Here is a 56,332-nt window from a genome sequence, read left to right as displayed (position 1 = left end):
CAGAAGCCGTAGTCATGCGGTCATCTCCTCGGGTCGCAGGGGCAGTTCGTGGTCCTGGTCCTCGACGTGGCGAGTTGCCGCGGCCAGGACGACGGGCTCGAAGCGGTCCAGGACCTGTTGGATCCGGGTGGCGTAGGGGCCGAAGACGGCCATGAACTGAGCGGCGGGCATCTGCTGCCACTGCCGTGAGAAGAACGCCTTGAGCCGCAGCAGGTTGACCGCGTGCCGTGGGGCGAACACGGCCAGCGGACACAGCAGGCAGACCCAGGGTCGGGCCGGGCAAGGCTTGCCCTTGGGTCCATGCAGCCCGGAGAGCTGGTCCCCGCAAGCCGCAGTGAACACGTCCCGCTGCCCGCCGACCAGCTCGGCGATCGCCGAATTGTCCAGGTCCATGGCCGCGACCAGCTGCGGATAGCCGGCGGCCAGCACGGTGGCGTCCTCTTCGGTGATCACGGTGGGCGGGTGCGCGCGTCGAAGCATGTCGTGCTGGGCGTCCTCGATGACCAGCTCGACGGCGTGCTGCTGGGCCTCGGTGGCGGCGGTGAGGTAGTGATCGCCCTCGACGGCCGGGGTGTGGTTCGGATCGATGGTGGCGCGACCGCTGCCGGTCCAACCGGCCTTGTCGCGCATGGCGAGGTGCGTAGTGCGGATCCGCGAGCGGTGGATCTTCAGCGGGCCACCGTCCTGCGCGAGCACCCCGTGGCGCGCGTCCAGCGCTGGACGGCCGCGCGGGCCCCGGAGCCGGTGACAACGGTGAACCGCCCTGGGTTGCTCTGGGCCAGCCACAGGTTCTCCCGTCGTCCGGGTCCGGTGAAGCTCCGGAGCAGGGCGGAGTGCGCGAGCCATTGCTCCAGTAGCCGCGCTGCCCGGCGGGGCAGGGTCGTGCTTTCGGCCGCGGTGCGGCCCTTGATGTAGGAGAGCAGGACTGTGGAGTCCCCGGCCCAGTCGATGTCGCCGGTCACCAGGTCGTCGATGCCGTCGGGCACGATGCCCGAGTAGATGCCGAACAGCAGCCGGTAGGCGATCAGCATGTTGTGGGTGGGGAACAGGTCGGCGCTGGCCTGCAGGAACCCGCCCCGCTGCCAGAGCGCGCCTTCCGTGATGCCGAGCTCTGCCGCGAATCGCGGGGCGGAGACTGGGCCGAGTCGGGCCAGCAGCCACCGCTGGTTCTCCACGTTCCACTCCCCTTTGCGGGGGCGTCGTGCTCGGGGCAGCGCGGCGAGGGCCTGCCGGTGGGCGGCGTACGACTCGTCGACCAGCGCGCGGCAGACCTTGGTGAGCCGGGCCCATTCCTCCTCTGCGTAGGGCGGCAGCTGATGGTGGTTCGGCTGGAGGTTGTAGGGTCGGCCCGTCGCCAGGTCCAGTACTCCGTCCGCGAGGGTGCCGCCGACCTGGGTGAACGCCCGAACCATCGCGCGGCTGGTCGCCTCCCGCGGGCCGGTGCTGCCCATCCAGTACTCGGCCAGCTGGCCCCGCCGCAGCTGGGCGGCTCCGCCGGTGAAACCCCGCCCGGCGAGGACATGCACCATCTGCCTCAGGGACTGGACGTAGTGGTTGACCGTGCCCTTCGAGTCCGCGGTGCCGTGCGGATGGATCAAGTCGACCAGGCCGGTGGCCAGGTCCCGGGTCAGTTGCGGGTTCGGGAGGCCATCCAGGGAGAACTCCGCGCGGCTGCCGTCGCTGAAGACGCAGGTGATGCCAAGCGGTTCGTCGATGAGCATCGTCGGCATCAGACCTCTCCTCCTTCAATGTCGTCGCCGAACTCCTCCGCGGCCTCGCCGTCAGCCTCGGCGTCGCAGGTCAGCCCGGCTGCGGCCCCGGCGCCGTCGTAGGCGTCCCGGTAGATGCGGGTCGTGTCCAGGCGCCGGAGGTACTTTTCCGTCGTCAGGACAGTGGAGTGACCCAACAAATCGCGCAGCACAAGCAACGGGTCGGCCTTGGAGAGGTAGAGAACCAGCGCGGCATCCGCGTCGGTGTCGCGCACGAGCTTCGCGGCCTGCCGGTAATGGCCGGTGACCAGGTATTCCAAGGTCCTCATCGAGAACGTGTGGCGACATCGGTGGGGCCAGACATGCGGGAAGCGGGGCTCGAAGCGGGCCCGGATCCGGTCCGAGGTCCGTTCGAAGACCGTGGACCAGGCGGTGAACGGGCCGCCGCCGTTCTTCACTGCCAGCAGGCACGATCCGCCTTCGGGGGCGACCAGGCGGCGGCGTTCGGCGGGAGTCCCACGAGCGGCGCATCCCGTTGACCCGCCCGCCCTGGTGATCGGGCTCGGTCACCATGAGTGGTTCACCCCACCGCCGCGGCGGCCGCCAGGCGGAGCCCTCGGCTGTGGCCGCGCGGTCCAGCGCGAGGTAGTCGTGCAACCCGGCCAGGGCCTCGTAGGAGGTCCAGGTGGTGCGGAACTTCTTCCCCTTGGCGATCCCGGCCGGCACCGGGAACGGGATCGGCACCGTGGTCGGCTCCTTCGGCAGCACGGGGATCTCCCATGGCAGGAGGTACGTGAACTCCTGCAGCCGCAGGCCGGTAGCCAGCGCGAGGTCTGCGATCGCGGCGTTGCGGGCCAGCTCCCGGCTGTGGAAACCGGTGTCCTGCGAACCGTCCGGCGCCAGCCCCCGCAGGCCCTTGCGGAACAGCTCGGTGAAGTCCGGCTCCAGATACTTGATCGTCACATGCGGCTTCGGCGTGCGGCGCACCGCCAGGTTCACCCGCACCTCCCGGCCGGTCCCGGCGAACAGCGCCCGCGCGGAACGGTAGGTGAACGGCTCCGCCGGCGCATAGTCCTCGGCCATCGCCCACCGGTAGAACAACGACAGGATGCTCATGTGCTGGCCCCACGTCGTCGCCGCGAACCGAGCCTCGGCCGGCCCCGCAGCCCGGTGCTCGGCATAGCGGCTCAACCCCGCCTTCAGCCGCTCCCGCGAGTCGAACAGCCCCACCCCGTGCTCGGCCAGGAACTCCGTCCACGCCTTGAGCACCCTCGCGTAGTTCTCCCACGAGCTCGGCGCCGGTGCCCCGCTCGTCGGCAGCTCACGTAACCAGCGGTTCACCACCGCCGCCGGGCGCGGCGCGGCCGGGCCGTCATCGAAGCGCAGGTCGTCGTCGACAAGCACGGGCATCCCCTCGGGGATCAACGGCCGGTGCTCGATGTCCCAGGACTGCCAGCCGTGGGACGAGAAGAAGGTCAGGATCACGAGCGCTGACAGTAGAAACACCACACGGCCCGAGGCAACTCACAAACCCCAAGGCCACATGCCTACTTGGAGTAAATCGCCACACGGGAACTAAGCAGAGACAATCCGACGAAAGTCGTGAGGCTGAAACTGCAATGGCCTTCCCTCGCTGTCCGTGAGGCCTGATGCCTCAATGGCCTCGTCAAGGGCTCGACGGATGAAACTCACTGTGAACGCTTGATGCTCGTCGCCGGATTTGTACTGGAATAGTAGAGGCAGAGGATCATTCCAGACGTGCTCGTTCGCGTCGTAGCTTCGAAGAGCAGCAATCGTTCCGTCTGCTCGGCGGACTCGCGCCACCACGGCGCTGAGTACGTCGGCGAGTTCGGGGGTAACAAGAAGCAGCCGTTCCTGATCCGTCTTCGACGGGGCGATCTGCAAAAGTGGGACCACCTCGTTGCTGCCCGGAATCCGATAGCTGATGATGCTGTGGTGACCAAGCTCTAATAGCTCTTCGATCCTGATCCCCGTATGGCGAAGGATTTCGATCGCCGCCCAGGCAAAGAATGCCCTGCGTTCCTCAGCGTCGAGGTATCGCAGTTTTCCGCTCGTATCCCAGGCTCTGGTCGGCCGCCTCCCTGATCGCCCGCTTCCTGGAGGGACAGAGAAGTCTTCCCCCAGGACTGTGAAAGTCGAGCCGAGAGCAGTATTGTTGAGCGCGTTGAGCCGAACTGTAGTCTCTTTGAGGCGCTGATCGGCGACACGGACAAGGGTCGGTAGGACAGGAAGGCGCTCTCGTGTTCGCTGCCTCGCTTGGGTCTTCTGTCGCTGGTCACTTTTCTTCGAGGAACACTCGACTTCTCGAACGGGGCACGGTGCAGCCCACGGTCCCCACTTCTCCGGCTCGTCCATGGCCCACTGCGCAATGTCGAGGTAGAAAGCGCGGACCGCTGACTTGATTCCCACGGCATTGTGCCGCGGTTGAAGGACCTTTGTGACGGTGCCATCCGGCCGTCGCCGGCTGACGGTCTTCATTGCGAGGCGTTCTTTCCATGCCGAGGCCACTTCGCGAGGCAAATGCAACGAGCCGACCTCGGGGTGATGCTCTTCGATGTCGGCCCAGAAGTTGTTGGCCAGCATGCTGGAGAGGTTTTTGAGGGTGTTGTAGTCGACGTTGGGCTGGCGTTCGGTGAGGTAGGCAACAAGCACATCTCGGACGGGACGGCACCGCAGGTGGTAGCGATCCACCAGCGCCTCAGGGGAGACCTGTCCGGAGCGCACGGCAATGTTTCGCAGGGTAGTTGGCGCGTTGGACGGGAATTGTTGTAGCTCCCGCAGCCATCCATAGGCAATGCGGACAGGGCGGGTGCGATCCTTGTTGGTCAGCTGCAATCGCAGGAGGAGGTCTCCGACTGTGATGTCCTCGACCTTTCCTCCCAAAGATCCGATCATCTGGGCGATGATTGTCAGGGCGGTGGAGCCCCATCGGGCACGGAGAATGTCGGGAGATGCGACGGACTCGACCCGTGCGAACCCTTCCGGATCGCGGGATTCCTGGATTGCCCGGCGCAAGTGGATCGATGGGTTCGCCACGAACCATGACAGGCTGGGGCGGATCACGTCGGCACAAATGAGTGCCAGAAGACCCGACTGGATCGATGAAAGGCTCGGGTGTCTGCCGATCCCGCGAGCCCAGGCCGTTGCCTCTTCGGTCCAGGAAATCACAGAAGATTCAGCAGAACTCGCCTCCCAGCGTTGCTGCCAGGTGCCTCCCGGGAACGATTCCAGCCAGAGCAGCAGAGCGCGAGCACCGGCCATCCGAGTACCCTGCACCCCGCGCCGCTGGAGAAGTGGGGGCTGGCCGAGCCGCTCGATCACTCCTTCTCTGGACTCCATAGTCGCGGGCCAGTCCGCAGCGCGCGTGCGTGCCGGGAATCGCTCCAGCAGGGCTATGGCCTCTGAGCCCGCCAGAGACTTTGTCGGCTTTCGGCTGACATCGATTTGGGTAATCATGCAGTTGTCCTCCCGAATAGGATGGCCAACGAATGTGGGTTGTAGCTCGACTCGAAGGCATTTTCAGATACGGGCTTTGCCTGCTGGCGAGCATGATGTGCGAGACCGGCCTGAATCACGTCATCCCGATTAGGCTCAGTGTAGATCTGGGTAGTAGTCAGATATTTATGACCAAGGATGCGTTGGACATAGATCAGACTCATCTCCGGATCGTTGGCCATCCGATACGACGCGGTGTGGCGTAGGTCGTGGAGTGTCCAGTTGGCGCCAAGGATCTCATTGGCGCGTTTGAACATGGCTCGGGCCGCGTCATAATTCAACGCCCGCCAGGGTCGGCGCTGGGTCCACCAGAGAGGCTCCCGGCGACCTCGGGGGGCTCCCTGTCGCCAGGCTTCCTCCTGATAGAGACGAAGCCAGACAAAAGCGTCGGGTGTGGCAGGAAGCTCCTGGTATTCGAGGGTACCCTTACGGATCACGCCTACGGTCTGCTGGCCAACGACAGCATCGCTCTGCTTAGAGGTCAGCAGCTCTTCAGCACGGGCACCAGTGGCCACCCAGAAGGAAAGCAAGGCACGGTCGCGATGTGAACGGAGACCGGCGAAGACCTCGGTGTATTTATCGTCGGGGATGCGTCGCGGAATCCGTTGCGGGATTTTTGGCCTGTAGAGGCCGGTGCGTTGGGCGTTGTGCTTTTTCTCTGAACCTTGATCCGCTCGCGCCGAGCGGCGGTTGCGCACGAGAGGGAATGGGTTGACCAGGAGCGCTCCGGTATTGCGCTCCAAATGCCAGTCGTAAAAAGTCCGCAGCACTGTCTCGCAGTGTGCCCGAGTGCTGGCCGCGTACTTCACACCGGCGGTGAGCTTGCCGGTCACTGGATTCGGCGTTCCCGGCGCCGGCCTGCCGGATCGAGGCATAGGCGGGGCTGTTTCGACGCGGTCCTTGCCGCGATGGCGCCAGTGGACACGTACCGGTTTATCCGCCAGCTTCATCCAGAGCGTGAAGTCCCGCGCGTCCTCCCGCATGGCGCGGTCCCACTCAATCCCGTACGCCCACAGGAACCGCCACCAGCGCAGCAGGTCCATGCCGTACGACCGTGGTGTCAACGGGGAGCCGTCAGCGGCCACCAGGTCCTGAAGGAACTCCGCTACCGGCTCGACACGGTGCCCGTTTGCGTCTAACAGCTGGTAGGGCTCCCAGGGGTCTCCCGTCTTCCGTAACTGGCCGATCTCGGGCAGGACAAAGCTCTTGAGATCCCTTACGGGACGTCGTCCGTCGGGCATGGCGGGACGCTAGCAGAAAGGGTCCCTGACCTGCATAAACGGCCTTAGTAGTTCGGTCAACACATGGACGTCACCGGCTGGGACGCCGAGCAGCTCGCCGACGGCGCCGCGCTGATCACCGAGATCGGCTCCTACGGTCCCGGCGGCCGTGCCCACTACGCACCCCGACCCGCGGACTCGCGCCGCTGGGACTGGGCGGGCGACACCCCCTGACCCCCGGCCCGGGCCGGTCGGGCCGCCCGCGGGCAGCCCGACCGGCGACAGCGGGCTCAGTGCCAGATCACCTGGACGTGCTCGGCCAGAAACTGCAGAACCCCGACGGCGGCCACCGCCCCGACGTTCCCGGTGAGGCCGGCCAGGACCTGGCCGCACATCCGGTCCGGCGACCACCAGGGCGAGCGCCCCGGCACCACCGGCCGGTTTGTCGAAGCCCGGCGATCGACGCCGTCCCACCCCACCGCGCCCGGCGCCTCGGCGCGCGGGGTCCAGGGCGCCCCGGCGCTGGGCGCACGGCCAAGGTCCGTCGGGGGTCCGCCTCCAGCGGCCCCGCCTGCTGGTTTCAGCCGAAATGGCGGGATCCCCGACGGTCCTTGGCGAACCGCCATTACCGTGTCATCGGCCTCGGCCGTCGGAGTGTGGCCCCGCACCGCGCTCGGCCATGACCACGAGATGAGTTGATGTCACATCATGCTCGACAAAGACATACTGCCCGGTGTCGCCGCCGCACTGCTCCGCCCCGGGGCGGAGCCGGTAACGGCGACCAGCACGCACACCGCCACGACGGACGTGCACCCGGCCCTGCAGACCCTGCTGGACAAGACCGCGCCTGCGATGCGCTCGGTCTTCCACGGGCGCTGTCCGGAGGCTGTCCTGCTGTCACAGGTCGCGGCCGAGGCGCAGGCGTCGCTTGTCGCCGACGGCGTCCACGATCCCGAACACGCCCAGATCATCGACCGCATGAGCCTCCTGCTGTCCGGGGCGGTGATCGCGGGCATGCTGCTGCGCGAGTCCGGCGAGCCGGCGCACGAGCGCCCGATCCCGCCCTGCTCGTCGTGCGCACCCGCGCTCGACGCTCTCGGCGTCCGGGCCGTGGAGGTGCCCGCGCCGTGACACCCCGCTTCCCCGCCCCCGTCGTACAGGCCCTGACCGCGGCCGGCTGGTACGAGGGCATCCGCTTCCTCGAGCACGAACTGCAGGACTGGTTGCGCGAATGGGGAAACCCAGCCTCGTACTTCCCGCCCCCCGTGATGGCCGCGCTACGGGAGTTCGGCGGCATGACCGTCCACCAGTACGGGCCGGGCGTGGACATGGCCCGGATGCCGTTTCGGATCGACCCCCACGTCCTGTGCTACGCGGACCGGATTCTGCACGCCTACCGTGCGAGGTTCGGCCCGACACTGTTGCCCGTCGGCGAGTACGACCTAGGGCGCGGGCGGCTCGCAATGGACACCGAGGGGGCCGGTTACCTGTTCTGGGGCGACCTGTGGAAGGTCGCCGACTCCTTCGACGGCGCCCTGATCGCCCTGATCGAGGGCCGCCGCCCGACCCGCCTCGATCCGGCTCCCCCGGCCCCCCTTCCCCCTGGCGAACCGGCGGACGAGGCCAGAGCCCGCCAACTGGCCCGCCAGTACCTCGTCCAGGGCGGCCCCTACTCCGCGGTGGACGTCTTGCTCCAGGAATTCGAGCTAGGCTGGCTGGGCTTCCAGATCTTCGCCGACCCTGACCCGCTCGCACACGTGGGAGCGTGCTACCTGATCGTGGACCGCCGGAACAGCCACGTCACTACCATGCCCCCGCTGCCCCCGGACCAAGTTCTGGACATGTACCGCGCGCAGTACCCCGCCCGCTGATGTGCCGTCCGACAGACGCCTGCCCCGGCTGGCCCTGCTACGCCCACCCCCGAGCCGAGGCCGACGCCCGACTCCAAGCACTCCTCCAGCCCGGACCCGACACCACCCTGCCCGGCACCCGGCCGTGCACACTACGCACCCCGACCCGCGGACTCGCGCCGCTGGGACCGGGCGGGCGACACCCCCTGACCCCCGGCCCGGGCCGGTCGGGCCGCCCGCGGGCAGCCCGACCGGCGACAGTGGGCTCAGTGCCAGATCATTTGGACGTGCTCGGTCAGGAACTGCAGAACCCCGACGGCGGCCGCTGCCCCGACGTTCCCGGTGAGGCCGGCCAGGACCTGGCCGCACATCCGGTCCGGCGACCACCACGGCGAGCGCCCCGGTACCACCGGCCGGGCCGTCGAAGCCCGGCGATCGACGCCGTCCCACCCCGCCACGCCAGGCTCCTCGCCGCGCGGCCTCGTCTCGTCCATGCCCATCTCCCTCTGCGTCGTGTGCGGTGAAGTACGGGCCGCGGGCGGGCGGGCCGGGACGCAACGGAGCGCCACGGGCCCGCTTCCGGTGGTCCGTGGTGCCGGACGCTAGGCACGGGAGACGGCGGGTCAAGAGGGTTCGGGCATCGGTTTTCGCCGATGGCACCGGCCCGGTGAGGGGGCCGAACCGGCCGACGATACACCGTTCGGGCTGCCGGTCAACCCGGCGCCCGGAACCGGGTTCGACCAGGTCCCGGGGCGCGGAGTCGGCCGCCGTCCCCGAGGTGCGGGGGCGGCGGCCGGATCGGAGAATCGGTGGTGATTCCTGGCTACGGGCAGGTGTCGAGCATCTGGGTGAGCGCGGTTTTTTCCAGCTCGGTGACGCTGAGGCCGTAGATGTGCTTGATGTCGGCCCAGGGCCCGGGAGTAGGTGCACCAGTAGCCGATGGCCGGCGGGCGCCAGGCGTCGGGGGCCTTGTCGCCTTTGGAGCGGTTGGAGGCGGCGGAGCCCGCGATCAGCTGGGAGTGGGTCAGGTCGTTGGCGAAGGCGCGGCGCTTGGCCGTGGTCCAGGTGTCGGCGCCGACTGGCGGGGAGCGTCATTCCGAACGTGCGATATCCCTCGGCCTGAGCTGCAGGTGGTGGATGACCTACGGACCCTCGCCCGTGTGGGCGCGGCGGACGGCGCCGGCCTCCTGGGCGGCAGCCAGGGCTTCTTTCCGTCGCCCTGTTCCTCGGAGTCGGAGGGACAGGTTGTCGAGGGACTGAGCCAGGTTGGGCAGGTGGATGGTGGGGTTCGCCCTGGCCAGTACCCGGTAGTGGTTGACGGCCTCCTGGATGGCAGCCAGCCCCTCCTTCTGGCGTCCCACGTCTGCCAGATGGACGGAGAGGTTGTTGAGGGACTGGGCGAGGTCGGGCAGATGGGCGGCTCGGTTCGCGTCTGTGAGTGACCGGCGGATGGCGACGGCCTCTTGGATGGCAGCCAGGGCTTCCTCTCGCCACCCGGCCTCCCTCAGGAGGATGGACAGGTTGTTGAGGAACTGGGCGAGGTCAGGCAGGTGGGCGGCCGGGTTCGCCAACGCCAGTGTGCGGCCGTGTCCCGTGGCTTCCTGGCTGGCGGCCAGGGCTTTCTGCAGCTGACCGGTTTCTTGTAGGGAGAGGGAGAGATTGCTGAGGGCGGAGGCGAGGTGGGGCAGGTGGGCGGCAGGGTTCGTCTCGGTCAGTGCCCGGAAGTGACCGACAGCCTCCTGGGCGGCAGCCAGAGCCTTCTCCCACTGCCCCGCTTGGCCGAATCGGACGGAGATGTTGTTCAGGTCGGTGGCGAGGTCGGGCAGATGGGTGGCTCGGTTCGCGTCTGTGAGTGACCGGCGGATGGCGATGGCCTCTTGGATGGCAGCCAGTCCCTCCACCCATCGCCCCACCTCTCCGAGCCGGAGCGAGGTGTTGTTGAGGGACTGGGCGAGGTCGGGCAGGTGGGGCGCTGGGTTCGCTTTGACCAGTGCTCGGTAGTGGCCAGTGGCTTCCTGGCTAGCCGCCAGAGCCTCGTGCGCCCGGCCCATCTTCGCCAAGGCGTTGGCAAAGGTGTGCAGGGCTGCGGCGAGGTCGGGCTGGTACGCATCCAGGTCGGTCTCGGCCAGCGCGCGGTAGTGGCCAGTGGCTTCCTGGACGGCAGCCAGACTCTCCTCCCAACGCCCCATCATCAGCAGATCGGTGGACAGGTTGATGAGGCTCTGGGCGTGGTTGGGCAGGTGCGCGGCATGGTTGGCCCTGGCAAGCGTGCGGCGGATTGCAGAGGCCTCCCGACTGGCAGCCAAGGCGTCCTCGTGCCGCCCCACTCCTCCGAGACGGAGGGAGAGGTTGTTGAGGGCGGAGGCCAGATCGGCAAGGTGGATGGCGGGGTTGGCCTCCACCAGTTCCCGGAAATGGATGACGGCCTCCTGAGAGGCGGTCAAGCTCTCTTCCCGTAGCCCTACCTCCGCCAGCCTGTTGGACAGATTGTCGAGGGACTGGGCGAGGCCGGGCAGGCAGGCGGCCGGATTCGCCTTGGCCAGTACCCGGTAGTGGCTGACGGCTTCCCGGCTGGCGGCCAAACCCTCCGCCCCTAGCCCCGCGTCTCCCAACCGGAAACCGAGATTGTTCAAGGACACAGCGAGGTGGCGCTGGTACCTGGCAGGGTCTTCGTCGGCCAGCGCACGAAACCGGGTGACGAGACCGTGAGCAATCCGGATGGCTGGGGCGGCGAGACGCTGGCTGGTGTAGGGGAACAGGTCATACAGCTCTGCGAGGTGACGTGGAGGTGTCGCAGGATCTACGGCGATGGTGTCGAGGGCAGTGATGAGGGGCTGGGGGTGACTGGTGCGGGTAACGACGGTGACGACGTGCGATGCCAGCTGGCGGTGGTGACGGACGCACAGGGCGGTGAGTTGGGTGTTGAGGCGGTCGTGGAAGACGGGGTGTGATGCGGCGCGGCTGTAGACAGTGAGGAGTAGTGCGCTCTGAGTGTCGTCGGCGCCGTTGAGGAGGTGGTCGGCGAGGTCGGGGTCGGTATCGAGGACGCGTCCGATGTGGCGTTCGGCGAGGCGGTCAGGCTGGAAGGTGCCCCAGGGCGATCCACCAGGAGCGGGCGCGGGGTAAAGGGTGGCGAGCCAGGTGGTGACGCGGTTGCGGCGGTCGCGGCTCTGGCCGTCTAGGACGGGAAGCCGTTGCCAGAGCCGGTCGGCCTGTTCGCGGTCGGCGGCGCCGGCCAGGTGGGCGGCGGCGAGTGCGGTCTCCAGGGTCGCGAGACTGAGGGCGGGGGCGATGGCGAGCACGGTCTGGCGCCAGTGGCGGCGTTCGTGGGTGAGGAGGCGGTCCTCGACGAGGTCGGCTTCCTGCCCCACGGCCCCTCGGTCGGCTGGCCAGCTCTGTCCTGGGGGGCGGGGGTCGGCGGTGTCCAGGAGGTCGGCGAGGGCGGTCATGTGGAGGGTGAGGGCGTTGCCGTAGGCCTTCGGATCCAGGTCCGGACTCGGCAGGGATACGGCGGCGGCGGACCAGTCGTGGGGCAGCAGGCCGTCGACCCGGGGGAGCGTGTCGGCGAGGGCCCGGACGGCATCGCGGTAGCGGTCGGCCCGGGGCGCGGGGTGGTCGTCGAGGGGGGTGAGGTGGTGGGTGCGAGCGGTGGTGAGGTAGTCCTCGGCGAGGCTGGTGGCGGCGGTGGCCTGGTGCCACCAGTCGCCGTCGGTGCGGGCAAGGAGCAGGAGTTTGAGGGGGGTGGTGGCGGGGTGGTCGGCGGCGGCTTCGACGAGGGCGGCGATCTGGTCGGCGCGGCTCTCGGCGTAGTCGAGGACCACCAGCAGCGGCTTAGCCGCGGGTCGCACCTCGCGCAGCTGGTCCGCGGTGGCGGTGGTGCGGGGCCATAGGACGGCCCAGCCCTCGGCGGCGAGCAGGTGGGCGAGGTGGTGGGCCAGGCGGGTCTTGCCCTGTCCGCCGGGGCCGTGGAGCAGCCAGGCGCCGAAGCCGCCGAGGCGGCACCAGGCCGTCATTTCGGTGAGGAGGTCGTGGCGGCCGTGGAAGGGGACGATCTGGTGGCGGGCTTGGAGAAGGACTGCGGGTGAGGGCAGCCGCGGGGTGAGGTCGTGGTCCTGGGCGCGGTCGGCGAGGTCCTGGAACTCCACGGCCTGCAGGCCGCCGCTCGGGCCGACGTCGTACTCGGCGAGGGCGGCGCGGAAGGCGGGGTCGTGATGGAGGACGTAGGCGGGCACTGCGTTCAGCCGGCCGTGGCCGGAGTGCGCCCGGTCGGCTGTGACGACGCCGGTCAGGAGCCGGTCGCAGAACACCGCCGCCCCGGACATGCCCCCGAACGGGGAGGTGCCGTCGGCCGGCCAGCGTGCAGGGTGCTGGTCGAGGTCGATGACGTGCTGGTTGCCGACGAATCCGCTGCCCGGGTTCAGCCGGCCGCGCAGCTGCTCGGCTTCCAGGGCCCGGTCCGGACGCTGGGCGACGTTGGGTGTGCCCCAGGTCTCGCAGGGGATGCCGGGGCGGTCGGTGACCGCGCGGCCCCAGCGCACCGGGGCGGAGGGCGGCTGCCAGTGAGGGCTGTCGTGGACGAGGACGAGGGAGGCGTCGTCGCGCCCGCCGGAGGTGCCGGACCACACGACCCTGCCTGTTGCGGTACCGGTGCCGCCCGGGTGGAAGACCTCCACCCGGTTGGCCGGCGGCCCGGTGACGTGTGCGGAGGACAGGACCAGGCGGCCCCCTACCGCGTAGCCGGACCCGTTCCCGCCCGGCCCGTTCACTCCGGCAAGACGTACGCGCTCCACCTCAGCCCCCACGGCTCAGCTGTGTGTGCCACCACCAGGTGGTCGGCCGGGGCGGATGTCCCCGGCCGCGATCTCGTTCTCAGCCGTCGATGCGTCCGGTGGTGTCACCGGGCCCGCTCGGGCGCTCCTGCGCGGAACTCACCAGCAGATCGCCGCCGTCGGGGCGCTTGGGGGTGAGGGTGACCGAGACGCGGTGGGAACGGGCGCGGGAGAGGCCTGCCTCGGTCTCGGCTCCGATTGCCCAGAGCTTGAACCCGGCCTTCGCTTTGGCGTCCGCGCGCAGCTCGACCTCGAACTCCATCTCCACCGGCCCCACCGCGAACACCACCTGCGGATCCGTCCCGGCACGCGCCGCCGCCTCCAGGAGCTCGTCGCGCACCGCGGCCACCGCGTCCACCAGAGGAATATCCACCACACCCACCCCGCATACCTGACGCATAGTCATGCTGATGTGGACACCGTAGAGCCCGCGCACCGTAGTCCGCAGGCGAAAGCCGGCTCCTGCGGCCACCCGCCTCTGGGAGCCGCATGGGTCTGGCCGCTGCGGGGTCCAGTCGTAGCCGCCGGAGTCGTGGACTTCGGCGAGCGGGACGATGTGGTCGACGTCCAGGCCGGTGGCCGAGGTGACGATGACGCCGTCGTAGTAGGAGTACCACTCGCCGCCGGTGAGCTTGCAGCCCGGTTCGACGGTCGGCGCGATGACGGCCTCGGACAGGATGACCTCCGCTCGGGTGTTGCATCCGTCGGTGGGGTTGAGGCCCTTGTTCCAGTGCTTGTACAGCTCGCGCTTGTAGCCCCCGCGGTGCTCGTCGGCGAGGGGTAGGCGTTCGACCGCTTCGGGCAACAGGAGTGGGGCCTGCGCACGGGTGTGGAAGGCGCGGGGTGCAGTGCTGGCGGCGGGAGCTTGGACGGCGCCGGCCGGGACCGCGTCGCGAGCAGGGGAAGGGAGGCGAGGGCGATGGCGGGCAGGGCTTGGGTTAGCAGGTTCTTGATCACGGGCCCGGTTATAGCCGCACCGCAGGGGGATGTGACAGCACGTGGGATGGGGGTTCGCCCGATCGGGTGGCGAGGTTCACCGCAGAAACGATCAGGCCCCGGTCGGCCGCCGCTGGTCCTCGGAGCGTCGGCGGGCCTGGAGGTAGGCGGTCCAGTCGGTTGCCGCGCGGCGGCGCCATCGCACCGCGGTGTTCACGTGGAGGCCGAGCAGGGGTGCCAGCACGGCGGGCGGCATGTCCTGGGCGAGCTGGACGAGTGCGGTGGCTCGTGACGCGCGGGTCGGGATGCCGTGGGAGGCCAGGCCGCGGGCGATGGAATCGGTGGAGATGTGGGTACCGGGCCGGACCCCGGGGAACAGCCAGTGGCGTGTCGTGTTGGCGCTCCAGCTCACGCCGGCCGGCCGGTTCGCCAGCCGGGAGAGGACGTCGGCGAGTGGCTGGGGCAGGCGCACGGGTGTGCGGTCCAGGAGCAGGGAGGACTGCCCCTTCTCCGTGACCAGGTCGCCGACGGTGAGCCGGGCGATGCGGCTGAGGCGCTGCCCGTAGAGCAGGAGCAGGGCGCCGGCCACTCGGACGTCCGGGCTTTGCCCTATTTTGTAGACACTCGCCTGTTATGCGACCAGGTCCAGGTTAATGACGCTCGTGGCGTGCTGCCGCTCGTACTCGACCGGGCTGCGGTAGCCGAGGGCGGAGTGTCGCCGCCTTCGGTTGTACCAGGCCATCCAGGCGAAGACCGCCACACGGGCCTGTGCCCGGTTCAGCCAGCGTGAGCCGTAGAGCAGTTCGCGCTTCAACGTGGCGAAGAACGACTCGGCCATCGCGTTGTCGTAGCTGGAGCCGACCCGGCCCATCGAACGCCGTATCCCGTGCGCCCGGCAGACCTCGGCGAACGCACCCGACGTATATTGCGCCCCGCGGTCGGAGTGAAATACCACGCCGCGCACGTCGCCGCCCCGGGCGTCGGCAGCGGCCCGGACCGCGTCGACGACCAGGCCGGCGCTCATGTGCTCGGCCAGTGACCAGCCCACGACCCGCCGCGAGTGCATGTCGATCACCGTCGCCAGGTACATCCACGTCCCGCCGACCGGCAGGTACGTGATGTCTCCGCACCAGCGCACATCCGGGCCGGGCGCGGAGAAGTCCCGCCCGACCAGGTCCGGTGCGGGCGAAACGCTCCGGTCCGCGACCGTCGTGCGGACCGTGCGCCGCAGATGCCGGCCGGCGATCCCGCGCTCGCGCATGAGACGGGCGACGCGCTTGTGGTTCACCGCACCGTGCCGCTCCCGCAGCTCCCGGGTGATCCTCGGGACCCCGTAGGCGCCGTTCGACTCGCCGTGGATCTCCTCGATCCGCGCGCCCAGGTCCTCGTCGGCGGCCCTGCGTGCCGCCCGGGTGGCCGCCGCGGCGATCCACCGGTAGAAACCGGAGGCCGAAACGTCCAGCACCCGACACAGCCGCTGTACTCCATACAGGTCACGGAACTCGGAGATGAACCGCCAGCGGCCCATCGCCGAGTAGCCGAGGGGAATTTCACCCCTCGGCCCTCACAGAACCGTGCTTAACAGTCTCCCGTTACACGGCTCTTGTCGTCCTGATCATCAGACCAGCACGGCGCTCACGGTCGGAACAAGGCGCCAGTGCGCGAACATGCGGGGATATCGCCGGGCGATCTCCTGCAACTTCGCAAGCGCCTTCCGCTTGGCCGCCAGCCGTTTGTACTTCTTGCGGATCCAGCGCACCAGGTAGGAGTTGATGCGCGTCACGAAAGAGATCAACTCCCAGGGCCTGAAACGGCCGTAGTAGTTGATCCAGCCCGCCACCTTGGGGTTGACCCATCGGGCGAGCTCCTGGAAGGTCAGATCCGTGCGGGTGTGCAGGTGCCAGCCCCGCACCTCCCGACCGATCCTCGTCAGGGCGTCCTTGCTGATCGCCGGATCGACCGCCAGGAACAGATTTCCCTGTCGGCTCCGGTTCTTCCTGGCGCGGAACGTGTACCCGAGAAACGTGAACGCCGTGTGCTCGTAGGAGCCCCGGCGTGACCCGTCCTTGCAGTACACGATCCGGGTCTTGGCCGGATGCAGCTGCAATCCGACCTCGGCCATCCTGTCCGTGAGCGCGGCCAGCACCTGGCGGGCCTGTCGCTCGGTGACGCAGTGCAGCACCGCATCGTCCGCGTAACGCTCGAACCAGATGGTGGGGAACTCCCGGGTCATCCATGTGTCGAAGGCGTAGTGCAGGAACAGATTCGCCAGCACGGGAGACACCGGGGCTCCTTGAGGAGTCCCGCGCTCCCGCTCCAGCAGGGTCCCGTCGGGCATCGCGAGCGGTGCTTCGAGCCACCGCTGCACGTACAACTTCACCCAAACGGCGTCGGTGTGCGCTTCCACCGCCTTGACCAGCAGGTCCCAGGGCACGCTGTCGAAGAACTGGGAGATGTCGAACTCCACCACCCAGTCCCGCTTCCAGCAGCGCTCCCGACACTTACCCACCGCGTCCAAGGCGGACCGCCCGGGCCGGTATCCGAAGCTGTCCGGATGGAACATAGGCTCCGCCCTTCGCATCAGATGCCGGGCCACCACGGTCTGGGCCACGCGGTCGGCGACAGCGGGAATGCCGAGCATTCTCGTGCCACCGCCATGCGGCTTGGGAATGGCCACCGCACGCACCGGAGGCGGGAAGTAGGAGCCCGACGCCATACGGTTCCAGACCTTGTAGAGATTGTTCCTCAGGTCCTTCTCGAACTCGTCGATGCTCTGTCCGTCTACCCCAGGCGCACCCCTATTTGCCCTGACGCTCTCCCAGGCTTCCTTGACCTCCCACTTCGAAATCTCAAACGGCTTGGTCGATGACTTCAACTGGCCCATCCCATTCCTCCCGGACCTCGTCCGGTTGATGTGATCAACACAGTCACGAACGACCCGGCCCCTTCGCTCCACCCCCATTACAGGAGCTTCATCACTACTACGAGCCGGTCCGCCGGCGTCTCCCGCATCGGTACTCGACCCCTTGCAGTTGCTGCTGCTTGGGGCACTCCCTCTCGCCGCCGCATCGCGGCGGGCGGTGTCGGGACACGCCTTCTCCTGTTCCGTGCGGAAGCCGCAGACCGGGCTCACGTCACCTGCATGCCGGACACCGCCTGGCCAATAGGCGGGCACCCGCCAGGCTTATCCCAGAGTTCAAGGAACACCCCGGTTTCGATGTCATCTGATTTCGTTTCGACACGTCAGCAGCGATTCACTTGCGTTCGTCTTCCCGGTCCCCACCTGACGCCTCTTACGACGCCTTTTCCCCATCGCTCACCACGACGGTCGTCAACCAACGCAGCATGAGGCGGTTTGAAGCCTCCCCCCGCAGGGCGACTTCGAAGGGCCACAAAACCTTCATCATCCGCACAGCACCACTCCTGGAAGCTGTCCTACTGGCAACTCCCCTTCGTGTTCAGGACACAATCCTTGGCAAAATAGGCGGCTGCCCGGCGCAGGATCTCCCGCTCCAGCTGCCACTCCTTCTCCGCCTTGATCAGCCGGGCGTTCTCCGCCCGCAACCGGGCCAGCTCGTCCTCGGCCCCGCCGGCCTGCGGTCTGCCACCGGAGGACGCTGCCCCCTCGGCCTCGCGGACCCAGGTGCGCAGGGTCTCGTGGTTGATGTTGAGGTCGTCGGCGACGGACTTGAACGTCCGCCTGCCCGCCGAGGCCCGCCACAACGCGACCGCATCGGCTCTGAACTCCGGACTGTACTTCGATGGCCTTGCCACGCGGATCTTCACCTTCCTGGATCTACAAGATCCATTGTCAGGTGTGTCCACATCGCAGGGGTCACCTCAATGGCTAGGCGCGGCACGCTCCGCCAAGGCGCCGCCACGCTGCGCTTCGCCCGGCCGCCGATGACCCTCAGCGGTGCCGCGTGACGGTACCGATTGTGCTTCCCGGAGCGAGTAGCCTCACAGCAGACGAGAAGTGGAGTGCCGCCATGAGTCAGCCCGTGCACGACGGGGTCGAGCTGATCCCCCGGCTCGACCAGAGTCCGACCGCGCTCAAGGCGGCCCTGGCCGTCGTTGCTGCGGACCGCCTCCCGGAGATGATCGATGGACAGACGAGGGCGATGGCCGAGGCCATCGCCACGGGCAGTGTCCAGCCGATCCGCTCGTTCGTCGCCCACTGGGCCGCCGTCGTCGAGATCGAACGCCACCCGGCCACTGCCCAGGCCTACCACCGGGCGAACTACCTCGCCAACCATGCCGTCAGCGTTGCCGAGTGCCGCAAGCACGCCGCCACCGTCGCCGAGCTCTACCGCGCCGCCTATGCGGCGGTGACCGGGTGACCTGGAGCTGGGAGTACCTCCCCAGCGAGCAGCACGTCACTTCCGGCGCTCCGGCCGACTTCCTTGCCGCCGTCGGAGAGCGGGCTGCCGAGCTCGTCCGCGCCGCGGAAGCGCTCTACCTGGACGGGACCTCCTACCAGGGCAGTGGTGAGCCGAGGCGCTACCTCGACGTCGCCGGCGGCCTGCTCGCCTACTACGTCATCCCGCGCCTGGAGCTCGTCGTTGTCTGCCAGATCACGCCACCGCCGACACTCTGAAAAGCCGTTGTCATACCGATCACGAGGCCTGCCGATCGAACGAGAGTCCAAGCCGCACCGGAGCCAGTGAGGTCGATCCGCCAGAAGCTGAACCCTCGTCGTTGTTCCGGGCCGGGCTCAGTCCCGCCACGGGACGACCCTGCTGGACGGGTTCACCGCGCGCATCGAGTCCGGCGCAAGCGGCTCTGTACCTGACGCGGAGCGGGCGCGGTCCGACGGCGCCGGTCCCTCGGGGGCCGGCGGTCGCCGTTCGCGCGCGGGCCCGCCTGGAGGCGGGCGACGCGGCTCCTGCCGCGCCACCCGCTGATCACGCCGTGGCCGGGTCCTGCGGAACGGGCTCGGGGCTGATGCGGGACCGGCGGCCGGGGTCTGTTCGGCCGTCTTCGGGCCCGTGTCGCTCTGGGCATCAGCAGGGCACCACCACGCTGGTGCTGATCGGGTCGGTGTACCAGCCGTCTGCGGAGACGGAGAAGGTCGCGGTGACGGTCGAGCCGCACGGGACGGTGCCGCCGTAGCCGGCGATCTCCAGCGTGGCGGCCCGGAAGAGCAGGGACTGCTGCACGGTGCCGAGCGATTCGCCGCCCTCGATGTCGGTGGTCAGGACCGCGTCGACCAGCTTCGTCCGCAGGGGCGGGCTGCCGGGGCTCGGCGGGCCGGCCAGGCCGATCCGGCCGGTGAACTGGACGCCGTCCTCGGTGACCGTGTAGCAGAGCTTGGTCCAGAGGCCGGACTGCAGGCCGGAGGCGTCGCAGACCTCCGTGGCGGTCTCGGTGGTGGTGGCGGCGGTACCGGCAGCGACGGCCGGGGTCGCGCCGGCGAGAGCGAGTGCCAGGGCACCCGTAGCGGCGGCCGTCGTCAGCATCTTGCGAGTCATGAGGTGCTTCTCCTGTGTGCAGAGCTCCTGGTCCGTCCAGCAGCACTGTTATGTGATATTGCACTATCTCTCTGTAGTGAAGATGTCGCTCATCTGAATGGAGTGGGTTCGGTTGGCGTGGATTTGGTACGTGGAATCCGGATGTTTAATTCGCCCGCGAGTGGTGAAGGACGTCCTGGACCTGCCCGGGGGCGACTGGACCGGCCGTCCCACCTGGTGGGGGAAGGGTGGCCGGGGTGGGCCCGTCGGGGCGGACGGTGATGCAGGACCTGGACTTCGCCGGGCGCCGCTGCCAGGTCAAGGCCAAGGGCGCCCGGACCAAGGCCCGCCGTCGTGGCCAGGCCCGCGAGGACTTCGTATTGGAAACGGTCTACTGGGACGCCGGCACCGCCCGGCTTCTGCCCCGCCTACTCAAGGGCCGTACGCGGGGGCCGGTGTTCGTTGCTCACCGGCGGCCTGGCCCCGGCAAGGTCGTCAGTCCCCGGGACGTGTGCCCGGACACCGGCCTCGTCCGGCTCTCATACGGGCAGGCTCGTGCCCTGCTGGACGAGCACACCGCCGTACGCGGGCCCGGCACCGGGTGGGACCTGCACGAATACCGTCACTCCGCCCTGACACACCTCGGCGAGGCGGGGGCGAGTTTGCTGATGCTGATGGCCAAGTCGAGGCACAAGAAGCCGGAGAATCTCCGTCGTTACTTCAAGCCATCGCCGGAGGCCATCGCCGAGGTCACCAGCCTGCTCGCGCCCGGTAACAGCCGCCGATGACCGGCCGCTGCGACTCAGCCGAGACCGGGTGTTCACCCCAGGCCCGGCAGGCTCCGCAGCTCGCTGATCTTCAAGATTCGCGCGAGCAGCACGAACACCAGGAGCATCGTGAGGCCTCCTGCGGCGAGGCCCAGAGCGGGTGCCCAGGTGGTCGAGGTGACAGTGCTGGAGCATGAGCGGGCCACGAACCAGCCCAGCGTTCCCGCCGCGAGGGCAGAGGCCGTCAGCTTGCCGTAGGTGCGGCACAGCCTCCTCCCGTCCAGCCGGCCGTCGAGGCGCCGTCGCAACAGCAGCGCGGTGATGAGCAGGCCGATGGCGTACGAGGCGGCATAGGCGCCGGCCAGGCGACGAGTTCGGCATCCCCCAGGACGGCCAGGGATTCGTCCGCTACGGCTGGCTCGGCGGCAAGCAGCGCTCCGCCGAGGCCCAGGACGGCGACATCCTCATGGGTGCCCGCCTCTACAGCCCGCCCCTGGGCCGCTTCCTGCAGATCGACCCGATGCCGGGCGGCAACGCAAGCCCGTACGACTACTGCACCGGCGACCCGGTCAACTGCACCGACCTCGACGGCAACTGGGGCATGCCCAAGTGGCTGAAGAAAACGGTCCAGGTCATCGCGGTCGTCGCCGAGATCGCCTCCAACATCCCCGGCCCCATCGGCGCCGTGGCGGCGGCGGTCTCCTCGGTCTCCTACGCGGCCACCGGTAACTGGGCCAAGGCCGCCGAGATGGCGGTCACCGCGGTCGCGGCGACCGTCGGTGCCGGCCCCGTGGTCAAGGCGGCGGCAGCTGCCGTCAAGTCCACCCGTGCCGCGTCCCGCGTATCCCGGGCGGCCAGCAAGGCGAGGACCGTCTTCAGACGGTCCGGGTGCAACTCGTTCGATCCGCAGACTCCCGTGCTGATGGCGGACAGAACCTATACCAGCATCATCGATATCAAGGTCGGCGACCTGGTCACCGCGACCGATCCGGGCACCGGCGAGACCAGTGCCCAGCCCGTTATCGCGGTCTTCACGACGTACACCACCAAGCACATGGTGGATATTTCCACGTCGCTCGACGCATCGGGCCTGAGCCTGCGGGCGACCGCATACCACCCGATCTGGGTGGTGGGCAAGGGATGGACGGACGCCGGAGACATCCAGCCGGGTGAGTTCCTGCTGGGGCCGGGCGGCCAGGAACAGCAGGTGACCTCGGTTCTCGATGAGGGCGAGGTCGCCGACCAACTGGTCGTCAATCTCAATGTCGGAAACGTCCACACCTTCACGGTTTCGGACGAGGCCGGCGGCGACATCATCGCCCACAACAACACCGAGGTCTGCCCGATCCACGGGCCGGTGAAGAGGCCCTGGCAGCTGTCCCCCAGCAAGAACAGGCGGACCGAGAAGCAGGGCGGTCACACCTATGTCGAGCAGGCTCCCGACCGCAAGGGAAACACCTACTGGTGGTCCCGTGACACCGCCGGCCACGCGAGTATCGCGTTCAAGGTGATGAAGAAGGTGAAGAACACGTTCGTCTGGCATACGGACGCCTGCGTCTGCGGGACCTACGCCACGAAGAAGCACAAGGGTAAGATCGGCAAGGTTGTCAGGAGGAGGTAAGTACTCGCTCCCACCAGCCGGGAATTGGCGCGGCGGCGCAGACGAGGAGTGTTCCTCGTCTGCGCCGCCTATGGCGATTAATCACGGGAAGGGCTTGGAGTGAGTTATTCGGAACTCCTGGACATGGTCGGGGAAGCGGCTGAGGTAGGTGTCTGGCGAGGTGGGGAGAACCTTGCGGAGGAAGCACTAGAGAACATCGAATACTTCCCCGCACCACCCGAAGGATTTGGCGGTGCGGATCCCAAAGACCTTTCCGCAGTCCTGTCGGAGACCGTCCGTGCCTGGTTGCACGATGCGGCATCCGACGGGACAGGGCGTCCCGGAGTCGTTTACGTGTGGTACGACGAACAGGCGGTACAGCTGAGAATGTCGTTCGTCTCTGGAAACCGGGACAGCATCCCGTTCGGTGTGAAGCCGGTGTTCGTCGAGGACGTGCAGGACGTCCTCGCGGATTTCTTCTCGGGTGCGCCCCGGGAACCGGGGGAGGAGCTGAAGGTCTTCGCCCGCGAAGTGGCCGGGACCTGAACACGCCGGATACCTGCGGCGGGCCAAAGACCTCCGCCAGCGCCTGGCTGGCTGCCAGGGCCGTTTGAAAGTCTCGGTGATCATGTGAGTCCGCAGGTCGCGGGGGTGCGAGGAATGAGGGCCAGGCCCATCACGAACACAAGAAGCTCCGGTTGAACGGGGTGACCTTGCCAAGTCGCCCTGAGCCACCGGAGCTTCGATGTGCCGTCAGTCTGCCACCGTCTGCCTGATCAAGTCGCCCGCCTTGGACGGCGTGGCGGGATTGTCACTGGTGGAGCGGTTGCGGCTACTGCCCGACCCGCGTCGGTGCCGAGGGGTGCGTCACCCGTTCGTGGTGGTGCTGCTGGTCGCCGCCTCGGCGGTGGTCGCCGGCGCGCGCTCATGCGGGACGTCGAGCGTGGCAGGATACGGGCCAAACAGGGCCCATCGCTGCTCGCGCAGAACCGGCCAGTACCCCTCGGTGCGGCGATGGGCGGCCAACAGCCGCTCGGGGATGGTGCCGAAGACCGGCGCGGCCCAGTCGTCCAAGGCGATCCACTCGTCCCGCGCTCGCTCGTAGTGGGCGCGGGTGCCGCGGCGCCCGGTGGTCTCCAGCTGCCGGTAGGTCTCCCGCCGGGCCGGCGCCGGCAATGGTCCACCCGCGAATGCGCTCAGGCCGCCGTACCCCGGGCCTCGGCCCCCGACCCCGCAGCGTACTGACAGTCCTGTCCATGGCTCTGCTGGCGGTCGCCACGGCCGCCGCACCCGCCCACGCGGCCGGCTCCGACGACGCCTCGGGGCGCCGGGACTACGTCCTGCTGGCCCCTGCGCACGTCCCGCTGACCGAGCCCGGCCGCGAGCAGCCCCTCGACCAGCTCCTCCGCGACATCCGAAGCACCCCGCCCGGGCCCAACGAGAACCACGCCCCCCGCGCCGCCAGGCGCTCGGGCCAAGACGAGCTCGCCGCCTACGAGTGCCGCGAACAGGACTCGGCCTTCCGGGGCGCAGAACGTCAGCGGCGCCGTCCAAGTCGTTGCGCATCAACAAGGCGGTGGCCAGATCGGCGCCGGCCTGGGGGGCCACGACCAGCGGGCTGGAGCCTGTGGAACGAGCCGCGATCAGTTCCAATGATTGCCGGGCAGAGGCCTCGGCGCCATCCCGTAGGAGCAGGAGGCTGGTGCTGTTGCTCATCGCGACCCGTTCCACGCTGAAGTCGAACTCGCCGGCCACGTTGTCGTGAAGATCGTCCACGGCAGGGCCGCGGTCGGCCACGCTGCGTTCTATCGCTCGGTGGCCTCCTCGGCGCGGCCGAGGTGCGCGTAGGCGCGCGCCGCGATCGCGGCGAGCCTCGCGCGATGGACAGCGGCACGTGTTCGTCCATGGCCAGGGCGCAGGCGAGGTGGCGCAGGTCGTGGACGCCGATGACGGGGACGCCCGCTTCGCGGCAGAGCCGGTGGAATCGGCGGAGGACGTAGGAGGGGTGGAGCGGGCGGCCGTGGCGGTGGAAGACCAGGGGTTGGCCGACATTGCGGCGTAGGTGGCCGGCCCGGACCGCGTCGCCGAGTGCGCTGGAGAGCGTGCACAGCATGCGATGGACGGTGACCCTTCCGCGGCCGTGGGCGAGCTGGTGGTCGGATGCGGATGTGGGGCCGGCGGAAGTCGTCGAGGCGGATGGTGCGGAAGGCGGGGATGAGGTCGTCGTACACGTACCTGCGGTAGTGGGAGGCGGTGGTGGGCTTCAGCTCGGCCTGCTTGGCGTGGAACCAGTCGTCGAGGTAGTCGGCGACGCTCTGATCGGGGTCGCGGGCGATGCCGCTATGAGGCCACCTGGATGACCTCGTCGATCTTGCAGTTCGGCACGTGGATGTCCAAGGACAGGTCCAGGGATCTGGCGGTCGCGGCCATGGGGGTGATGGGGGTTCCGAGGGTGTAGGTGGCGATGGCGTTCCCGCCCGCGTACACGACCGGGAGTTCTCCGGGGATTGTGCTGCCGCCATTGGCGACGAGCACGGCCACACCGTCGACGTAGCGCAGGCTCAGCGTGCCCAGGCTCGACGCGCTGGGCTGGGGCGCCGGGATGACGAAGTCCGAGTCCGGGGGCTGCTGTGGCATCGGGCCCAGGCTCGGGGGCGCCGGTGCCGGTGATGTCGTGGGGCGTGATGTCGGGCAGGGTGGAGGCCAACCTGCCGGATGCGTGGTGGCGTTGAGTGGGTGGAGCCTTCCACTTCGGGCCTTGGTCCATGCACACGTGAACCGTATTCGGCGAGGCAGCCGAGGCAGCCGCCGAGATCGCCACCGTCGGGAAACGCCGAGCTCGGCGACCCGGCCGACCGCGCGCAGCAGGCCGTTCTGCCGAGCCGCGAGGACGCCTCCCTCGTCCGGGTCGAAGCCGCAGACCGTCAAAAGGAATAGTGCAATGTCACCCGTCACGCGTCACGTGTTGACAGCAGGTCACATTCTGACAGATGCTCAACTCCTGTCACGAGAGGGGGAATCATGCCTGAGGACGCCCGGCTGGGAGGCCGGATGGCGGAGGAGGCTGTCGAGCAGTCTTGCGTCGGCGCTGCCATCGGGAAGCCGCAGACGGCGTCGGCCGTTGCGCCCCGGCCTACCGAGCTGCCCGTCCTCTCGACGGAGACGTGTGGCAGCAGCTTTCCTTGCTCGGTGCGCGCGGCTGGGAATGCGGTCGCTGACACTCGGACGTTGTCCGTCATGGGCGGGGCTGTCCCCCGACCCCCCGGCGTCGTCACCGTCGTGGGTCCATGCCTCTTCTCGGGCCTTCTCTTTCGCCTGGACTCGGGAGCGCCGGTCCGGCGCACGAGGATTGGCAACGAAGGCGCGGGGCGCCGTAGGTCATCACGATTACTGGTCGCTGTGCCGGCCAGCAGTCCGTCCAGCATCAGATGGGGGAGGTGAAGAGTATGGCAACGCCTCCTAGCGTCGGCATGAGAGCCGCCGCAAGCCTTCTCAGGGACACGGTTTCCACGGCATGCTCAATGCCGCATGACGATTTCGCCATCGCTCGGGCCGAAGAATCCGTGTCGTCTCTGGGGCAAGTTCTTTGCGCCACGGCCCGTCACAGTCGATCTCCCGTTGTTGCAAACGCCGCAGATTGCTCGACGGCTTCGGTCCGATGCATCACGCATCACGCGACTGGTGGACAGCTATGCCGGCGTGCGACAACTGACTCGGTGGCAGCGAATTCAATTCAGAAATTCCTCAGTCACCTCTCTACTGCAGGAGGTGTCTCTTCACCTACAGGCTCTTCGGGGATCGCGTCGAATCTGCCCACCGACCGTGCCTGCAGACCAAGCGGCGATCCCGCAGGGCCTCCAGGGTGCCCCTGACTGGTCACCCTTCGACGGCGCCGGATTCTCATCGTTCAAGCACATCCTCCAGCAGACCCACTGCGTGTTCGCCCAGCGCTCGACAATCTGGGCGGCACCCGACTGGAATGGCAGCACCCTTGCCGACGCGATGGATCTCTGGAGCCGGGCGCTGGCCGGCTTCGCAGAGGCATGTCGGCGCGAGGCCCTCGACGGTTTCCTCATGTCCCTTCATTCCTCCTTCGGCGCCAGTCTGAGTGAGTTGGCCTTCACCACCCGTCAGGTCGTGGAGGGGCTGGCTGCCCGGGACCCGCGCGGCCGTGGCGATGTGAAGTCGCCAGAGCGTGAAGGCTGGTACTTCAGTTTCGCCGGCGAGCGGATGTTTGTGATCGCCATGGCGCCCTGCTATTCGTCAGACCATTCGCGCTATACTTTCGGGGACCTTTCACCTTCCTTCTTCTCCAGCCCGACAGAGCTTTTGAACGGGTGGTCAGCCCCGGGAGCAGCGGCCTCATATCCGATGCGGAGCGCTCACGGATCAGGGAGTTGTACGCGCGGCACGGCCGTCCTTACGACGCCTCGATCACCCTCTCCCCCTACGAGGCGCACCGGTTCGTGAAGCCTGCCGCTCTGGGAGACCCGCCGGTTCGCTGGTGGGAATCCATCGGCCGGGGTCGGGGCGCCGAATGAAGCTTCCCGGTGCTCTCGGTCCCATTCGCCGGCCACAGTTCCGCCGTTTGGTGACGGCACACGCCCTGTCGCGGTTCGGTACGGAACTCGTCCTGGTATCGGTCGCCTTCGCCGTGCTGCAGGCGGCAGGCACAGCAAATGCGCTCGGTCTGGTGCTGGCCGCGCGCACCCTGCCGAACGTCGTCTTCCTCCTGTTCGGCGGGGTGTGGGCAGACCGGCTACCTCGTGCCCACGTCATGGTCTCCAGCGACGTGGTCTGCGCAGTCGTGCAGGCAACCCTGGCCGTGGCTGTGCTCAGCAGCTCTGCACCGCTGTGGCTAATGGCCGTCCTCCAAGCGCTACTCGGTGCCGCCAGCGCGTTCTTCGCCCCGGCGGCAACGGGCCTGACTCCGGCAACCGTGCCGGCCGACGACCTTCAACGTGCGAATGCCCTGCTCGGTCTGGTGGGCAACGGGGCCGGCCTGCTGGGCCCCGCCATAGCCGGTCTCCTCGTCGTATACGCCGGCCCCGGCTGGTCCCTGCTCATCGATTCCGCGACCTTCCTCGCCTCAGCACTCCTCCTGCTCCCAATGCGCCATCACGATGTGGGCGATCCCAAGGTGGGCGGGATCCCGCGAAGCGTCATGGGGGAACTTGCCGACGGCTGGCACGAGGTGCGGTCACGTTCGTGGATGGTGGCGGGGATAGCTCAGTTCCTGGTCTTCCAGGCAGGCTTTGCGGTGTTCTTCACACTGGGACCAGTGACCGCGAGGTCCTCGCTGGGCGGTGCGGGAGCCTGGGGGGCGCTGGTGACGGCCTTCGGTGCCGGATCGCTCGTCGGTGGCCTGCTGTCGCTGCGAATCACGCCGACACGACCCCTGGTGGCCGTGCAACTGTCCATGTTGGCTGCGGCCCCGGCCCTGGCCGCGCTGTCTCAAACCGGGTTACTGCCACTGCTCTTGGTCACCACGGCGCTCGCCGGGGCGGGCTTCGCCGCGGCGGACACGTTCTGGGAGACCACACTCCAGCGGGAGACACCACAGGACCGACTGGGACGGGTGGCCGCCTTCGACCGCCTCGGATCCTCAGCCCTTCGCCCGTTCGGGTACCTGCTGGCCGGCAGTGCGGCCGCAGCCGTCGGCCGGAACGTGACCCTGCTCGGGGCGAGCGTCTTGTTGGCTCTGACCGTGCCCGCAATCCTCGCGTTCGTACCTCGGGTGCGGCGCCTCACCAACACACCGGAGGCGCTGCCCGCACAACCGGCGGAGAAGACCTCCTGACCCCTCTTGCGGAGGAAGGGCACCTCAATGACCACACTGCGGAAGATCGTGCTGCTCGGCGGCGGATTCTCTGATGATCCGGACACCTTGCTCGACGACTTCGTTCTGAGCCACGCGAGAGCCAAGCGGCCGAAGATCTGCTTCCTGCCCACCGCGAGTGGGGACTCCGACGGCTACGTCCGACGCTTCCACGTCGCGTTCGGCGAACGCGACGACTGCGAACCAGCCCATCTACCCTTGTTCCGACGTACGCACCACGACCTCCGAGCGTTCCTGCTCGCCCAGGACATCGTGTACGTCGGGGGAGGCAATACCGCGAACATGCTCGCGGTATGGCGGGAGCACGGCGTGGACGACATCCTGCGTGAGGCCTACGGGAACGGGACGTTGCTCTGCGGAATCAGTGCCGGGGCCGCCTGTTGGTTCGAGGCCTGCCTCACCGACTCCTTCGGTCCTCTCGCTCCGCTCACCGGGGGCCTGGGAATCCTGCCTGGCAGCATGTGCCCGCACTACGACAGCGAGGCCGAACGCAGAGCGGCATATCTCTCCGCCGTGGCAAGCGGGGCACTGCCGGAGGGCTGGGCCCTGGACGACGGCGCCGCCGCACTGTTCGCGGACGGACGCCTCGCGGACGTCGTCTCGAGAGCACCGAATTCCGCGCTGTACCAGGTCGCTCGGTGTGTCGAAGCCGTTCGGTCGGCCGCTCCCGACGCCGTTGAAACACGATTCCCCGCGAGCCTTCCTGCCTCCCGCCGCCTGGAGATCGAACGACCATGAACCTACTGCAGCTCAAGCCCTATCTGGAGGCCCGCAGGCTCGGTACCACGCTGCGGATCGGTCATGTTCCGCCCAGTGGTACGGAGATCCTCGACGCACCCGACTTCCTCACCGGGCTGATCGCCATGTTGTCCGCCCCCATCGAACGCGGCACCGCAGTGAGCTACCTCGCCGAGACGGCTGGCCTGACCGCAGAGGCCGCGGAAGAACTCATCGACCAGCTCGTAGACGCCGAGATCGTCGGCGCGCCCATTCCGAACGACGGCCGCTACGCCCGGCATCTGCTGTACTACGACATGATCGGGCTGGAACAAGAAGAGGCCCAAAGGACTCTCGCCGACGCGACTGTGGGGATCGTCGGAACCGGCGGAATTGGCAGCAACGTCGCCACCGTGCTTGCCGCGGCCGGTGTAGGGCACCTGGTCATCACCGACGGTGACCATATCGAGCTCAGCAATCTGACCCGCCAGTTCCTCTACACCGAGGACACCCTGGACCGTCCCAAGGTCGAGGTCGCTGCCGAGCGACTGGGGGTCCTCAACTCGGAGGTCCGCATAACGCCCGTTCATCTACCGGCGAGCCGCGAACTGTTCGACAATCACTTGACCGGCTGCGACCTCATCGTGCTCTCCGCCGACGACCCGGACGAGATCCACGAATGGATCGACGACGCTGCCCGTCGGGACGGCTTCGGTTATCTGGCCGTCTCCTACATCGAGGGCTTCGGGCAGGTCGGCCCGCTCGTTCTGCCCGGAACGACCGCCTGCTACGAGTGCTTCCGCGACGTCGGCGAGCTGGAGCAGTACCTGGCCCCGGGTGAGCGGCCGGGACCTGACCTCAACCTTGGCTTTCAGGCCGGAAGTTACGGCCCGCTCAACACGATCGTGGCAGCCATGGCCGCCAACGAGGTTCTGCGATGCCTGATCGGTGCCGACTGCCGTTCGGCCGGCACCAGGCTGATGCTGGACTCCCGCTCCTATCGGCTTCACAGCGAGCACTTCCCGCGCCGCGACGATTGCCCCTCCTGCGGCTCCGTCATACCGGCCGCTCGTTGGTCCACCGCCGTGCAACAGGTGGAACTCGAAGACCTCTACGACGCCGACCGTGCGGATGCCTCGCTCAACTCCGTCGTCCTGGACGGCCTCATGGAGGAGATTTCACGAAGCCTCGCTGTACGCCGCCCCGGATGGAAAGCCCTCGACCACGGATGCGGGACCGGGGAACAGTCGCGGATGCTGGCTGACCATGGTGCCGAAGTCGTCGCCTTCGAGCGCTCCGAGCGGATGCTGGAACTGCTCCGGGACAAGCTCCCGGCCCGCCTGGCCGCCCGGGTCACCACCGTCGCCGGCACTCGGCTGCCGCCGTACGAAGCCGAGTTCGACGTGGTGATGTGCAACAACGTGCTCGACCATGTGTCCGACCCCGACATCGCTCCGGTACTGGCCGGACTTCGCCGCGCGGTCCGCGGGGACGGAATCACCGTGGTGACCGTCCCACACCCGGTCAAGGACGGCGCGACCTGGACCCGAAAGAACGTCCGAGGCCGGTGGGAGTACGAGGACCTGCGGCTGGAGCAGTACTTCGTCGAGGGCCCGGTCACCAAACATCGTGAAGGCCCCGAGGGTGACATCGTGATGGACGCCATCATGACCCATCACCGCACCATCGAGACTTACTTTTCCGCATTCCGCCGAGCAGGGTTCCAGGTCGTAGACCTGTACGAACCCCAACCGTCGGATTCCTCAGCCGCGGAGCACCCCGAAATATGGGCCAAGGCATCCAGGATTCCCTACTTCTTGGTGTTCGTGCTCCGTCCCGAAGCACCCAACACGGAAGGAGGTGACAGCACACCATGAGCATCGTTCTGAAGATCCGCCGGATCATCCGCGTCAAGGGCAGCCAGCGCAGCGGCAGCAACTAAGCCTGCAGCCCAGGGGTGCCGGGCCCTGGGCCCGGCACCCCCGGCCCCAGTAAGGAGCCTTCGTGTTATTCCGCACCCCTGCGGCCCCGGACCCCTCCCAACCCGGGGTCTCCGCTGTACTCAACAAGCCCTACCCGGACTTCGTGGCCTTCCTCGGCCAGCACAACACACCGCCCGGCGCATTCCGGACCATCGACGAGTGGGTGAGGCTGGCCTCCGTCGAGCGCGACTCTCGAATACTCGACCTGGCTTGCACCACCGGCTACTCAGGCCGCAACGCCCACGAGCTGACCGGCGCCGCGGTCCACGGGATCGACATCTCTGCCGACGCTGTCGAACAGGCCAGGGTTTATGCGGCAGGCAACCGGCGTCTGACGTACGAAGTCGCCGACGCGGCGGAACTTCCCCTGCCCGACGACCACTTCAGCCACGTCCTGGGTGGCTGCAACTTCGGCTTCATCCAGGAACGAGACCGGGCGCTCGACGAGGTCCACCGAGTACTCCAGCCAGGCGGACTCCTCTGCACCGCGACTTTCTACTACCGTCAGCGCCCGCCCGAGAGCCTGTTGGATCAGGTGGCCCACGCGATCGGCGTCCGCCCGGATGGCGCCCGTGATCGCGAGTTCTGGGACGGCTTCTTCTCGAAGAAGTTCAAACTGGTTAACGGCGTGCAGCACGATATTCCGCCACTCGGCGCACGTAAGGTCACCCGCATCGTCCGCAAGTCCGTCTACGGTCGGACCCCCGCGCTCGCCGGCGTCTCCCGCTCCGTTCGTGACGCCTGCTTCCACCGCCTTCACGAAACCCGGCGTGATACTCGACGAGCACCGCTCCTACCAAGGGCTGGTGATCGGTATCTGGAAGGCGCGAGCGTGATAGCCGAAAACCTGCGAACCCGCGCAGTCTCGGCCCGACTGCCAACGCCGTTCTACCTGTTCGATCTGCCGGCGATCGAGTCGACCACGCACGCCATGGCCGAGGCATGGCAGGACGAGTTCCCTCACTTCACGCTCGCCTACTCCTACAAGACGAACGCCCTCCCGGGCATCACCACCCTGCTGCGCTCATGCGGTGCGGCAGCCGAGGTTGTTTCGGGTGCGGAACTGGCTGCGGCTTTCATGGACGGATTCACACCTGACGAGATCTACTTCGACGGCCCCGTGAAGCTGCAACAGGAGCTCACCGACGCGGTTGCGGCTGGCGTGTCCGTGCAGGCGGACAGTCTCGCGGAGGTGGAGGAACTCGCCGGCCTCGCCCGACAGGGCCACGCGCCCCGGGTCTGCCTGAGGCTCGCAGTGCGCCGTGGCCGTCGGCGCTGGTCCCGGTTCGGCCTGCTGCCGGACGAGTTCGCGGAAGCCCGCAGGACGCTCGGCAAGGCCGGTGTGCCCGTGCGAGGCGTCCACTTCAACACCGGCCTCCACCCGTTGGACCCCACACCCTACCGCTCGGTGCTGCGACAGTGGCGTACGCACCTCCAGGAGCTACTGGCCCAGGCCCCGGAGCCTTTGATCATCGACATCGGCGGAGGCTTCCCCGCCACCAGCTGCGCCCCCGGGTCGGAGCTGCCCCCCTGGTCCGTCTACGCCAGGGGAGTCGCAGAGGAATGCAGGTCACTCGGCCTTCCACCCAAGGAAATCCGCATGGTCATCGAGCCGGGGCGCAGCCTTGTCGAGGACCATGCGGTCCTAGTGGCCTCGGTCGCCGTGCGCAAGAAGCGCCTCCGCCGACTTGGTGATGCTGGACGGCGGCACAAACCTTGTGCGATCGATCAGCGGTTGGCACCATCCCGTCGAGTTCGCGGTGTCCGGGAGCGCCGAGTACGACGTTTACGGGTCGATGTGCTACGAGTCGGACCTCTTCGCCGAACGGGTTCCCGGGCCGCGTGACCTTCGCCCGGGCGACCTCGTCCTCGTGGGCGCCGCCGGTGGCTACGACATCCCCAGCGCGAACGTCTGGGTACGCCCCAGGCCAACCATTTATGCCCTGACCGGCTCGGCTGCTGAGCCCATCCGTCTGCGTGAGCCCGGCACTGAAATCCGATGAACTGGAAGGAATCTTTCGATGGCGAGCTCGGTTTCCCCAGCCCGGAACTCCGGTGAGGAGGTAAAGGCAGAGGTGGACCGCACTGTCCCGCAGGGACGTTGGGTGTTCGATGAGAAGGTCACCCAGGTCTTCGACAACATGTTGGAGCGAAGCATCCCCCAGTACGAGGTGATGCGTCGAGCCGTGTTCGACTGCGGCTCCCAGTTCATCTCCCGAGGGTCCACGATCGTCGACTGCGGCGCCTCCCGCGGTGAGGCCATCGCCCCCTTCGTCGGCGCGCTCGACGGGGACGGACGGTTCGTCTGTGTCGAAGCCTCAGACCCGATGGCCCATGCCCTGCGGCAGCGTTTCGCCGGTAGCCCGGTGGAAATCCACCACAGGGACATGAAGGACTTCTACCCTGAGGTCCACGCCGATCTGACGCTCGCAGTCCTCACCCTCCAGTTCATTCCCATCGAGCACCGACAGCGCATAATCCGGAGGATCTACGAGCACACGGCGCCGGGAGGGGCTTTGATCCTCGTTGAGAAGGTCCTGGGCGCGGATTCCGAGCTCAACGAGCTGATGGTGGGCCTCTATCACCAGTACAAGATCCGGCACGGATACAGCAGGGAAGATGTCGACCGCAAGGCGCTGTCCCTGGAAGGTGTACTGGTGCCGGTGACTGCCAACTGGAACGTGGAACTCCTGGAGCAGGCGGGGTTCCAGCGGGTTGACTGCTTCTGGAGATGGATGAACTTTGCGGGCTGGATAGCGGTGAAGACCGGGTGACGCACCGTACTGCCCGCGCGGCCGATCCGGACGGGATCGGGTAGGAAGCCGCCGAATCAGCACGCCGGGACACCGGCCGGTCAGCGGCTGGTAACCGATCCCGCCGACAAGGAGCGGTGGTCGTCGCGGCAGCCGCAGCCACCGCCTCGCCACTGACCCCCGCCACGGCATATGGGCCTTCGCCGTCGACGCGGCCTGCGCCGACGGCCACAGCAGTACGGCCCGCCGTACTGGCTTTCCCGACGAACTCGACGCCCGCCGCGAAGCCGAGCAGAACGCCCTCGATGCGCCTGTGGTAAGCCGTGATGATGCCCTGGCAGAAACGACGCGCGTCGAATCAAGCTCCGCCGTGGCCGCGGTTGTCCCATCTCCCGGGAGGGCCGTCCCGGCCCGGCCGGCACCGGCCGGCCCCGTCGTCCCGCCCGCCCCGGACGCCGCCTCCACCGCGCCTACGGCCAACCTTGACGGCCCCACGGAGGAAACGACGCGCGTCGAAACAAGAAGTGCGACCGCCACCCTTGATGGCGGGAGTATCAGGAATTCGGCCCTGTCCCGTAATCGGTGGTAACGAAGCGTGATGGACATCGTTGACACGTCATGCGAGATGTCAACGAGCTTGTGGGTACCGTGTTTTCCGGGTTGTCGCCGCTGGTGATCGAGGACGTGGTGGACGAGGGCGAGGTGATTCGGGTGGTGGCCCGGACCCAGGACGGGCCGGTGCCCTGCCCGGCCTGCGGGGCGCCGACGGACCGGGTGCACGGCTTCCACCATCGGACACTGGCGGACGTGCCGGCGGACGGCCGGCGGGTGCTCGTGGCGGTGCGCGTCCGCCGCCTGGCCTGCCCGATACTCGGTTGTCGGCGGCAGACGTTCCGTGAGCAGGTGCCCAGTCTGCTTGAACGCTACCAGCGCCGAACGGGCCGTCTCGCAGTCCAACTCGGCTTGGTGGTGAAGGAGTTAGCGGGCCGGGCCGCGCCGCGGCTACTGATGGCGCTGGCTGCGCCGACCTCCCGGTCCGCGGCCTTGCGGATCCTGCTGCGGGCACGGCGAGCGGGTGTCCGTCGAGGGCGCGCAGATCGGCTGACAGGAGCGTCATGCCCTGACCGTAGCCAGCCGTAGGTTCTCGCATGTGGCGTTGACAGGAAGTGATCGAGGCGGCGTGGATCCGGCCGACGTCGAGCAGGTGTTCGCGCCCGTGCCGGACCGCCGGCTTCTGCTCGCCCGGTACCGGGGCGCCCGGGCGCAGGGCCTCGGGGAAGGTGGCCGTCACGGCGGAGCCGGCCGCGGTGCGGAAGGCGCTCCATCCTCCTGTCGCCGTGATCAACCAGCAGAGGACCCCTCAATCAGCGACAGCGCCCGAAGTTGAGCCGGAGCCCGTAGTCGCGGACAGAGCCATGCAACCCTTCCGGCGGCGCGGCGGTGAGTAGGGCAGAGCGATGGTCCGATCGGGTCGTCGCGCGGACGCGAAGAGGAACTGGATGACCGCGAGCGTATTGCACATCCCGGTGGAGGACCGGCCGCGGCCCGTCACGGCACCGGCTTCCGCGGGCGGCCCCGGCCTGCGTGAGCTTGACTTCGAGGGGTTCGCCGCCACGCGCTGGCGGCGGCTGGTGCGCACTGCCTACCTGCTCACAGGCGATTACCACGAGGCCGAGGATGTGGTGCAGGCGACTTTCGCGAAGGTCTTCAGGAACTGGTCCCGGATCAGCCGTCTGGAGGAGCCGGACGCCTATATCCACCGGGCCCTGGTGAACAACAACCTGAGCCGTCACCGGCGGCGCCGGGTCAGGCAGCTACTCATGCCCGTCCTTCCCGATCGGGCGTACACCGCGGGCGGTGGCCACCGCGACGTCGAGGAGCGCTCGGTGCTGCTCACGGCGCTGGCGGAGCTGCCGCCGCGCCAGCGGACCGTGGTCGTCCTGCGCTACTGGGAGGACATGAGCGAGTGCCAGGTCGCCGAAGTGCTCGGTTGCTCGCTGGGCAATGTGAAGAGCCAGGCCAGCCGAGGCCTGGCGAAACTGCGCGGCGACCCGGCGCTGGCCTCGTACGCGACGGACACCGGTTCAACGATCGACGGCACGAACGGAGGCAACAGGTGATGGACACCGAGGACATGGTGCGCGGCGCTCTGCGGGATGAGGCGGCCCGGGTCGCAGTGGCGGACTGGTCTGCCGGGCCCGTGCGGGTTCAGGTGCGCCGGCAGCGGCGGGGGCGCCGGGTGGCGATGGGTGCGTCGGCTGTGGTGGCAGCGCTCGCGGTGGTGGCCGGTACGGGGGCGGTACTGTCCGCGCAGCACGGGCCCCAAGCCGTCGAGCCGGCCTCGCAGGCTCCGCGGGTACCGGTGGGGCCGGCTCCCGAGGCAGTGGTGGTGGAGCCCGGCCAGCAGCTGCCGTTGGACCGCCAGGACTGGTGGATGCAGCTGAAGGACCAGGAGATCTGCATCCACGACGCCCCCGCCTACGGCAGCGGTCCGGGCTGCGGCGGGTACTCCTGGACGGCGGGCGCGACCGAGATCACCATGCAGTACTACGGGAACCCGCCGCAGTACCACGAGAGCCTGTACAACCTCGTCTACCACGGGCCCGGGCAGGTGGCCCGGATGACCATCGAGGTGGACGGCCAGGCGTACTGGGCCACCGTCGCCTCGCTCCCCGGCAACCCGGGCTACGCCACCGGCTATGTCTGGGGGCCCAGCCTTAAGACCCCCAATGATCCGAAGGCATACCCGCTCGAGGGCATCAAGCTCGCCGCGTACGACGCCCAGGGGAGGGTGCTGGCGAGCAAAACGCTGTCGTCCTGAATCAGACCGGCATCGCGTCCGGCTGGTGCCGGCCGGACGCTGGTCGGGGGTGGGCGACGGGGGCCGGATCCCGGGTGGTGGGAGAGGGCGCGGCGCGCCGGTCCGGAACGGCTTGGCCGCTGTCGTCCCGGCCGGATATGCCGGAGAGGCAGCCAGCGGTCCACGACCACCGGGAGACGCCCGTGAGCACCCGTCAGAGCCCCGCCCCGCCCGACGACCACGACGAGGACGGTGGGCAGCTGCCGACCAGCAGGCCTGCCAGGAGGCCGACCGCGAGCAGGCCGCCGTCGAAGCCGCGGCCGCCGAGGAGAAGCGCAGCCGCTCCTGGTGGTGCCGCCCCTGACCCGCCGCTGCCTACCGCAGGACGCTGACCTGCGGTGGGGAGTTTGGGCACCCCCGCTGACTTGCGGCGGGGAGTTTCGCCGTCCGGCCGGTGAGTTCCGTGCCCAGAGCCGGTGAGTTTGGCTTCCGGGCCCGGTGACGTTGCCCGGCAAAGGCGGGCGGAGACCGGTGAGTTTCGGGGATCTGCCCAGGCCAGAGGCCGGTGAGAACGCGCCCGGGTCCGTTCTCGCCGGCCCGCGGGTCTGCTCCGTGCGGGTGGTGGCGGGGTTCGGCCCCCGGGAGGGGTGGGCAGAGCCTTCGGCATGACGACACCTTCGACCAGGCGTCGCCGTCGCCGCAGTCCGGCTGCGGCCGCGGTGCCCGCTCCCGCCATCGCGGTCCGCACCGTCGGCGGCCGGGGGAGAGCGTGCTCTTCCGCCGTCGGCACCTGGTCTTCACCGCCTACCTGCCCGTCAGCCTGGCCGCCTGCTCGACCGCGGCGGCGGTCCTGCGCTGCCTGGAACGTCGACGGGGCGGCAGCTGTGCTGGTCGTGGTGCGTTCCGGGGCCGGAGTGCTCTTCTGCTGGGTCTCAAGTGGGGAAGTGCTGCCCGTTGAGCAGAGCGCTGCCGAGGGGGGTGAGCGTGTGCAGAACAGCGCTGCCGCGTCTGGTGGTGGTGATGAGGCCGGCTTTGCGGAGGACGGAGGCCTGCTCGCTCGCGGTGGGCAGTGACGCGCGGAGGCGCTCGGCGAGCTGCCCCGTGGTGCATGCGCCGTCGCCGATGGCATGGAGGGTGCGGGCCCGGGTGCGCCCCAGGAGCGCGGACAAGGCGCTGTCGATCCCGTGGCGGGACGTCGTCAGCAGCGTGGCGGCGTCGGACACGCCGCGCATCACGGGCAGGAAGAGCAGGACCGGTGCCTGATCGTCCACCGGATCGGTGTAGCTGATCGGCCGGGTCTGGCAGAAGGCGGACGGCACCAAGAGCAGGCCCCGGCCCTCCAGGTCGACGGTGCCGGTGAGAGCGCCCCTGCCGATCTCCAGTGTCGGCGGCTTCCAGCGGAACTCGGGTGGCAGTGCGGCGAGCATCGCCTCGGGTCCGTCCTGGGCGAGCCTGAGCGCGTGCGTGGTCTGTTCGGCCCGCAGACGGGGAAGGACCTGCTGCCAGTGGGGAGCCACGGCGACACGGTGGACGTCCTGGAGGAGCGCCAGCAGTTCCTCACGGTCCTTACGGTCGTGCGTTCTGTCGCCCCACGCCACACCCGCCCAGGGGCCCGTGCAGCGTGAGTAACGGGCCCGCGCCTCGACGGCCCCCTCGAGTTCGGCGCGCAGGCGCTCCGCCGGCGCGGCGCGCAGTGCCTCGATCCCCTCCTCGACGGACGATGCGGCGCCGGTGACGGTGAACAGGTCCAGGACGGTCTCCCGGAAGAGGGACGAGGCCGGATGGACACGGGCGGGAGACTGGGCGTGGACCTTGTGCCGCCAAGCGCCGAACAGCGCGCGGCTGTGCGGTTGCTGCAGGGTTGTCAGCGCGTGCAGCGTCTCGCCGAGCGGGCCCCAGGTCGCCGCTATCCGAGTCCTGGCGAGGTCCTGCGGGGTGAACGTGATGCGCAACACGTGAGGCTTCTCCCGGGTTCTGTTCGGACGCCCACCTTTCCGCCGCCCATCGTCGCCGGTCGTGCACAGCTGCTTCAAGTGGGCCTCACCACAGGTGTTTCGGCGACGGCCGAAAGGACTGGGACCGCGCCCACCCGCGCCGTCAGGATGGATCCCGAGGGCGACGGGCCGAGGGAACCGCGAGACACAGGTGGTTTCCCGGGCCAAGAGGTCGTCCGAAATCGAGAACCCATCCATGGAGGCGTTCATACGATGATCAGGCTTCATAAGGCCCTTGGGGCGGCGGCGCTGGCGGCCGTGGCCCTCGTCGCGACGTCCGGCGTTGCCAACGCCAGCGCCGGCGGAAGCACCTCGACCGACCTCGGCAGGCTGTCGCAGTACACGTATGGCGACAGCTACCACGTCGGCCGAGTGGAGGCCTCCCTCGACAGCGGCTACCGGTGCGACATCGGGTTCATGGTGACCGGCACCCTGCGTAACGGCGCCGCGTACAGCAACGCCAAGTTTGCGCCCTGCGGAGCGCCGCCGAAGTACACCTTCACCATCAACCAGGAGTTCAAGGACGGCTCGCTCCTGTGTGTGAAGGTACGTACCAGGGCAGGTAGCTGGCTGCCGGACAGGGCCTGTATCACGATCGAGGCGTAGGCGCATTGGCGCCGAGGCCTTCGGAGCCTTGAGGCCGGGCTGTACGAAGACGCGGGGCCTGCCGTCCGGCAGGCCCCGCACCAGCGTCGGCCCATTTCCCCAGGTCGGCCCTCAACGGCCTCTCCACGCACTGCGCAGCCGACGTCGGGCCGTGGTCGGCGATCGTGAGCCAGCGCACTGGCAGCAGCTCCAGGTAGTCCCGTCCGGTCAACGGGACCGGCACGTACCCGCAGACGGCGGTCAGCGCGTCCGGGGTCGCGGGCGGGGTCGGCACGGTGCGCTCCTGGTCGACGCCGACCACGACTACGACCAGGGCGACGGCGACCAGATCGGCTGGCAGGGCCGCGCTGAGTGCGGCGAGTGCGGCTGGGCTCTCGACACTGACTTCGCCGACAGCGACTGGGTCGAGTCCGACCACCACTGCGACGGCGACCAGTGGCACCACCGCCCCGGGGCGGCCCGCACGCTGGGCCGCCCCGCACCCCGACATCCCGGAAGGCCCGCGATGACCGACACCACCCGCCCCGCCCCGAACTCCGCCGCCGCGCCGGAGCGGCTGAAGCTGTCCCTGTGCAGCAGCCGACCCGCGCCCGCTGGCCGGGACCTGGGCCGATCGATCCTCGACTTCCCGCTGATGACGCGGCGGCCTTCGTATCCCGGCTCCAGGACACCACCAACCAGGTGCGCTTCATGCTGGAGAGCAGCGCGGAAGCGCTATGGTTCCCGGATGGCCGCTGGAGCGATTTCCAGATGGCGGAGAGCAGCAAAGAGACCGGTTGAGCCTCGCAGCGTGCAGGCTGGTTGTCGAGGTGAGCCAGGTGCATCCGGCTGTGGCCGTGCTGAACATGACGGGCACGGGCCGGTCATTCGTCGCATCAGTCAGGTGTGGTGGGGCGTGCTGGAGAAGACGGAGCCTATCCGCGGCTTCGTGATCCTGGGACTGCGCAATCCCGCATTCGCGGACAAGCGGAAGGGGTGCCCAGCCGTCGCGGCCGGGCACCCCTTCCCCGCGTTTATTGCCGTCGCTGCGCCTCGGTCTGTTCGCGGATCGCGGCGCTGATCGCGGGACGATCCGGTCGGTCGCGGTCTGAGCCTCCGACGGATCCCCTGCACGGCTCGATCGGCAGGCGATGCCGCGCGTTCAACGGCACGCTGGTGGCAGGAGGTCTGGCCGCGGACCCCCGAGCGCGGCCAGACCCTGTTCTCGGCGGGCAGCAGTTCCCCAGAGATCCCGTGCCCGCCTCATCCGTCGGCTGCCGTGCGGGTTCCGGGACTCCGGGATTCCGGTTCTTGGTGGAGTCACAGACCAACGAAGCCGGCGAGGAGTTCCCCAGCCAGCCGGGCCGCGAGCCGGGCCGCCTGAAACCGGCGTTCACCGCGCGCCGGAGAGGGAGCGGCCAGCACCACTCGCGCGGACGGCCGACGGACCCGGGGCCGTCCTGTACGGTGCACGTTCCTCCGCGTCGAACCGCTTGCCATGACCAGCTCCTTTGCCTGGCATTAGAGCCGTGCGGGCGGAAAGACTTGATTCCTGTGGAAAACCCGGGGTTGTGGATAACCCGCTTGCCTCGAAAGGGTGGAGCGTGGTTACTGGCAGTCAGCAGAAGGAAGTCCTCGATCCGGCAGTCCCGGGACTGCGAGACGGAGTGCAGCAGTGCCAATGAACCGCGAGTGGGCGATCACCAGGCTGAAGAAGTTCCTCGACATCGCCCAGCTGACGTACGTGCCGGACGCCCCGAATACCTTCGGCTTCGCGCACTACAGGCTGACCAACAAGAAGGAGGACGTGCAGGGCGAGGCGCCGATCGCCGAGCAGGTCCTTGACAGGGTCCTGCCCGACTGGCGCACCGCCGACTGGGAGCAGCCCAGCAAGCAGCCTCTCTGGCGACACCGCGAGGCGGCGAACCGGGCCATCGCGCTGCTGGAGACAGAGCAGGAGCTGCTCGACAACCTCGGCACCGGGGCGCCCGAGCTGGACGCCTCCACGATGCACCCGTGGGTGTAGGGAGCGCCCAGGGCCTTTGGGGTAGCGGGCACTTCCGCGAGGCGGCCGGGGCCGCTGCCCGCGCCATCAACGCCCAAGCCCAGGCCAAGCTCGGCCGCCGCGATGCCTCCGAGGCCAAGCTGCTCTCCGACGCCTTCTCGACCAACGCTCCCACCCCCGGCCATCCCCGGCTGCGCCTCGGTGCGGACGGCGGCGGCGACACTTTCAGGAACATCCACGACGGGGCAGGGAACCTGGCCCGCGGACTCTTCTCGGCGATCCGTAACCCGCTCGCTCACGAGGACGAGATCGAGCTGGAGGAGAACGAGGCGTTGGAGTACCTGGCAGCCTTCAGCATCCTGGCCCGCTGGGTGGACAAGGCCACCGTCGAGATCAGCACCTGACCCCTGCCCGTTGGCCGGGGCATCGGATCGTCCCGCAGCCCCGGCCGACCTGCGCTAGCCTCGAAGCACCGTCACCCGGGTGCTTGGAGGCCGTGATGCGGATGGTGTTCGACCCCACTGAGGCCGAAGGGCTGCGCGCCACGGCCCGGGACGCCGCACTGGAGGATCCCACCCTCGCGTACGTCCTGCTGGACCTGGCGGACCGCGGAGTGGACCTGAACGACCGCCGAACCTGGGACGACATCAAGGCCGAGCGCGGCATCGAGACCACCACGGTCACCCCGGCGACCGGCGGCGAGCAGCGCGTTGCCTGACCGCCCGTCGCGCCGTGCGGTCATCACCTTCCACGAGGTCGCCGAACGCCAGCTCGCCGAGATGGACGACGCCGCCCTCGCCCGTCTTGACCCGCACCTGAACACCATCGCGCTGAACCCGAAGACCGCCGGCGTCCAGTTGCGCCCGGACAGCCCGGTCCTGGAGTACGCCAAGGACGGCGTCCGGATCGCCTACGTCTCCACCGTGCTCGGCACGATCGTCCTGGTCGCCTACGTTGAGGTCGACTGAACCCCCCCGCGTCGCCTCCAAACTCCGGGCCCGCCGCTACTGCACCGACTGGTGCGGCCGCCGCGCCCCGGGGCTGCGCCTGCGGGGATGGCTTCCTCCGGACGGCGGCTGCGCGGGAGCACGGGACTGCGGCCGCTCCTAGCGTCGGGGTTATGACGACGGAGAACAGGGTGGTGGTGGGGGTGCGGTCGGCGGAGGAGGTGTTCGCCGCCCTGGAGGGGCTTGATGCGCGGTGCCGGCCGTTCACCGAGTACGAGCAGGGGTTGCTGGAGGCGTACCGGTGGGCGGTCGGCGCGCGGACCGCCGCGCCGGTGACGGCCGCCGCCACGGCGGGCCCGTGGGGGCCCTGCCGGGCGCAGATGCTGGCCGAGTGCCAAGCCGCGGCCGTGGCGATCCACACGGGAGCGGACCGGACGGAAACGGCGCGGACGGCGGACGCGGAGCGGATGCTGGGCCTCTACATGGCGCTGGCCTGGCTGTGCGGCCACCACGACGACCGGCCCTGACGGGCGGCGCCCGCCGCCGGCCCGGGCCGGTCGTACGCTGGAGAGACCGGGTGGGACGCCGCCCGGTGCGCCAGTCGGGCCATTCATCCAGACATCGCCCGCACCGCGATCTTGCTCTGCCGGTGCGGGCGGTCGTGTGCCGCGGGTCAGGCGTCCTGGCTGATCCGGGTAAGTGACTGTTGTCTTTCCGGGCTTGTGGGCTGTGTTTCCGCTGTTCGGGCATGGGGTCGGCGGTCTCGGGGGTTGGTGACGTGTCGTGTCGTCGCTCTGGTGGAGGTCGGGGATGCCGTCGGTCGTGGGGCTGCTGGAAGAGCGTGAGCTGACCGCTCGCCGTCGTTTGGACGCGCTGCGGGAGGAGGCGGACCGTATCCAGGACGAGCTGGTCGTGGCCGAGCGGGAGTGGAGCGAGTGGGTCATCGCCTGTTCTCGCGTCGGCGAGGTGCTGTCCCCGGGCGAAGGCGAGCGACGTCGCCGGGCCGGATGCCGCCGAGGAGCCGTCGGATCGCGGTGAACCGCCGGTGCTGCCTGCGTCTTCGGAGGCTGCGAAGCCGAAGTCGGTGGTGCCGGTGTGGCGTGCGGGTCTGGCCTGGTCGGCACTGTCGGCGGACTACCAGCGCATCGTGCAGGCTCTCGCGGACCGGGGCCGGCTGGGTCAAGGTCCGCTGACGTGCCAGGAGATGGCCGGCTGCTTCGGTCTGGACCCGGTGCCCGCGTAGATCGAGGCGTTGCGGTCGAAGGCGAAGCGGCTGACAGCGCGCGGGTGGCTGGCCGAGCCGGCGCCGGGCCGTTCGGTGGACCGCTCGAAGTCGCGCACGAGGCGGCGGCTTCGCATCAGGTGGGCGAAGAACCGCTCCACGATCCATCGCTTGGGCAGCACGACGAAGCCGCGCATGTCGTCACTGCGCTTGACGATGGCGCGTCCAGTATCGCGCGGTGGCAGTACGCCTCCGGCTGCCCGCCCCGCCCGCGCAGCCAGGCCGGCACCGGCAGCAGCGGCCCAACCACCGCCCACTCCGCATCGGACATGTCCGTCGGGTAGTGGCGCGCACGGACCCCGTGGTCGGCGGCGTTCCCGAACTGGTGTGCCAGGCAGTCACATGCGAGAGTGACCGAGGTGGACGTTCGACCGGCGCCCCTCAAGATCGGAACGACAACAGCCACTGAAAAGCGGCGGCCCGATCCGGCCCCGGTGGCCAGGGCCGGAGGATCAAGACGCTGATCGGTCGCTTGTTCCACGTGAGCTACACGGTGGAGGGCACGTGGCGGCTGCTGAAGCGGCACGGCTGGTCCTGGCAACAGCCGGCCCGGCGGGCGATCGAGCGCGACGACGAGGCGGTCGAGGTCTGGAAGAAGGAGACGGCCAGGTGGGGCACCATCCCGGGTCGATCGCGTCGTACGCCGCCACCGGTCTCACCGGCCTCCGCGCGGCGCTCCAGCGCCTCGGTGCGCCGCTGCGCGGTGCGGGCGTTCTTCATGATGGTCCCGACCGGCTGCCCGCCCCACACCGCGTCCGCGGGCGGGCAGGCGTGGCCGTGTTCGGCCGCGTATCCGGCGACTGCGGTGAGGTTGTCGGTGAAGGCGGTGTCGAACGCGGACCACACCATCCCGAGTGCGTCGACCCCACTGCCGGCCGCGACTGCACTCACCGTGGAGGCTGCTTCCACTGAGGCGGCGCTGGGGGCCCCGGCTGACCGCGACCGGACTGAGACTGCTGGAGCATCTGCTGGAAGTCATAGCCGCAGTTCTCGCAGTGCAATACGCCTCTGCGAACGCCGTTGCCGCACGCAGGGCAGTACCGCTTGTGCGGCTTGGTGATCAACCAGAGAACGCCCAAGATGACGTCGCCAAGAGCCCACACGACGAGGATGAGTGTCGCCCCGATGCCGGTTCCCACATTGTTGGCCTGGCAATTCGTGAGCGCCTCTCCAGTGAGGCCCTTGCAGTTCTTCGCGGTGGAAGACACGCCGGTGATGATCCAAATGAGCATGATCAGGTTGAAGGCGAGGATGACCCAGGTGAAGATGCGCCAGCGGGGGAACCGCCGGCGGTGAGCCTTGGCCGGACCCGATGCTGGCGGACGCGCCCCCCAATTAGGACCGCCACCAGGCGCTGGATTCTGCTGAGCCATCGTGGGACACCTCCCTCTTCGATGCGCTTCCCTTTGGCACGGAGGCAGATGGATCTCTCACTACCAGTCTCCTGCTACTCCCAGCGGATGCCGAGTTCGGTGAGGTGTTGGGCGCGTTCGGTGGGGATGTCGGCGCGTCTGCTGCGGCTGTTGGTGATGAACAGGCCGAGGCTGACGTCGACGGTGGTGCCGTCGGCGAGCCGCAGCGGTTCCTTGTGCTTGCGCGGCACGTTCAGGTGCCCTTCCCGCTCTCGGTACTGGGCGGCCGCCGCGAGGTTCCGCTGTTCCTTCTCGGCGTGGCTCACTTTCGGGGCCGGTCGTTGCTCGGCGGCCAGGGGTTCCAGTCCGAGGACGTGCTCACACGCCCACTGCTGGGCGGGGCTGAGCTTGTCCCAGCCGATCTGCTGGGTGCGGCCCCATCCGGCGAGGTCTTCGCCCTGGACGACGACGCTGCCCGGATCGCCCGCGAGCGTCCCGCCAGCCTTCACGTGGCGCCAGGCCAGGGCGAAGCACCGCTGCCATTCCACCGACCACCCGGTCGGGCACCATGCCGGGTCGATTGCGTCGTACGCGGCCTTGCGGTCGGCGGTCAGCGCCCCGGTCCAGTCCAACCCCGCCTCGCCGGCCTCCGCGCGGCGCTGGAGCGCTTCGGTGCGCCGCTGGGCGGTGCGGGCGTTCTTCATGATGACCCCGACCGGGCGTCCCTCCCACACCGCGTCGGCCGGCGGGCAGGCGTGCCCGTGCTCGGCCGCCCACCCGGCGACCGCAGTCAGGTTGTCGGTGAAGGCGCTGTCGAACGCCGACCAGACGAACCCGAGTCCGTCCAGCTCCTTCACCCGCTCGGCGTCGAGGACCCCGGCCGCCTTGTAGCGGCGCTGGTCAGCCACCCAGGAGCCCAGCCGGTGCCCGGAGGGGGCCTGGTAGGCGTAGGCGACCTTCACGTCCCCGAAGGCGCCCTTGTAGGCCAGCAGCTCCTCCAGGCCCCGCCGGAACTCCGCCCGCTCCGGCTCCAGCACCCGGGTCCGCACGAACGCCGCGATCACCGCCGGATCCCGCTGGGAGGAGAACTGCAGCAGCTGCGCCTCGCCCTGGCCGGAGCGGCGCTCCTCGGGGTCTCCGGCGTGCCGCTGCTCCCTCGGGGGCCGGGTCTCGGACTGCGGCAGGGCCAGGCGCTCAACGGCGGCCGCGTCGTGCGAGCGCAGCGCCATCAACAACTTGGCCAGCCCGTCGAACGCCCGGGAGGAGAGCAGCTGGTCGCCGCTCTCCCCGGCACCGAGGATGACCGGCACCACGATCGTGGCGACCTTCCCGCTGCCCGGCGGCCAGAGCGGGCGGCGCGGCACTGGCCGGCTGCGGGTCGGTCGCCGTGGTGGGATTCAGTCGAGGACGACGGGGTGGCCGGTGAGGTGAACGCCGGCCTGGCGTAGTTCGTGGAGGGCCGTGGTGGTGGTGTCGATGGCGACGCCGGCGGTGTAGTCGAGCAGGACGCGGACGGTGAAGCCGGCTCGTGCGCCGTCGAGTGCGGTGGCCTTGACGCAGTGGTCGGTGGCGATGCCGACGACGTCGACACCGGTGATGTTCCGGGCGCGCAGCCAGTCGGCGAGCGGCGTGCCGGTTGCGGTGGAGCCTTCGAAGCCGCTCTTGGAGGCGGAACGCGCGCCTTTGTAGAAGACCTCGTCGACGGCCCCGGACGCGGCGGTGGGGGCGAAGTGGGGATGGAACTCGCTGCCGTCGCTGCCGACGACGCAGTGCACGGGGAAGGAGCTGCGGAAGTCCGGTTGGTCGGAGAAGTGGCTGCCGGGGTCGATGTGGTGGTCGCGGGTGGCGACGATGTGCGTGTACTTGTTGCCGGCGGTGCGACGGGCGAGGTCGGCGATGGCGCGGGCCCGGTCGGCTCCGCCCTTGACCGGGACGCTGCCGCCCTCGCAGAAGTCCTTTTGCACGTCGACGACGATCAGCGCGCGGCGCATGGCGTAACCCTTCCCGGCGGAAACTCGTGTCCCTGATCCGTACCCCGTCGGTGACAGCATGGTCGCGTTCCGGCACGGTTCACCCGGCCGCCGATCGAACAGCGCGCGGTGGCGCTGCCCGAGTGCGTCCGCCCGGGTGCACGGCGGATTCGCGCCCGGCACCACCGAGCACCGATCGCCCGGCGTGCTGGTGGTCCGCACCACCTGGCACGAGCCCGTCTGTCCGACGTGGGGCCGGTCGTCCGGGCCGCCCCGGGGACGACTGGTGGCGGGATTACGCCGACGTGGTCCCCGTCCTGGTCGCCTCGCTCGACAAGCTGGCCGAGCTCGGCCCGATGGGCCCGGTCTGAGCGGTCCGTCACTGGGTAGAGCTTCGCGTGCAGCGCCCGGATCTCCCACCACCGATCGGCCGGGGCGGAGACCGGGGTGGCCGTCGGGTGGGGCGGCTGTCGTCCATGGCGGCATTCTCCCGCGCACCCGCGCACCCGCGCACCAGCGATGCAACAGCCGCCTCCTGTCGGAGGGCATCGACGTCAGGAGCGTGGACTCCATCGTCTTCAGCGATCCGAAGTCGAGCGCCATCGACATCGTCCAGGCCGTCGGCCGCGCGCTGCGCCAGTCCTACCGGCAGGGCAAAGTCTCCTGGGTCATCATCCCGGTCTACCTGCCGACCCCGGAGGTCGGCGACGACACGGTGGCCGCGGACCCGGCCGAGGTCCACGACGCGGGCGAGGCTGTGAAGGCGGAGGCCGACGCGGAGATCGAGGCGTCCTCCTTCCGCACCATCTGGCGGGTCCTGCGGGCACTGGCGGCGCACGACTCCCGGGTGGTCGGCCGGATCACCGAACTGCGCGCCAGCCGCTCCCAGGGCACTGCACACACCACCACGACCACGGCGGCCCCCGAGGGCGAGGCCACCGAGGCCGGGGCGAGCGAGCAGCCGACGGTGCCGGTGGAGTCGCCGATCGAGTGGCTGAAGATCAACGCCCGGCACCACGCAGCGCAGATTCTGCAGACCGTGAAGCTGCGGGCGTTCAATCCGCGCGCGGTCGAGTGGCAGCGGATGCACGGCCTGGCGACCAGGTTCCACATCGAGCACGGCCATCTCGACCCGACCGACAGGGCGAAGCAGGCGGAGCTGATCTCCTGGCTCGCCCGCCAGCGCCACCTGAACGGTCAGGGCCTTCTCGATGCCGCCCGCGTCTCGGAGCTGGATGCGCTCGGCATGATCTGGTCGAAGAACGCCAACGCCTGGGAGCGCGGCTACGCCTACGCCTCCGCGTTCCACCACCAGCACGGCCACCTGGCGATCCCCGCGACCGCGAAGCTCGACGACTACGCGGTCGGCGCGTGGATGCGCCGCCAGCGCAAGGCCGACAACCTCACCAAGGACCAGGCCGCCAAGCTCGACGCGTTGGACGAGCTGTGGCGCCTGGAGCCGGACTGGAACCGCTCCTACCGCCGGCTGCTCGTCTACCTCGCCGTTGGCGGCACCCTCACCGGCCCCGCCAACCGCACCGGCGGCGAAGCAGACCCGGCGTTCGGCCCGGTACGTGGCTGCGCAAGCAGACGGTGGCTCGTGATGAGGGGAAGCTGACCCAGCAGCAGACCGCGCTCCTGGACGCGCTCCACCGGCACGCCGAGACCGTCACCGGCTGACCCGCCCCCGCGCCGCCGGAGGTCCCCGAGATCCACCCGCTCGCCCAGGACCGCGGCCCTGGGGAGGAGCTGGTGACGGAGGCGTGGGACTGGTTCCGCGAGCTCACCGACGACGAGAAGAGGAGGGCGCTTTACGCGGTCGGTCTCGATGTGAACATGGCGTTCCTTGCGGCCGCGGGCAGGTTGACGCTGCCGCTGTCCGGACCGGTCCACGAGCTGAACCCGGTCTTCGACAAGCGGATCCCGGGCTCCTGGCTGGTCGACCTCTCCCACGTGGAGACCGACCCGCTGCTCCCGTCGCCGTTCACCGCCGACGGCTCCCGCCCCACGGGGCCGGCCTGGTACTCCACGGTGAAGGTCGCCTACGCCCTGGAACTCGGCGCCCGGGTCCAGCCCACCGAGGGCTGGCTGCGCCACGAGCACGGCCCCTACCTGGACCCGTGGTACAAGCGCCTGCGCCAGGCGTACGTCGACACGATGGCGGCCCTCGGCGTCCCGCTCACCCTCGCCGACCGCGACCCGGTGGCGTTCCTGGACGCCATGGCCGCCGTCAAGCAGGGCGACCCGGCCGAGTTGGCGGTGCTCACCGCGATCAAGCAGACCGCGAAGGGCACCATCGGCAAGATGCGCGAGCGCCCCCACGGCCACGGCTACAAGCCGGGCGAGCGCTGGGCCGCGCTGGACCGGCCGACCTGGGACCCGCTGATGCGCGCCCTGGTCATCGACACCGCCACCGTCAACTTCCACCGCAAACTGCTCCGCATGGCCGACGACACCGGCCTGCACTGCTTCGCCGTCCTCTCCGACTGCGCCGTCTTCGCCGCCCCCGGCCCCGGCGTACTCGACGTTCTCACCAAGCCCGAGGGCACCCTCACCACCTCGCTGCGCCTGGGCATCAGCCCCGGGATGGTGAAGCACGAGGGCTCCCGGCCGATGGCCGAAATCACCGAGCTGATCGCCGGCGACGCCAACCCGGCCCGGCACATGAAGGCCGGCGGAGTCGTGTCCGCCGACGAGTAGCCGCCGTCCCGTGCGGCCCGCCGACACCCAGTCGGTGGGCCGCCCCCCATTACTCGAGTTCGCCCCGACGGGGCGAGGAAGGACCTGATCCCCATGAGCCGGGAGATCGACGAGGGCCTGGAGCGGGCCGAGCGCACCCGCCCCATCCCGGTGCACCTGGACACCCGGGTCAAGTTCCTGTGGGAGAAGGTCGCCAAGAACGACACCAAGCGGCTCGCCCAGGCCGCCGGCGTCTCGGTGCGCACCGCCCAGCGCTGGGCCCACGCCCTGACCGCGCTCGCCGAGGGCGAGCTGACCGGCGACATCCCCATGACGAAGGCCAACGCGGCGAAGGTCGAACGAGCGGTCCGCTCGGCCTGGCAGCCGCGGGTGAAGAAGCGGGTGCGCCGCGACGCCGAGAAGAACGGCTTCATGCTCCACATCCAGGCGACCTTCGGATACAGCGCGGCCGGCGGCACCACCGACGACCCCCGCCCCCGGATGATCACCCACAAGATGCCCGGCTCGGTCGCCCAGCGGCTCTACGAGGCCCGCGACGCCGGAGCCACCCAGACCCAGCAGGAAGCGATCCTCGCCGAGGCCCTGCGCGACGAGTACTTCAAGGACGGCGGACGCCGCGTCCGCAGCCTCGACGTCGAGCTGAACGACGTCGCCTGGATGGACGTCGAGCTGTAGAGCCACCTTCCAGCGGCTCCGTGTCGCCGAAATTGTGGTCGGGTAGCCGGGTCACGGCAACGTGACCCGGCTACCCGACCACAAAAAGGCCAGTCCAGGCCGCCGCCCGAGCGGTCGCCCGCTCCTGGTCCTCCTCGATGCCGAGCGTCTCCAGGACGGCGGTCGGGTCGGTGACGGTGCGGGCGTGCGGCAGGACGCGGGGGCGTGCGGTGGCGCGATGCCGGCGAGACGGCGAACGGCGCGGCCGAGGCCTGGGTGTGCGCCTGCCCCGGCTGCTCCAACCCGGTGCCGACGGCCCGCACCGGCCGCAACGCCTCCCAGGTGCTCGGCCCCGGCTGGGACCTGGCCGTGTCAGGCCGCGTCCCGATTGTCCGTCAGATCGATTCGGGTGTGCGCAGTGGAGGGGATTGCCAGCCGGGTGTTGCTTCGAACCAGCGTGCCTTGTAGGCGGTCCGGCGTGGCCGTTTGACGCCTCTGCCGCCCTGGGTCGCCTCGTAGAAGCCGATCAGGTCCGGATAGTCCGCGTCTTCGCCCCAGCTTGTGGGCTGGGTGTAGATGATCTCTTTGGACCCGGCTCGCATGCCGATCGACTTGATGCGGGAGCGGGGGTAGCCGTGTTCGTGGCGGTCTCCGCTGAAGGTTGTGAACCTGGTCATCTGCGGGGCCCATACGGGCCCGGCCGCCAGGTCGTCGACGTTCCAGGTGTAGACGTCCTGTTCCGTGGTGATGAGGATTTCCCTGGTGTCGGGGATGCCGGTGATGTCGTGTGGGCCGTCCCACTCGTCCGGGGCCTCCACGGTCCTCCAGCCGGTGCCGACCTCCTTCTGGACGGCGTGCTTCTGGTTGAGCCGTTTCGTGGCCGGGTCGTACGCGTAGGCCCGTACCAGGCCCTGGGCGCCTTCACTGGTCGGCCATTTGCTGTCGCCGACCACCCACAGGTATCCGGTCTTCTGGTCCCAGAGCAGTCCGTGCGTGGAGGGGAAGCCGGTCACCTGCTGTTCGTATCTCCCCGTGCCCATCCGGTGGTCGCCGATAGCGTAGAGCTGTACCCCGGAGCCCGCGGGGTGGTGCCCGTTGTCCGCGACGGCGATCATGTTGCCCGGCAGGACCTCGACCGAGTGCGCGTTCTGCGCGTTCTGCAGTGCGGTCGCGAATTCCAGTCGCGGCTGCCGCCCGCCGTTCGGTGTGGACAGCAGCACGATGTAGCCGCCCACGAGGGCGACCGCCTTGTTCCCGCCGTCGGCCCACTTCACCTCCGTCACCGAGGTGCTGGCCTTGAGGTCGTCCCATTCGCGACCCGAGAGGGTCTCGTCCGTGACCGGACTCCATGTCCACACCGGAAGCGGGGAACCGGCGAGATCCCTGGAGTAGACGCAGATCTGGGCATGCGTGCTTCCGTTGGCATACAGGCCGGTGATGAAGAACGGGCCCGGGGTCTTGGTCGCGCCCGGGTTCGGGGCTGCCATCTGCATGTCCTCCTCCTTCGTGACACGTCACGGCGCCGGGGTCTCATGACTGCGGTCAGGCCACGAGAGCCCCGGCACCACGCGCCGCCCGATTCGGGCGGTGGCGCGCTACCTGTCGAGCGCCGGCCAGTTGCCTTCCGCGACGATGGCGCTGGCCGGGACCAGGACGTGGTTGCCGTCAGGCGTGGTCTTGGTGCACTGGTTGCCTTTGAAGAACCAGAACCCGGTTCCCGAGAACACCGCGGCGTCGATGTCTCGCCCGAAGGGCGCGAGCGCCGGCCATGCCTCCGGCGCCGTGATGTCCGCGGGCCCGTACTCGACCTTGTTCCCGTCGGGGTCCGTCTTCAGCGCCTGGTTCCCCTTGAAGAACCAGAAACCGGACTTGCCGCCGTCGCCCGACTCGACAGCCGCGTCGACGCCGTTCTCGAACTCCGTGCCGGCGAGAGCGGGCCAGTTTCCCTCCGCCGTGATGGGGCTGTCGGGAACCTCGGCGCGGCGCCCGTCGGGCGACGTCTTGGTGCACTGGTTGCCTTTGAAGAACCAGAACCCGGTTCCCGAGAACACCGCGGCGTCGATGTCTCGCCCGAAGGGCGCGAGCGCCGGCCATGCCTCCGATGCCGTGATGTCCGCGGGCCCGTACTCGACCTTGTTCCCGTCGGGGTCCGTCTTCAGCGCCTGGTTCCCCTTGAAGAACCAGAAACCGGACTCACCGTGAGATCCCGACGCGACGGCGGCACTGACGCCGTCCCTGAACCCGTTGCTCATACCGTTCCCACTCTCTCAGTTGCCCTCTGGGTACACACGTCGCGCACAACGCGCACGCGCGGCGCGACGCCCGTGAAGGTGCTCGCGCGACTGTGTCGAGCAGCACGGCACCGGACGACGACCGTGCCTCCGGTCCCGGTCCCGGTCCCGGTGCGCGGATGGCGCCGCAGGGCCGGCCTCGCTCAACCAACAACCGAGAAGACCATATGTGAACGAACCATCAATTGGCGCTTCACCACACGCGACACCACCCAACTCGCCCGCCGTCCCGGACTCCACAGCCCGCTCGGCGACGACCGCCGCCGGTCCGGACTCGTGGCGGCGGGAGCGTGCGGCCCGCTGCGTCTCGACCTTGGCCAGGTGCCGTCGGCTGGCGACGAGGTCCCCGCGGACCTGTTCCTCGACGGCGGTGAACACGCGGTAGTAGGCCCGGTCGTACGCCTGTCCCAGCAGCGTCCCAGCAGGACCGTTATGTTCGGTTTGCCGGGACGGTCCCAGGGCGTTTCCCCAGGTGGCAGCGTTTCGCGCCGGACCTGGGTGTCCCGTCTCAGATGATCTGGTCCCGGGTGATCGACCCGGCTCAACGAAGTTTGATCAGTTTGACCAGCGCCGTAGCTCTGCGGCTGGTTCAGTCGGTGTAGTGCTCAGGTGGGGGCCACGGCCCTTCGAAGGCCGGCCCGCAGTCGTGGGGCAGGTGGGCCACTACCAACGCGGCCGCCTCATGCGGTGTGAGTGACTCGCCCAGGACACGCCGCGGCGCGCCCAGCGGCGCGTACACGATGCACGATTGTGCGTCGCCCACGATGAACGGCAGGTCGTTGCTCCACGGGAACTGCGTGTTCCTGTGGAAGGTGAGCGCCCCGTGGCTCGGAAACGGGAACAGGGCCCCGCAACCGAGGTTCGGCATAGGCGGCCGCTATGACCGCAGGCTCCCCCCGCCGCGCCATGGGATGACCCTCCAGCATCCCCCGCCAGGTCTTCTGGACAACCGTCTCCTCAGCCATCCCGCGATCATGACGTCCGGACTCGGCCACGACAACCCGCTCCACCCCGATGGGCTGAGAAACCTGCCGACAGTCGACCTCGCGCCGCAGCTGGCGGGACAGGCCGGGTGACCGAGGGAACGGCCCGCAAGTACCTCTCCGCCATCAAGGCCGAGCGGGGCGGCCGGTAGTCAGCCCGTTCCGCCGGATCCGGCGACGATGGCATGACCTGTCTCAAGCGAGTGCCTGGGGCCGTGGGCGGGCATGTCGCGCCGCGAACGGGAGGGTGCTCTATCACTTGGCATGTCTTCCTCAGAAGTTCTTCAAGTTTCGTCTACAGCCGATCGTGTATCTCCTAGGGTCCTTGGTGTCCGACCCGCTGGGGGTCGGTACTGGGAGGGGAACCTGATGACGAAGAAGGCTGTGGCCGGTGTGTTCGCCGGTGCTGTTCTGGCGGGGGTTGTGGGGGCCGCTCCGGCGAGTGCTGCCGACGTGGATCCAGGCCAGAGCAGCAACTACTGCGAGCCGGTGACCAACCGCTACTACGAGCAGATCGGCTGGGACTGGAGCACCAGCGACAGCGGCACCATCTCGAACAGCTCCGGCGCCTCGATCAGCCGGGCGATCGCCCGCACCAAGAGCGTCACGCTGAGCGCGACCGCCAGCGCCGAGATCCAGGCCAGCGCCGACGTGTTCGTCGCCGAGATCCAGGCCAAGCTCGGACTGTCCGTCACCGTCTCCGCCACCGTCACGAACACGGAGACCTTCACCGTGAACGTTCCGGCGTGGACGACCGTCAACTACCGCGACGGCATCATCAACCGCCGCTTCAGCGTCCGGGTCGTCCACACCTACAGCAACTGCGGCACCAGCACGTCCTGGGCCACCGCGAGCGCGCCGGAGCGCTACTCCGAGGTCAACAACGCCTAGCAGCAACGGTGCGGGGTGCGGCCACAACCGGGCCGTGCCCCGCACCACCACCGCACCCACCCGCCACGGGGGAGACCGATGAACCACCGCACCGCACCGGCCCTGCTCGCCACGCTGGCAGCCTTGACCGTGCTGGCCGCCTGTACCAACGACAAGCCCACCCACGAAGCGCAGCCCTCCACCCAGGCCATCACGTGCACGACGGAGTACCACGCCCCGGACGGAGACCTGCTGCACCCGGACAGTGTCTGGTCCCAGGCCCCCTACACCCGCTCCGAGACCTCCCTGACCCTGTCCGCGAGCTGCCCCCAGGGGCCCGCCGCCCCCTCCACCTCGTGCGACCCGGCGGAATTCCCGTGGAGCGCCCCCGACGAGCTGCGGGCCGCCCGGCTGCGCGCGGCCGGCGTGGAGACCTGGATCAAGTCGACCATCACGGGCGGCGGCGCCGGCCAGGGCCTCACCCAGCAGGTCCTCAAGCTTCGCCCCGCCGAGGCATCCGCGGCGCTGAACCGCTTCCGCGACCACCTGCTGCAGTGCGGCGCGACCACCGTTGTGGAGGCCGACGGACACCCTCAGGTCCTCCTGATCGAAGACCAGGAGGCCAAGCCGAAGCTCCTCGTCGACCTCGCGAACGACCGGATCACCGCACTCACCCCGGCCGGCGACGGATGGACCAAGCAGCAACTGCTGCAGATCCAGCACTGACCTGACCCCGCAAGCGGCAGACCCTACATGGCATGTTCGCGCCCGCACGCCAGGCTCTATCCGGCGAGGGGCCCGCAGATGTGACCTGTTGGTGTTGTGGGGCGCGAAATGGCCCCACACGCCGTGTTGTCTGGACCTTTGGTTGGACCTGTTGGGGAGCTCGGCGGGTGGTGGGTGGCGGCTGGTTTGGTGACTGTGTGTGGTGGTGAGTGAGGTGCGGGGGTCTGGTCGGCCGCTTGGGGGCCGGTGGGGTGTTGTTGGGTGTGGATTCGGGGGTAAATTCCGCCGTGTATTCCATCGGTTGCTTTGGCGGATTGGCTGCCAGTAATGGCATGAATTCTGGTTGGAATTGCAGTGGCGGGGGTCGGTGTTCGGTTTGGTGGGCAGGGCTGGGTGCCGCGCGGTGCGGGTCGTTGGGGTGGTGGTGCGGCCGGTGTGGTCCGGGCCGGGTGCCGCCGTCCAGGGCGGCCCGCTCCGGCCTGCTGCGCCGCCGTCCCGGGCCCGCTGTGCTCGCTCCGGCCGGGCTGCGCCCCGCCTGCCTGCTTGCCGGGCCGTCGTTCGGGTCTGCGCCGCGTCCAGGGCCCCTCGTTGTCGTGCTGCGCCGCCGTCCTGGGCAGCCGGGGGCGGTGGTCGTCGTCCCGCTGTGCCTGCGGCCTCGCTGCGCCGCCGTCCCGGCCGGGTGGTGGGGGCTGGTGCTGGGTGGCCGTCAGGCCGCCCTGGAGGACGTCCGGGCGCCGTCCTGGGCGGCCGGTGATGCTGTCGCGTTGGCTGTCGCGTCCTGCTGTCGTGTCGGGTGCTGTCGTGTGCTGTGACGTGGGCGGATGCCCCTGATCCCCTGTGTGTGGTGGGGGCGCGGCAGGTGGGTGCGACAGGGTCGGGGTGGGGCCGCGGGCGAGATTCGGGTGGTGGCTGCTGCCGGTGTCGCCGACCGTCGGGTGCCGGTTGTCCTGGCCGTCGTCCGGGGCCGCCGACGCCCATCCCGGGACCGCCGTCCGGGCAGGGGCGGGACGGCGGCCGCTGTCGGGGCCGGCCTTCTCGGCGGCCTGGTCCTGGTGGTGGTGTTCGGCGGCCGGGTGGCGGGTGGCCTGGTGGCGGGTGGGGGTGCAACGCGGGGGTGCGACGCGGTGTTGCGCGGGGGTGCAACACGGGGCTGTGTTGCGGTTCTGACCAGGTGTTATGTGGCTGGGAGTGGGGGCGGGTGGGCGTGTTGCACCTCGTGTTGCACCGGGCTGCGCCGGTCCGCCGGCCTCGGTTCCTCCCCGCTGCCTCGCCCGCCGTCCGGTGCCGCGCTCTGCTGCTGGGCCCTGGCCGCCGTCCTGGTCGGCCGCCAGGCCGGTCCCGCTGCGCCCGACTCGGCCGTCCTGCCCCGCCGTGCCCGCGCCCGCCCTGGTGGTGGCTTGGCGCCCGTCCTGAGGTTTCAGGGGTGTAGTTGGGGTGTGGGGTGGTGGGTGGGCTGGAGTGTTGTTGGTGGAGTGAGAACGGGCGTGTGGGGGTTGGTGGGCTTAGGTGGTGGGTGTGAGCTGGGGATGTCGTGGGTTTTGTGAGTGTGGTGGCCGGTGTTGAGGGTTTCACCGTGCGCTAACCTCCGCGTTTCGGTTGGGGCTGGCTGAGCCGGGTTGATCTCCGGGGCGGTGGTGCTGGACTGCTTGGGGCTGGGTGGGCGTGCCTGGGGCCCGACGCGTGGTCGGGTGCTCCTTGGTCCTCGGGTCGTGGGCGGTCAGCGGCGGTGTCTTCGGGTCAGGTCACCGGTCGGGGTAGTGCTGCGAGGCGGGCAAAGGCGAGGGCGAGTTCGTGGCGCCAGGGCCAGGTGGAGGCGATCCGTAGGCGGATGCGGCGTGCGGCGCGGGTGATCCGGGCCGCGGTGTGCAGGATCCGGTAGCGGAGCTTCTTCGGCTCAGCGGTGGCGAGCTCGCCGTCCAGCAGCAGGGTCCGGGTCCAGACGAGCAGGTCGATGGCGGTCAGGGACAGCTCCAGCCAGGCCGCGTTGATCGCGAAGTGGCGTGAG

Annotated in this window: 54 protein-coding genes and 7 pseudogenes (1 of these 61 cut by a window edge); 33 read left to right on the top strand and 28 right to left on the bottom strand. The window is 69.2% G+C overall.

Features of this window, described 5'->3' with window-relative positions:
• The 6 genes from OG286_RS00305 to OG286_RS00280 all read right to left on the bottom strand — a co-directional run.
• Nucleotides 1-16 carry the start of a site-specific integrase gene (locus OG286_RS00305; protein ID WP_396326047.1) on the bottom strand. Its footprint begins 2,186 nt before the window's first position, so the window shows 16 of its 2,202 coding nt (coding positions 1-16); it begins with the start codon at nt 14-16; its stop codon lies beyond the left edge, outside the window.
• On the bottom strand, nt 13-630 hold the full coding sequence (locus OG286_RS00300) for a hypothetical protein (RefSeq protein WP_405363604.1): 618 nt from the start codon (nt 628-630) through the stop codon (nt 13-15). Before OG286_RS00300 ends, OG286_RS00305 begins: the two co-directional genes overlap by 4 nt.
• A 38-nt stretch (nt 631-668) precedes the next feature.
• On the bottom strand, nt 669-1,730 hold the full coding sequence (locus tag OG286_RS00295; protein ID WP_405363606.1) for a hypothetical protein: 1,062 nt from the start codon (nt 1,728-1,730) through the stop codon (nt 669-671).
• 51 nt (nt 1,731-1,781) lie between these two features.
• On the bottom strand, nt 1,782-3,194 hold the full coding sequence (locus tag OG286_RS00290; protein ID WP_405364561.1) for a site-specific integrase: 1,413 nt from the start codon (nt 3,192-3,194) through the stop codon (nt 1,782-1,784).
• Nucleotides 3,195-3,284: 90 nt separating this feature from the next.
• On the bottom strand, nt 3,285-5,186 hold the full coding sequence (locus tag OG286_RS00285) for a site-specific integrase (protein ID WP_405364559.1): 1,902 nt from the start codon (nt 5,184-5,186) through the stop codon (nt 3,285-3,287).
• Nucleotides 5,183-6,466: a tyrosine-type recombinase/integrase gene (locus OG286_RS00280; RefSeq protein WP_396326052.1), complete on the bottom strand. Its 1,284-nt coding sequence runs from the start codon at nt 6,464-6,466 to the stop codon at nt 5,183-5,185. The genes OG286_RS00285 and OG286_RS00280 overlap by 4 nt, the downstream gene beginning before the upstream one ends.
• 63 nt (nt 6,467-6,529) lie before the next feature.
• Between OG286_RS00280 and OG286_RS00275 the strand changes: the two genes are divergently transcribed.
• Entirely contained in the window at nt 6,530-6,679 is a 150-nt protein-coding gene (locus OG286_RS00275; protein WP_396326053.1) for a hypothetical protein, read from the top strand.
• A gap of 56 nt (nt 6,680-6,735) precedes the next feature.
• On the opposite strand, the gene OG286_RS00270 is transcribed toward OG286_RS00275, so the two are convergent.
• Complete coding sequence (locus tag OG286_RS00270; protein WP_396326054.1) at nt 6,736-6,879, bottom strand: hypothetical protein; 144 nt, start codon at nt 6,877-6,879, stop codon at nt 6,736-6,738.
• A gap of 274 nt (nt 6,880-7,153) precedes the next feature.
• Here OG286_RS00270 and OG286_RS00265 point away from each other — a divergent pair, with 274 nt between their 5' ends.
• Nucleotides 7,154-7,576, top strand: coding sequence for a YwqJ-related putative deaminase (locus tag OG286_RS00265; protein WP_396326055.1), 423 nt, complete (start codon nt 7,154-7,156; stop codon nt 7,574-7,576).
• Entirely contained in the window at nt 7,573-8,316 is a 744-nt protein-coding gene (locus tag OG286_RS00260; protein WP_405364557.1) for an SUKH-3 domain-containing protein, read from the top strand. Before OG286_RS00265 ends, OG286_RS00260 begins: the two co-directional genes overlap by 4 nt.
• A gap of 245 nt (nt 8,317-8,561) precedes the next feature.
• On the opposite strand, the gene OG286_RS00255 is transcribed toward OG286_RS00260, so the two are convergent.
• From OG286_RS00255 to OG286_RS00220, 8 genes and pseudogenes are all read right to left on the bottom strand, one after another.
• A complete protein-coding gene (locus OG286_RS00255; RefSeq protein ID WP_396326057.1) occupies nt 8,562-8,789 on the bottom strand; it encodes a hypothetical protein in 228 nt (75 codons plus the stop codon).
• Between the two features lie 329 nt (nt 8,790-9,118).
• A pseudogene (locus OG286_RS00250) lies at nt 9,119-9,371 on the bottom strand (HNH endonuclease); the annotation flags it as partial.
• 66 nt (nt 9,372-9,437) lie between these two features.
• Nucleotides 9,438-13,085, bottom strand: a complete 3,648-nt coding sequence (locus OG286_RS00245) for a tetratricopeptide repeat protein (protein WP_405364555.1) — start codon at nt 13,083-13,085, stop codon at nt 9,438-9,440.
• Nucleotides 13,086-13,164: 79 nt separating this feature from the next.
• On the bottom strand, nt 13,165-13,929 hold the full coding sequence (locus OG286_RS00240) for a trypco2 family protein (protein ID WP_405364553.1): 765 nt from the start codon (nt 13,927-13,929) through the stop codon (nt 13,165-13,167).
• Between the two features lie 243 nt (nt 13,930-14,172).
• The gene (locus tag OG286_RS00235) at nt 14,173-14,649 is read right to left on the bottom strand and encodes a hypothetical protein (RefSeq protein ID WP_396326061.1); all 477 of its coding nucleotides are present in this window, start codon (nt 14,647-14,649) and stop codon (nt 14,173-14,175) included.
• A gap of 42 nt (nt 14,650-14,691) precedes the next feature.
• Nucleotides 14,692-15,588: an IS3 family transposase gene (locus OG286_RS00230; protein ID WP_405364551.1), complete on the bottom strand. Its 897-nt coding sequence runs from the start codon at nt 15,586-15,588 to the stop codon at nt 14,692-14,694.
• 90 nt (nt 15,589-15,678) lie between these two features.
• On the bottom strand, nt 15,679-16,944 hold the full coding sequence (ltrA, locus tag OG286_RS00225) for a group II intron reverse transcriptase/maturase (protein ID WP_405364549.1): 1,266 nt from the start codon (nt 16,942-16,944) through the stop codon (nt 15,679-15,681).
• A 551-nt stretch (nt 16,945-17,495) separates the two neighbouring features.
• A complete protein-coding gene (locus OG286_RS00220) occupies nt 17,496-17,834 on the bottom strand; it encodes a transposase (RefSeq protein ID WP_405364547.1) in 339 nt (112 codons plus the stop codon).
• A 215-nt stretch (nt 17,835-18,049) separates the two neighbouring features.
• Here OG286_RS00220 and OG286_RS00215 point away from each other — a divergent pair, with 215 nt between their 5' ends.
• Nucleotides 18,050-18,400 carry a hypothetical protein gene (locus OG286_RS00215; protein ID WP_405364545.1) on the top strand — a complete coding sequence of 117 codons (351 nt, stop codon included), beginning with the start codon at nt 18,050-18,052 and terminating at the stop codon, nt 18,398-18,400.
• Nucleotides 18,397-18,657: a hypothetical protein gene (locus OG286_RS00210; protein WP_396325987.1), complete on the top strand. Its 261-nt coding sequence runs from the start codon at nt 18,397-18,399 to the stop codon at nt 18,655-18,657. Before OG286_RS00215 ends, OG286_RS00210 begins: the two co-directional genes overlap by 4 nt.
• A gap of 406 nt (nt 18,658-19,063) precedes the next feature.
• On the opposite strand, the gene OG286_RS00205 is transcribed toward OG286_RS00210, so the two are convergent.
• On the bottom strand, nt 19,064-19,531 hold the full coding sequence (locus OG286_RS00205; protein ID WP_396325986.1) for a hypothetical protein: 468 nt from the start codon (nt 19,529-19,531) through the stop codon (nt 19,064-19,066).
• Between the two features lie 260 nt (nt 19,532-19,791).
• Here OG286_RS00205 and OG286_RS00200 point away from each other — a divergent pair.
• The 3 genes and pseudogenes from OG286_RS00200 to OG286_RS00190 form a co-directional block, all read left to right on the top strand.
• A pseudogene (locus OG286_RS00200) lies at nt 19,792-20,298 on the top strand (site-specific integrase); the annotation flags it as partial.
• A 358-nt stretch (nt 20,299-20,656) separates the two neighbouring features.
• Nucleotides 20,657-21,898 carry a polymorphic toxin-type HINT domain-containing protein gene (locus tag OG286_RS00195; protein WP_405366026.1) on the top strand — a complete coding sequence of 414 codons (1,242 nt, stop codon included), beginning with the start codon at nt 20,657-20,659 and terminating at the stop codon, nt 21,896-21,898.
• 99 nt (nt 21,899-21,997) lie between these two features.
• Nucleotides 21,998-22,423 (top strand): hypothetical protein, encoded by a 426-nt coding sequence (locus OG286_RS00190; protein WP_405364543.1) that lies wholly within the window; start codon nt 21,998-22,000, stop codon nt 22,421-22,423.
• A gap of 321 nt (nt 22,424-22,744) precedes the next feature.
• Here the strand turns inward: OG286_RS00190 and OG286_RS00185 are convergent, their stop codons facing one another.
• Entirely contained in the window at nt 22,745-23,053 is a 309-nt protein-coding gene (locus OG286_RS00185) for a hypothetical protein (protein ID WP_405364541.1), read from the bottom strand.
• A gap of 718 nt (nt 23,054-23,771) precedes the next feature.
• Here OG286_RS00185 and OG286_RS00180 point away from each other — a divergent pair.
• Complete coding sequence (locus OG286_RS00180) at nt 23,772-23,939, top strand: hypothetical protein (RefSeq protein ID WP_396325999.1); 168 nt, start codon at nt 23,772-23,774, stop codon at nt 23,937-23,939.
• Between the two features lie 112 nt (nt 23,940-24,051).
• Here OG286_RS00180 and OG286_RS00175 read toward each other — a convergent pair.
• Both OG286_RS00175 and OG286_RS00170 read right to left on the bottom strand, forming a co-directional pair.
• A pseudogene (locus OG286_RS00175) lies at nt 24,052-24,213 on the bottom strand (hypothetical protein); the annotation flags it as partial.
• A 4-nt stretch (nt 24,214-24,217) separates the two neighbouring features.
• The gene (locus tag OG286_RS00170) at nt 24,218-24,514 is read right to left on the bottom strand and encodes a hypothetical protein (RefSeq protein ID WP_396325998.1); all 297 of its coding nucleotides are present in this window, start codon (nt 24,512-24,514) and stop codon (nt 24,218-24,220) included.
• Between the two features lie 891 nt (nt 24,515-25,405).
• Here OG286_RS00170 and OG286_RS00165 point away from each other — a divergent pair.
• The 10 genes and pseudogenes from OG286_RS00165 (at nt 25,406) to OG286_RS00120 (ending at nt 35,989) form a co-directional block, all read left to right on the top strand.
• Nucleotides 25,406-26,347: a YqcI/YcgG family protein gene (locus OG286_RS00165; RefSeq protein ID WP_396325985.1), complete on the top strand. Its 942-nt coding sequence runs from the start codon at nt 25,406-25,408 to the stop codon at nt 26,345-26,347.
• Between the two features lie 67 nt (nt 26,348-26,414).
• Nucleotides 26,415-27,677 (top strand): MFS transporter, encoded by a 1,263-nt coding sequence (locus tag OG286_RS00160; RefSeq protein WP_396325984.1) that lies wholly within the window; start codon nt 26,415-26,417, stop codon nt 27,675-27,677.
• A gap of 27 nt (nt 27,678-27,704) precedes the next feature.
• Nucleotides 27,705-28,454 carry a Type 1 glutamine amidotransferase-like domain-containing protein gene (locus tag OG286_RS00155; RefSeq protein ID WP_396325983.1) on the top strand — a complete coding sequence of 250 codons (750 nt, stop codon included), beginning with the start codon at nt 27,705-27,707 and terminating at the stop codon, nt 28,452-28,454.
• The gene (locus tag OG286_RS00150) at nt 28,451-30,310 is read left to right on the top strand and encodes a ThiF family adenylyltransferase (RefSeq protein WP_405364538.1); all 1,860 of its coding nucleotides are present in this window, start codon (nt 28,451-28,453) and stop codon (nt 30,308-30,310) included. The genes OG286_RS00155 and OG286_RS00150 overlap by 4 nt, the downstream gene beginning before the upstream one ends.
• A 127-nt stretch (nt 30,311-30,437) precedes the next feature.
• Complete coding sequence (locus OG286_RS00145; RefSeq protein ID WP_405364536.1) at nt 30,438-32,261, top strand: methyltransferase domain-containing protein; 1,824 nt, start codon at nt 30,438-30,440, stop codon at nt 32,259-32,261.
• Nucleotides 32,143-32,418 (top strand): hypothetical protein, encoded by a 276-nt coding sequence (locus tag OG286_RS00140; protein ID WP_396325997.1) that lies wholly within the window; start codon nt 32,143-32,145, stop codon nt 32,416-32,418. Before OG286_RS00145 ends, OG286_RS00140 begins: the two co-directional genes overlap by 119 nt.
• An 18-nt stretch (nt 32,419-32,436) precedes the next feature.
• A complete protein-coding gene (locus OG286_RS00135; protein ID WP_396325980.1) occupies nt 32,437-33,189 on the top strand; it encodes a methyltransferase domain-containing protein in 753 nt (250 codons plus the stop codon).
• 627 nt (nt 33,190-33,816) lie between these two features.
• Nucleotides 33,817-34,260: pseudogene (locus OG286_RS00130) on the top strand (transposase family protein); the annotation flags it as partial.
• A 407-nt stretch (nt 34,261-34,667) separates the two neighbouring features.
• Nucleotides 34,668-35,288: a SigE family RNA polymerase sigma factor gene (locus OG286_RS00125; RefSeq protein ID WP_396325979.1), complete on the top strand. Its 621-nt coding sequence runs from the start codon at nt 34,668-34,670 to the stop codon at nt 35,286-35,288.
• The gene (locus tag OG286_RS00120; RefSeq protein WP_405363919.1) at nt 35,288-35,989 is read left to right on the top strand and encodes a hypothetical protein; all 702 of its coding nucleotides are present in this window, start codon (nt 35,288-35,290) and stop codon (nt 35,987-35,989) included. The genes OG286_RS00125 and OG286_RS00120 overlap by 1 nt, the downstream gene beginning before the upstream one ends.
• A 911-nt stretch (nt 35,990-36,900) precedes the next feature.
• Here OG286_RS00120 and OG286_RS00115 read toward each other — a convergent pair.
• Entirely contained in the window at nt 36,901-37,923 is a 1,023-nt protein-coding gene (locus OG286_RS00115; protein ID WP_405364534.1) for an ArsR family transcriptional regulator, read from the bottom strand.
• Nucleotides 37,924-38,175: 252 nt separating this feature from the next.
• Between OG286_RS00115 and OG286_RS00110 the strand changes: the two genes are divergently transcribed.
• The 8 genes and pseudogenes from OG286_RS00110 to OG286_RS00075 form a co-directional block, all read left to right on the top strand.
• Nucleotides 38,176-38,568, top strand: a complete 393-nt coding sequence (locus OG286_RS00110; protein ID WP_396325976.1) for a hypothetical protein — start codon at nt 38,176-38,178, stop codon at nt 38,566-38,568.
• A 570-nt stretch (nt 38,569-39,138) separates the two neighbouring features.
• Complete coding sequence (locus OG286_RS00105) at nt 39,139-39,348, top strand: hypothetical protein (RefSeq protein ID WP_396325975.1); 210 nt, start codon at nt 39,139-39,141, stop codon at nt 39,346-39,348.
• An 874-nt stretch (nt 39,349-40,222) separates the two neighbouring features.
• Complete coding sequence (locus OG286_RS00100) at nt 40,223-40,573, top strand: hypothetical protein (protein ID WP_396326169.1); 351 nt, start codon at nt 40,223-40,225, stop codon at nt 40,571-40,573.
• The gene (locus OG286_RS00095) at nt 40,564-40,956 is read left to right on the top strand and encodes a TIGR02391 family protein (protein WP_396326170.1); all 393 of its coding nucleotides are present in this window, start codon (nt 40,564-40,566) and stop codon (nt 40,954-40,956) included. Before OG286_RS00100 ends, OG286_RS00095 begins: the two co-directional genes overlap by 10 nt.
• Nucleotides 40,957-41,051: 95 nt before the next feature.
• On the top strand, nt 41,052-41,270 hold the full coding sequence (locus OG286_RS00090; RefSeq protein WP_148647330.1) for a hypothetical protein: 219 nt from the start codon (nt 41,052-41,054) through the stop codon (nt 41,268-41,270).
• A complete protein-coding gene (locus OG286_RS00085; RefSeq protein ID WP_396326172.1) occupies nt 41,263-41,520 on the top strand; it encodes a hypothetical protein in 258 nt (85 codons plus the stop codon). Before OG286_RS00090 ends, OG286_RS00085 begins: the two co-directional genes overlap by 8 nt.
• Before the next feature lie 152 nt (nt 41,521-41,672).
• A complete protein-coding gene (locus tag OG286_RS00080) occupies nt 41,673-42,026 on the top strand; it encodes a hypothetical protein (RefSeq protein WP_405364532.1) in 354 nt (117 codons plus the stop codon).
• A gap of 283 nt (nt 42,027-42,309) precedes the next feature.
• Nucleotides 42,310-42,814: pseudogene (locus tag OG286_RS00075) on the top strand (hypothetical protein); the annotation flags it as partial.
• Nucleotides 42,815-42,825: 11 nt separating this feature from the next.
• Here the strand turns inward: OG286_RS00075 and OG286_RS00070 are convergent.
• Nucleotides 42,826-42,939: pseudogene (locus tag OG286_RS00070) on the bottom strand (IS5/IS1182 family transposase); the annotation flags it as partial.
• Nucleotides 42,940-43,262: 323 nt separating this feature from the next.
• Here OG286_RS00070 and OG286_RS00065 point away from each other — a divergent pair.
• Nucleotides 43,263-43,325, top strand: a pseudogene (locus OG286_RS00065) (winged helix-turn-helix domain-containing protein); the annotation flags it as partial.
• 343 nt (nt 43,326-43,668) lie between these two features.
• Here OG286_RS00065 and OG286_RS00060 read toward each other — a convergent pair.
• The 3 genes from OG286_RS00060 to OG286_RS00050 all read right to left on the bottom strand — a co-directional run bounded on the left by OG286_RS00060 (nt 43,669) and on the right by OG286_RS00050 (nt 46,124).
• The gene (locus OG286_RS00060; protein WP_405364530.1) at nt 43,669-44,154 is read right to left on the bottom strand and encodes a zinc ribbon domain-containing protein; all 486 of its coding nucleotides are present in this window, start codon (nt 44,152-44,154) and stop codon (nt 43,669-43,671) included.
• Nucleotides 44,155-44,228: 74 nt separating this feature from the next.
• On the bottom strand, nt 44,229-45,446 hold the full coding sequence (locus OG286_RS00055; protein ID WP_405364528.1) for a helicase associated domain-containing protein: 1,218 nt from the start codon (nt 45,444-45,446) through the stop codon (nt 44,229-44,231).
• Nucleotides 45,447-45,530: 84 nt separating this feature from the next.
• Nucleotides 45,531-46,124, bottom strand: coding sequence for an isochorismatase family protein (locus tag OG286_RS00050; RefSeq protein ID WP_396326167.1), 594 nt, complete (start codon nt 46,122-46,124; stop codon nt 45,531-45,533).
• 541 nt (nt 46,125-46,665) lie between these two features.
• On the opposite strand from OG286_RS00050, the gene OG286_RS00045 reads away from it, so the two are divergent.
• The 3 genes from OG286_RS00045 (at nt 46,666) to tpg (ending at nt 49,478) form a co-directional block, all read left to right on the top strand.
• Nucleotides 46,666-47,721, top strand: coding sequence for a Helicase associated domain protein (locus OG286_RS00045; RefSeq protein ID WP_405364526.1), 1,056 nt, complete (start codon nt 46,666-46,668; stop codon nt 47,719-47,721).
• A gap of 134 nt (nt 47,722-47,855) precedes the next feature.
• Nucleotides 47,856-48,803: a hypothetical protein gene (locus OG286_RS00040; protein ID WP_331742553.1), complete on the top strand. Its 948-nt coding sequence runs from the start codon at nt 47,856-47,858 to the stop codon at nt 48,801-48,803.
• Nucleotides 48,804-48,896: 93 nt separating this feature from the next.
• Nucleotides 48,897-49,478 carry a telomere-protecting terminal protein Tpg gene (gene tpg, locus OG286_RS00035; protein WP_331742555.1) on the top strand — a complete coding sequence of 194 codons (582 nt, stop codon included), beginning with the start codon at nt 48,897-48,899 and terminating at the stop codon, nt 49,476-49,478.
• A 374-nt stretch (nt 49,479-49,852) separates the two neighbouring features.
• Here tpg and OG286_RS00030 read toward each other — a convergent pair whose 3' ends face one another.
• The 3 genes from OG286_RS00030 to OG286_RS00020 all read right to left on the bottom strand — a co-directional run bounded on the left by OG286_RS00030 (nt 49,853) and on the right by OG286_RS00020 (nt 52,616).
• Nucleotides 49,853-50,950, bottom strand: a complete 1,098-nt coding sequence (locus OG286_RS00030; RefSeq protein ID WP_405358626.1) for a hypothetical protein — start codon at nt 50,948-50,950, stop codon at nt 49,853-49,855.
• A gap of 102 nt (nt 50,951-51,052) precedes the next feature.
• Entirely contained in the window at nt 51,053-51,709 is a 657-nt protein-coding gene (locus OG286_RS00025; protein WP_331742561.1) for a hypothetical protein, read from the bottom strand.
• Between the two features lie 628 nt (nt 51,710-52,337).
• The gene (locus OG286_RS00020; protein ID WP_331742564.1) at nt 52,338-52,616 is read right to left on the bottom strand and encodes a DUF6193 family natural product biosynthesis protein; all 279 of its coding nucleotides are present in this window, start codon (nt 52,614-52,616) and stop codon (nt 52,338-52,340) included.
• Nucleotides 52,617-53,100: 484 nt separating this feature from the next.
• Between OG286_RS00020 and OG286_RS00015 the strand changes: the two genes are divergently transcribed.
• Both OG286_RS00015 and OG286_RS00010 read left to right on the top strand, forming a co-directional pair.
• A complete protein-coding gene (locus OG286_RS00015; RefSeq protein ID WP_331742566.1) occupies nt 53,101-53,622 on the top strand; it encodes a hypothetical protein in 522 nt (173 codons plus the stop codon).
• A gap of 78 nt (nt 53,623-53,700) precedes the next feature.
• Complete coding sequence (locus OG286_RS00010) at nt 53,701-54,327, top strand: hypothetical protein (RefSeq protein ID WP_331742568.1); 627 nt, start codon at nt 53,701-53,703, stop codon at nt 54,325-54,327.
• A 1,737-nt stretch (nt 54,328-56,064) separates the two neighbouring features.
• Here the strand turns inward: OG286_RS00010 and OG286_RS00005 are convergent.
• Nucleotides 56,065-56,332, bottom strand: a 268-nt coding sequence (locus OG286_RS00005; protein WP_405364524.1) for a transposase, incomplete at its 5' end; no start/stop codon positions are given.

Origin of the sequence: Kitasatospora sp. NBC_00039 (assembly GCF_045160625.1) — a bacterium.
GTDB lineage: Bacteria > Actinomycetota > Actinomycetes > Streptomycetales > Streptomycetaceae > Kitasatospora.
Note: the sequence above shows the minus strand (reverse complement) of the source record. Positions and strands in the feature narration are given on the sequence as shown.

Bases quoted from the DNA above. Each gene is read 5' to 3' on its own strand.
- OG286_RS00295 (WP_405363606.1), bottom strand. From the start codon at position 1,730: ATGCCGACGATGCTCATCGACGAACCGCTTGGCATCACCTGCGTCTTC.
- OG286_RS00020 (WP_331742564.1), bottom strand. From the start codon at position 52,616: ATGCCGAACCTCGGTTGCGGGGCCCTGTTCCCGTTTCCGAGCCACGGG.
- OG286_RS00120 (WP_405363919.1), top strand. From the start codon at position 35,288: ATGGACACCGAGGACATGGTGCGCGGCGCTCTGCGGGATGAGGCGGCC.
- OG286_RS00015 (WP_331742566.1), top strand. From the start codon at position 53,101: ATGACGAAGAAGGCTGTGGCCGGTGTGTTCGCCGGTGCTGTTCTGGCG.
- OG286_RS00135 (WP_396325980.1), top strand. From the start codon at position 32,437: ATGGCGAGCTCGGTTTCCCCAGCCCGGAACTCCGGTGAGGAGGTAAAG.
- OG286_RS00150 (WP_405364538.1), top strand. From the start codon at position 28,451: ATGAACCTACTGCAGCTCAAGCCCTATCTGGAGGCCCGCAGGCTCGGT.
- tpg (WP_331742555.1), top strand. From the start codon at position 48,897: ATGAGCCGGGAGATCGACGAGGGCCTGGAGCGGGCCGAGCGCACCCGC.
- OG286_RS00265 (WP_396326055.1), top strand. From the start codon at position 7,154: ATGCTCGACAAAGACATACTGCCCGGTGTCGCCGCCGCACTGCTCCGC.
- OG286_RS00080 (WP_405364532.1), top strand. From the start codon at position 41,673: ATGACGACGGAGAACAGGGTGGTGGTGGGGGTGCGGTCGGCGGAGGAG.
- OG286_RS00090 (WP_148647330.1), top strand. From the start codon at position 41,052: ATGCGGATGGTGTTCGACCCCACTGAGGCCGAAGGGCTGCGCGCCACG.
- OG286_RS00160 (WP_396325984.1), top strand. From the start codon at position 26,415: ATGAAGCTTCCCGGTGCTCTCGGTCCCATTCGCCGGCCACAGTTCCGC.
- OG286_RS00280 (WP_396326052.1), bottom strand. From the start codon at position 6,466: ATGCCCGACGGACGACGTCCCGTAAGGGATCTCAAGAGCTTTGTCCTG.
- OG286_RS00255 (WP_396326057.1), bottom strand. From the start codon at position 8,789: ATGGACGAGACGAGGCCGCGCGGCGAGGAGCCTGGCGTGGCGGGGTGG.
- OG286_RS00165 (WP_396325985.1), top strand. From the start codon at position 25,406: ATGACGATTTCGCCATCGCTCGGGCCGAAGAATCCGTGTCGTCTCTGG.
- OG286_RS00285 (WP_405364559.1), bottom strand. From the start codon at position 5,186: ATGATTACCCAAATCGATGTCAGCCGAAAGCCGACAAAGTCTCTGGCG.
- OG286_RS00060 (WP_405364530.1), bottom strand. From the start codon at position 44,154: ATGGCTCAGCAGAATCCAGCGCCTGGTGGCGGTCCTAATTGGGGGGCG.
- OG286_RS00030 (WP_405358626.1), bottom strand. From the start codon at position 50,950: ATGCAGATGGCAGCCCCGAACCCGGGCGCGACCAAGACCCCGGGCCCG.
- OG286_RS00010 (WP_331742568.1), top strand. From the start codon at position 53,701: ATGAACCACCGCACCGCACCGGCCCTGCTCGCCACGCTGGCAGCCTTG.
- OG286_RS00215 (WP_405364545.1), top strand. From the start codon at position 18,050: ATGAGTCAGCCCGTGCACGACGGGGTCGAGCTGATCCCCCGGCTCGAC.
- OG286_RS00230 (WP_405364551.1), bottom strand. From the start codon at position 15,588: ATGGGCCGCTGGCGGTTCATCTCCGAGTTCCGTGACCTGTATGGAGTA.
- ltrA (WP_405364549.1), bottom strand. From the start codon at position 16,944: ATGGGCCAGTTGAAGTCATCGACCAAGCCGTTTGAGATTTCGAAGTGG.
- OG286_RS00205 (WP_396325986.1), bottom strand. From the start codon at position 19,531: ATGACTCGCAAGATGCTGACGACGGCCGCCGCTACGGGTGCCCTGGCA.
- OG286_RS00275 (WP_396326053.1), top strand. From the start codon at position 6,530: ATGGACGTCACCGGCTGGGACGCCGAGCAGCTCGCCGACGGCGCCGCG.
- OG286_RS00025 (WP_331742561.1), bottom strand. From the start codon at position 51,709: ATGAGCAACGGGTTCAGGGACGGCGTCAGTGCCGCCGTCGCGTCGGGA.
- OG286_RS00110 (WP_396325976.1), top strand. From the start codon at position 38,176: ATGATCAGGCTTCATAAGGCCCTTGGGGCGGCGGCGCTGGCGGCCGTG.
- OG286_RS00050 (WP_396326167.1), bottom strand. From the start codon at position 46,124: ATGCGCCGCGCGCTGATCGTCGTCGACGTGCAAAAGGACTTCTGCGAG.
- OG286_RS00125 (WP_396325979.1), top strand. From the start codon at position 34,668: ATGACCGCGAGCGTATTGCACATCCCGGTGGAGGACCGGCCGCGGCCC.
- OG286_RS00300 (WP_405363604.1), bottom strand. From the start codon at position 630: ATGCGCGACAAGGCCGGTTGGACCGGCAGCGGTCGCGCCACCATCGAT.
- OG286_RS00170 (WP_396325998.1), bottom strand. From the start codon at position 24,514: ATGCCACAGCAGCCCCCGGACTCGGACTTCGTCATCCCGGCGCCCCAG.
- OG286_RS00155 (WP_396325983.1), top strand. From the start codon at position 27,705: ATGACCACACTGCGGAAGATCGTGCTGCTCGGCGGCGGATTCTCTGAT.